60 protein-coding genes (2 of these 60 running past the window's edge) are annotated in these 53,452 nt (G+C 68.3%); 24 read left to right on the top strand and 36 right to left on the bottom strand.

Annotated features, from left to right (window positions below; translation table 11 throughout):
• The 4 genes from ACOZ4O_RS04525 to proS all read right to left on the bottom strand — a co-directional run.
• Positions 1-1,002, bottom strand: partial view of an NAD(P)-dependent glycerol-1-phosphate dehydrogenase gene (locus ACOZ4O_RS04525; RefSeq protein ID WP_424524123.1) — the 5' portion only. It extends 57 nt beyond the left edge of the window; the window shows 1,002 of its 1,059 coding nt (coding positions 1-1,002); it begins with the start codon at positions 1,000-1,002; its stop codon lies beyond the left edge, outside the window.
• A 36-nt stretch (positions 1,003-1,038) separates the two neighbouring features.
• On the bottom strand, positions 1,039-2,028 hold the full coding sequence (locus ACOZ4O_RS04520; protein ID WP_424524122.1) for an NAD-dependent epimerase/dehydratase family protein: 990 nt from the start codon (positions 2,026-2,028) through the stop codon (positions 1,039-1,041).
• A gap of 84 nt (positions 2,029-2,112) precedes the next feature.
• Positions 2,113-6,471 (bottom strand): glutamate synthase large subunit, encoded by a 4,359-nt coding sequence (gene gltB, locus ACOZ4O_RS04515; RefSeq protein WP_424524121.1) that lies wholly within the window; start codon positions 6,469-6,471, stop codon positions 2,113-2,115.
• Positions 6,472-6,627: 156 nt separating this feature from the next.
• A complete protein-coding gene (gene proS / locus ACOZ4O_RS04510) occupies positions 6,628-8,091 on the bottom strand; it encodes a proline--tRNA ligase (RefSeq protein ID WP_424524120.1) in 1,464 nt (487 codons plus the stop codon).
• A gap of 142 nt (positions 8,092-8,233) precedes the next feature.
• Between proS and ACOZ4O_RS04505 the strand changes: the two genes are divergently transcribed.
• The 3 genes from ACOZ4O_RS04505 to ACOZ4O_RS04495 all read left to right on the top strand — a co-directional run bounded on the left by ACOZ4O_RS04505 (position 8,234) and on the right by ACOZ4O_RS04495 (position 12,807).
• The gene (locus tag ACOZ4O_RS04505; protein WP_424524119.1) at positions 8,234-8,374 is read left to right on the top strand and encodes a hypothetical protein; all 141 of its coding nucleotides are present in this window, start codon (positions 8,234-8,236) and stop codon (positions 8,372-8,374) included.
• 225 nt (positions 8,375-8,599) lie between these two features.
• Complete coding sequence (locus ACOZ4O_RS04500; protein WP_424524118.1) at positions 8,600-10,513, top strand: beta-CASP ribonuclease aCPSF1; 1,914 nt, start codon at positions 8,600-8,602, stop codon at positions 10,511-10,513.
• Between the two features lie 65 nt (positions 10,514-10,578).
• A complete protein-coding gene (locus ACOZ4O_RS04495) occupies positions 10,579-12,807 on the top strand; it encodes a response regulator (RefSeq protein ID WP_424524117.1) in 2,229 nt (742 codons plus the stop codon).
• 48 nt (positions 12,808-12,855) lie between these two features.
• On the opposite strand, the gene ACOZ4O_RS04490 is transcribed toward ACOZ4O_RS04495, so the two are convergent.
• Entirely contained in the window at positions 12,856-13,065 is a 210-nt protein-coding gene (locus ACOZ4O_RS04490; protein ID WP_424524116.1) for a hypothetical protein, read from the bottom strand.
• A gap of 95 nt (positions 13,066-13,160) precedes the next feature.
• Here ACOZ4O_RS04490 and ACOZ4O_RS04485 point away from each other — a divergent pair, with 95 nt between their 5' ends.
• Positions 13,161-13,430 carry a hypothetical protein gene (locus tag ACOZ4O_RS04485; RefSeq protein ID WP_424524115.1) on the top strand — a complete coding sequence of 90 codons (270 nt, stop codon included), beginning with the start codon at positions 13,161-13,163 and terminating at the stop codon, positions 13,428-13,430.
• A gap of 37 nt (positions 13,431-13,467) precedes the next feature.
• Positions 13,468-13,902 carry a DUF7112 family protein gene (locus ACOZ4O_RS04480; protein ID WP_424524114.1) on the top strand — a complete coding sequence of 145 codons (435 nt, stop codon included), beginning with the start codon at positions 13,468-13,470 and terminating at the stop codon, positions 13,900-13,902.
• Here the strand turns inward: ACOZ4O_RS04480 and ACOZ4O_RS04475 are convergent.
• Together ACOZ4O_RS04475 and ACOZ4O_RS04470 are read right to left on the bottom strand one after the other, a co-directional pair.
• Positions 13,899-14,417: a hypothetical protein gene (locus ACOZ4O_RS04475; protein ID WP_424524113.1), complete on the bottom strand. Its 519-nt coding sequence runs from the start codon at positions 14,415-14,417 to the stop codon at positions 13,899-13,901. The genes ACOZ4O_RS04480 and ACOZ4O_RS04475 overlap by 4 nt on opposite strands.
• A gap of 19 nt (positions 14,418-14,436) precedes the next feature.
• Positions 14,437-15,036 carry a HalX domain-containing protein gene (locus ACOZ4O_RS04470; protein ID WP_424524112.1) on the bottom strand — a complete coding sequence of 200 codons (600 nt, stop codon included), beginning with the start codon at positions 15,034-15,036 and terminating at the stop codon, positions 14,437-14,439.
• Positions 15,037-15,314: 278 nt separating this feature from the next.
• Here ACOZ4O_RS04470 and ACOZ4O_RS04465 point away from each other — a divergent pair, with 278 nt between their 5' ends.
• Complete coding sequence (locus ACOZ4O_RS04465) at positions 15,315-16,286, top strand: transcription initiation factor IIB (RefSeq protein WP_424524111.1); 972 nt, start codon at positions 15,315-15,317, stop codon at positions 16,284-16,286.
• 54 nt (positions 16,287-16,340) lie between these two features.
• Here the strand turns inward: ACOZ4O_RS04465 and ACOZ4O_RS04460 are convergent, their stop codons facing one another.
• The gene (locus tag ACOZ4O_RS04460; protein ID WP_424524110.1) at positions 16,341-16,880 is read right to left on the bottom strand and encodes a DUF1684 domain-containing protein; all 540 of its coding nucleotides are present in this window, start codon (positions 16,878-16,880) and stop codon (positions 16,341-16,343) included.
• A 106-nt stretch (positions 16,881-16,986) separates the two neighbouring features.
• Here ACOZ4O_RS04460 and ACOZ4O_RS04455 point away from each other — a divergent pair, with 106 nt between their 5' ends.
• The 3 genes from ACOZ4O_RS04455 to ACOZ4O_RS04445 all read left to right on the top strand — a co-directional run bounded on the left by ACOZ4O_RS04455 (position 16,987) and on the right by ACOZ4O_RS04445 (position 19,029).
• Positions 16,987-17,379 (top strand): universal stress protein, encoded by a 393-nt coding sequence (locus ACOZ4O_RS04455; protein WP_424524109.1) that lies wholly within the window; start codon positions 16,987-16,989, stop codon positions 17,377-17,379.
• 128 nt (positions 17,380-17,507) lie between these two features.
• Entirely contained in the window at positions 17,508-18,095 is a 588-nt protein-coding gene (locus tag ACOZ4O_RS04450) for a response regulator transcription factor (protein WP_424524108.1), read from the top strand.
• A 31-nt stretch (positions 18,096-18,126) separates the two neighbouring features.
• Positions 18,127-19,029 carry a ketopantoate reductase family protein gene (locus ACOZ4O_RS04445; RefSeq protein WP_424524107.1) on the top strand — a complete coding sequence of 301 codons (903 nt, stop codon included), beginning with the start codon at positions 18,127-18,129 and terminating at the stop codon, positions 19,027-19,029.
• 5 nt (positions 19,030-19,034) lie between these two features.
• Here ACOZ4O_RS04445 and ACOZ4O_RS04440 read toward each other — a convergent pair whose 3' ends face one another.
• From ACOZ4O_RS04440 to ACOZ4O_RS04415, 6 genes are all read right to left on the bottom strand, one after another.
• The gene (locus tag ACOZ4O_RS04440) at positions 19,035-19,598 is read right to left on the bottom strand and encodes a DUF6663 family protein (RefSeq protein WP_424524106.1); all 564 of its coding nucleotides are present in this window, start codon (positions 19,596-19,598) and stop codon (positions 19,035-19,037) included.
• A gap of 43 nt (positions 19,599-19,641) precedes the next feature.
• Positions 19,642-20,391 (bottom strand): polyprenyl synthetase, encoded by a 750-nt coding sequence (locus ACOZ4O_RS04435; RefSeq protein ID WP_424524105.1) that lies wholly within the window; start codon positions 20,389-20,391, stop codon positions 19,642-19,644.
• 130 nt (positions 20,392-20,521) lie between these two features.
• The gene (locus ACOZ4O_RS04430; RefSeq protein WP_424524104.1) at positions 20,522-21,007 is read right to left on the bottom strand and encodes a metal-dependent hydrolase; all 486 of its coding nucleotides are present in this window, start codon (positions 21,005-21,007) and stop codon (positions 20,522-20,524) included.
• A 40-nt stretch (positions 21,008-21,047) separates the two neighbouring features.
• Positions 21,048-22,247 (bottom strand): MFS transporter, encoded by a 1,200-nt coding sequence (locus ACOZ4O_RS04425; protein WP_424524103.1) that lies wholly within the window; start codon positions 22,245-22,247, stop codon positions 21,048-21,050.
• Positions 22,244-22,492: a hypothetical protein gene (locus ACOZ4O_RS04420; RefSeq protein ID WP_424524102.1), complete on the bottom strand. Its 249-nt coding sequence runs from the start codon at positions 22,490-22,492 to the stop codon at positions 22,244-22,246. The genes ACOZ4O_RS04425 and ACOZ4O_RS04420 overlap by 4 nt, the downstream gene beginning before the upstream one ends.
• Positions 22,493-22,548: 56 nt before the next feature.
• The gene (locus ACOZ4O_RS04415) at positions 22,549-22,989 is read right to left on the bottom strand and encodes an Hsp20/alpha crystallin family protein (protein ID WP_424524101.1); all 441 of its coding nucleotides are present in this window, start codon (positions 22,987-22,989) and stop codon (positions 22,549-22,551) included.
• Positions 22,990-23,099: 110 nt separating this feature from the next.
• Here ACOZ4O_RS04415 and ACOZ4O_RS04410 point away from each other — a divergent pair, with 110 nt between their 5' ends.
• Genes ACOZ4O_RS04410 through ACOZ4O_RS04395 form a run of 4 tightly spaced genes read left to right on the top strand, consistent with a single transcriptional unit; the run spans position 23,100 to position 26,742 of the window.
• A complete protein-coding gene (locus ACOZ4O_RS04410) occupies positions 23,100-24,194 on the top strand; it encodes a M24 family metallopeptidase (RefSeq protein ID WP_424524100.1) in 1,095 nt (364 codons plus the stop codon).
• Between the two features lie 43 nt (positions 24,195-24,237).
• Positions 24,238-24,972 carry a DICT sensory domain-containing protein gene (locus tag ACOZ4O_RS04405; protein ID WP_424524099.1) on the top strand — a complete coding sequence of 245 codons (735 nt, stop codon included), beginning with the start codon at positions 24,238-24,240 and terminating at the stop codon, positions 24,970-24,972.
• Positions 24,973-25,003: 31 nt separating this feature from the next.
• Complete coding sequence (locus ACOZ4O_RS04400) at positions 25,004-25,681, top strand: phosphoglycolate phosphatase (RefSeq protein WP_424524098.1); 678 nt, start codon at positions 25,004-25,006, stop codon at positions 25,679-25,681.
• 29 nt (positions 25,682-25,710) lie between these two features.
• Complete coding sequence (locus ACOZ4O_RS04395; protein ID WP_424524097.1) at positions 25,711-26,742, top strand: PfkB family carbohydrate kinase; 1,032 nt, start codon at positions 25,711-25,713, stop codon at positions 26,740-26,742.
• Here the strand turns inward: ACOZ4O_RS04395 and ACOZ4O_RS04390 are convergent.
• Positions 26,732-26,857: a hypothetical protein gene (locus ACOZ4O_RS04390; RefSeq protein WP_424524096.1), complete on the bottom strand. Its 126-nt coding sequence runs from the start codon at positions 26,855-26,857 to the stop codon at positions 26,732-26,734. The two genes, ACOZ4O_RS04395 and ACOZ4O_RS04390, sit on opposite strands and share 11 nt — an antisense overlap.
• Before the next feature lie 11 nt (positions 26,858-26,868).
• A complete protein-coding gene (locus tag ACOZ4O_RS04385; protein ID WP_424524095.1) occupies positions 26,869-27,192 on the bottom strand; it encodes a hypothetical protein in 324 nt (107 codons plus the stop codon).
• 152 nt (positions 27,193-27,344) lie between these two features.
• Here ACOZ4O_RS04385 and ACOZ4O_RS04380 point away from each other — a divergent pair, with 152 nt between their 5' ends.
• Positions 27,345-27,965 (top strand): hypothetical protein, encoded by a 621-nt coding sequence (locus tag ACOZ4O_RS04380; protein WP_424524094.1) that lies wholly within the window; start codon positions 27,345-27,347, stop codon positions 27,963-27,965.
• Positions 27,966-28,147: 182 nt separating this feature from the next.
• Here the strand turns inward: ACOZ4O_RS04380 and ACOZ4O_RS04375 are convergent, their stop codons facing one another.
• Genes ACOZ4O_RS04375 through ACOZ4O_RS04355 form a run of 5 tightly spaced genes read right to left on the bottom strand, consistent with a single transcriptional unit; the run spans position 28,148 to position 33,036 of the window.
• The gene (locus ACOZ4O_RS04375; protein ID WP_424524093.1) at positions 28,148-29,125 is read right to left on the bottom strand and encodes a deoxyhypusine synthase; all 978 of its coding nucleotides are present in this window, start codon (positions 29,123-29,125) and stop codon (positions 28,148-28,150) included.
• A gap of 39 nt (positions 29,126-29,164) precedes the next feature.
• Positions 29,165-30,223: a DUF7350 domain-containing protein gene (locus ACOZ4O_RS04370; protein WP_424524092.1), complete on the bottom strand. Its 1,059-nt coding sequence runs from the start codon at positions 30,221-30,223 to the stop codon at positions 29,165-29,167.
• Entirely contained in the window at positions 30,220-31,479 is a 1,260-nt protein-coding gene (locus tag ACOZ4O_RS04365; RefSeq protein ID WP_424524091.1) for a DUF7405 family protein, read from the bottom strand. The genes ACOZ4O_RS04370 and ACOZ4O_RS04365 overlap by 4 nt, the downstream gene beginning before the upstream one ends.
• Before the next feature lie 59 nt (positions 31,480-31,538).
• The gene (locus ACOZ4O_RS04360) at positions 31,539-32,288 is read right to left on the bottom strand and encodes a ribonuclease H-like domain-containing protein (protein WP_424524090.1); all 750 of its coding nucleotides are present in this window, start codon (positions 32,286-32,288) and stop codon (positions 31,539-31,541) included.
• 25 nt (positions 32,289-32,313) lie between these two features.
• Positions 32,314-33,036 (bottom strand): glycerophosphodiester phosphodiesterase, encoded by a 723-nt coding sequence (locus ACOZ4O_RS04355; protein ID WP_424524089.1) that lies wholly within the window; start codon positions 33,034-33,036, stop codon positions 32,314-32,316.
• A gap of 303 nt (positions 33,037-33,339) precedes the next feature.
• On the opposite strand from ACOZ4O_RS04355, the gene ACOZ4O_RS04350 reads away from it, so the two are divergent.
• Positions 33,340-34,587 (top strand): Glu/Leu/Phe/Val family dehydrogenase, encoded by a 1,248-nt coding sequence (locus ACOZ4O_RS04350; protein WP_424524088.1) that lies wholly within the window; start codon positions 33,340-33,342, stop codon positions 34,585-34,587.
• 4 nt (positions 34,588-34,591) lie between these two features.
• Here ACOZ4O_RS04350 and ACOZ4O_RS04345 read toward each other — a convergent pair whose 3' ends face one another.
• Entirely contained in the window at positions 34,592-34,789 is a 198-nt protein-coding gene (locus tag ACOZ4O_RS04345) for a hypothetical protein (RefSeq protein WP_424524087.1), read from the bottom strand.
• Positions 34,790-34,891: 102 nt separating this feature from the next.
• On the opposite strand from ACOZ4O_RS04345, the gene ACOZ4O_RS04340 reads away from it, so the two are divergent.
• Entirely contained in the window at positions 34,892-36,268 is a 1,377-nt protein-coding gene (locus tag ACOZ4O_RS04340) for an NAD(P)/FAD-dependent oxidoreductase (RefSeq protein WP_424524086.1), read from the top strand.
• A gap of 40 nt (positions 36,269-36,308) precedes the next feature.
• Positions 36,309-36,599 carry a hypothetical protein gene (locus ACOZ4O_RS04335; protein WP_424524085.1) on the top strand — a complete coding sequence of 97 codons (291 nt, stop codon included), beginning with the start codon at positions 36,309-36,311 and terminating at the stop codon, positions 36,597-36,599.
• Here the strand turns inward: ACOZ4O_RS04335 and ACOZ4O_RS04330 are convergent.
• The 3 genes from ACOZ4O_RS04330 to ACOZ4O_RS04320 are packed head-to-tail and all read right to left on the bottom strand — an operon-like array spanning position 36,596 to position 38,107.
• Entirely contained in the window at positions 36,596-36,778 is a 183-nt protein-coding gene (locus ACOZ4O_RS04330) for a hypothetical protein (RefSeq protein ID WP_424524084.1), read from the bottom strand. The two genes, ACOZ4O_RS04335 and ACOZ4O_RS04330, sit on opposite strands and share 4 nt — an antisense overlap.
• Positions 36,779-36,813: 35 nt before the next feature.
• Positions 36,814-37,737 (bottom strand): carbohydrate kinase family protein, encoded by a 924-nt coding sequence (locus tag ACOZ4O_RS04325; protein WP_424524083.1) that lies wholly within the window; start codon positions 37,735-37,737, stop codon positions 36,814-36,816.
• Positions 37,730-38,107 carry a tautomerase gene (locus ACOZ4O_RS04320; protein WP_424524082.1) on the bottom strand — a complete coding sequence of 126 codons (378 nt, stop codon included), beginning with the start codon at positions 38,105-38,107 and terminating at the stop codon, positions 37,730-37,732. Before ACOZ4O_RS04320 ends, ACOZ4O_RS04325 begins: the two co-directional genes overlap by 8 nt.
• Before the next feature lie 78 nt (positions 38,108-38,185).
• Between ACOZ4O_RS04320 and ACOZ4O_RS04315 the strand changes: the two genes are divergently transcribed.
• Together ACOZ4O_RS04315 and ACOZ4O_RS04310 are read left to right on the top strand one after the other, a co-directional pair.
• Positions 38,186-38,407 (top strand): DUF7543 family protein, encoded by a 222-nt coding sequence (locus ACOZ4O_RS04315; protein WP_424524081.1) that lies wholly within the window; start codon positions 38,186-38,188, stop codon positions 38,405-38,407.
• 63 nt (positions 38,408-38,470) lie between these two features.
• Positions 38,471-39,247, top strand: a complete 777-nt coding sequence (locus ACOZ4O_RS04310) for a hypothetical protein (RefSeq protein WP_424524080.1) — start codon at positions 38,471-38,473, stop codon at positions 39,245-39,247.
• Here ACOZ4O_RS04310 and ACOZ4O_RS04305 read toward each other — a convergent pair.
• The 5 genes from ACOZ4O_RS04305 to ACOZ4O_RS04285 form a co-directional block, all read right to left on the bottom strand.
• Positions 39,244-39,897, bottom strand: a complete 654-nt coding sequence (locus ACOZ4O_RS04305) for an O-methyltransferase (RefSeq protein WP_424524079.1) — start codon at positions 39,895-39,897, stop codon at positions 39,244-39,246. The two genes, ACOZ4O_RS04310 and ACOZ4O_RS04305, sit on opposite strands and share 4 nt — an antisense overlap.
• A gap of 25 nt (positions 39,898-39,922) precedes the next feature.
• Entirely contained in the window at positions 39,923-40,873 is a 951-nt protein-coding gene (locus tag ACOZ4O_RS04300) for a mechanosensitive ion channel family protein (RefSeq protein ID WP_424524078.1), read from the bottom strand.
• 31 nt (positions 40,874-40,904) lie between these two features.
• A complete protein-coding gene (locus ACOZ4O_RS04295) occupies positions 40,905-42,140 on the bottom strand; it encodes a M20 family metallo-hydrolase (protein WP_424524077.1) in 1,236 nt (411 codons plus the stop codon).
• 153 nt (positions 42,141-42,293) lie between these two features.
• Complete coding sequence (locus tag ACOZ4O_RS04290; protein ID WP_424524076.1) at positions 42,294-43,265, bottom strand: MBL fold metallo-hydrolase; 972 nt, start codon at positions 43,263-43,265, stop codon at positions 42,294-42,296.
• A gap of 32 nt (positions 43,266-43,297) precedes the next feature.
• Positions 43,298-43,930 (bottom strand): uracil-DNA glycosylase family protein, encoded by a 633-nt coding sequence (locus ACOZ4O_RS04285; protein ID WP_424524075.1) that lies wholly within the window; start codon positions 43,928-43,930, stop codon positions 43,298-43,300.
• A gap of 79 nt (positions 43,931-44,009) precedes the next feature.
• On the opposite strand from ACOZ4O_RS04285, the gene ACOZ4O_RS04280 reads away from it, so the two are divergent.
• Both ACOZ4O_RS04280 and ACOZ4O_RS04275 read left to right on the top strand, forming a co-directional pair.
• Positions 44,010-45,509, top strand: a complete 1,500-nt coding sequence (locus tag ACOZ4O_RS04280) for a cryptochrome/photolyase family protein (RefSeq protein ID WP_424524074.1) — start codon at positions 44,010-44,012, stop codon at positions 45,507-45,509.
• An 89-nt stretch (positions 45,510-45,598) separates the two neighbouring features.
• A complete protein-coding gene (locus ACOZ4O_RS04275) occupies positions 45,599-45,955 on the top strand; it encodes a winged helix-turn-helix transcriptional regulator (RefSeq protein WP_424524073.1) in 357 nt (118 codons plus the stop codon).
• Here ACOZ4O_RS04275 and ACOZ4O_RS04270 read toward each other — a convergent pair.
• From ACOZ4O_RS04270 to ACOZ4O_RS04255, 4 genes are all read right to left on the bottom strand, one after another.
• Positions 45,947-46,222: a helix-turn-helix transcriptional regulator gene (locus ACOZ4O_RS04270; protein ID WP_424524072.1), complete on the bottom strand. Its 276-nt coding sequence runs from the start codon at positions 46,220-46,222 to the stop codon at positions 45,947-45,949. The genes ACOZ4O_RS04275 and ACOZ4O_RS04270 overlap by 9 nt on opposite strands.
• 75 nt (positions 46,223-46,297) lie before the next feature.
• Positions 46,298-46,501, bottom strand: a complete 204-nt coding sequence (locus ACOZ4O_RS04265; protein ID WP_424524071.1) for a heavy-metal-associated domain-containing protein — start codon at positions 46,499-46,501, stop codon at positions 46,298-46,300.
• A 24-nt stretch (positions 46,502-46,525) separates the two neighbouring features.
• Positions 46,526-47,119 (bottom strand): winged helix-turn-helix transcriptional regulator, encoded by a 594-nt coding sequence (locus ACOZ4O_RS04260; RefSeq protein WP_424524070.1) that lies wholly within the window; start codon positions 47,117-47,119, stop codon positions 46,526-46,528.
• Complete coding sequence (locus ACOZ4O_RS04255; RefSeq protein ID WP_424524069.1) at positions 47,116-49,683, bottom strand: heavy metal translocating P-type ATPase; 2,568 nt, start codon at positions 49,681-49,683, stop codon at positions 47,116-47,118. The genes ACOZ4O_RS04260 and ACOZ4O_RS04255 overlap by 4 nt, the downstream gene beginning before the upstream one ends.
• A gap of 271 nt (positions 49,684-49,954) precedes the next feature.
• Here ACOZ4O_RS04255 and ACOZ4O_RS04250 point away from each other — a divergent pair, with 271 nt between their 5' ends.
• Complete coding sequence (locus ACOZ4O_RS04250; RefSeq protein WP_424524068.1) at positions 49,955-50,149, top strand: CopZ family metallochaperone; 195 nt, start codon at positions 49,955-49,957, stop codon at positions 50,147-50,149.
• 34 nt (positions 50,150-50,183) lie between these two features.
• On the opposite strand, the gene ACOZ4O_RS04245 is transcribed toward ACOZ4O_RS04250, so the two are convergent.
• On the bottom strand, positions 50,184-50,609 hold the full coding sequence (locus ACOZ4O_RS04245; RefSeq protein ID WP_424524067.1) for a DUF4149 domain-containing protein: 426 nt from the start codon (positions 50,607-50,609) through the stop codon (positions 50,184-50,186).
• Positions 50,610-50,671: 62 nt separating this feature from the next.
• Here ACOZ4O_RS04245 and ACOZ4O_RS04240 point away from each other — a divergent pair, with 62 nt between their 5' ends.
• Together ACOZ4O_RS04240 and ACOZ4O_RS04235 are read left to right on the top strand one after the other, a co-directional pair.
• On the top strand, positions 50,672-52,318 hold the full coding sequence (locus ACOZ4O_RS04240; RefSeq protein WP_424524066.1) for a potassium channel family protein: 1,647 nt from the start codon (positions 50,672-50,674) through the stop codon (positions 52,316-52,318).
• Positions 52,319-52,621: 303 nt separating this feature from the next.
• Positions 52,622-53,281: an RAD55 family ATPase gene (locus tag ACOZ4O_RS04235; protein ID WP_424524065.1), complete on the top strand. Its 660-nt coding sequence runs from the start codon at positions 52,622-52,624 to the stop codon at positions 53,279-53,281.
• On the opposite strand, the gene ACOZ4O_RS04230 is transcribed toward ACOZ4O_RS04235, so the two are convergent.
• Positions 53,278-53,452 carry the final stretch of a GIY-YIG nuclease family protein gene (locus ACOZ4O_RS04230; RefSeq protein WP_424524064.1) on the bottom strand. The gene runs 230 nt beyond the window's last position, so 175 of the gene's 405 nt are visible here — the last part of the coding sequence; its start codon lies off the right edge, out of view; the stop codon is at positions 53,278-53,280. The two genes, ACOZ4O_RS04235 and ACOZ4O_RS04230, sit on opposite strands and share 4 nt — an antisense overlap.

The following is a 53,452-nucleotide window of genomic DNA, read 5'->3' as shown; positions in this document are numbered from 1 at the left end:
GCCGAGAATCGTGTAGCGGTCCCGAATCTCGTGCGCGGACGTGAGCGCCTCGAGGACCTCCTCGTCGCTCACGCCGAGTTCGTCCGCCGTCGTCGGCGCGTCGATGGACGCGAGCGCGTCCCGCACCGCCGTCCAGTCCCCGCGCTCGCCCGAATGCAGGAACTCACAGAGAATCGCGCCGACGCCGACCTGATGGCCGTGCAGGGCCTTCCCGGGCGCGATGCGGTCGAGCTGATGGCTGAACAGGTGTTCCGCGCCGGACGCCGGCCGCGACGACCCGGCGATGCTCATCGCGACGCCCGAGGAGACGAGCGCCTTCACCACCACCCACGCCGACTCCTCCAGTCCGGGCTTGATGGAGTCCGCGTTGTCCACCAGCATCTCCGCCGTCATCTCCGACAGCGACGCCGCGTACTCCGAGTACTCGACGTTCCGAAGCCGGTTCGCGAGCCGCCAGTCCTTCACCGCGGTGTAGTTCGAGATGATGTCCGCACAGCCCGCGGTCGTGAGCTCCCACGGCGCGTCCGCGATAACGCCGGTGTCCGCGACGACCGCGAGCGGCGGGTCCGCCGACACGGAGTGCCGAGTGTCGCCCTCGGGGACGCTCCCGCGTCCGGAGACGATGCCGTCGTGGCTCGCCGCCGTCGGCACCGACACGAACCCCAGGTCGAGCGTGTCGCTCGCCATCTTCGCGATATCGATTGCCTTCCCGCCGCCGACGCCCATCAGGAAGTCAGCGCTCGTCTCCTCCGCGCTCGCGATGACGCGCTGCACGGCGTCGAACGACGCCTCGTCCACCGTCACGATAGACGGGTTCCGGCCCGCGTCCTCCAACTGCGCGACGATGTGCGCGCCCGCCACCTCGCGCGGCGTCGGACTCGTCACCACCAGCGGGTCGCCCGTGAGATGCACGTCGTCGAGGACCGCGCGCGTCTCCCCGAGCACGTCGTGCCCGATGACGACGTTCCGCGGGAGACGGATCCACGAGGATTTCTCGAACATACTGGTGGGTCACCCCGAACTCCTATACGCCTTTTCCTAAACCGTGTCCAGCACGTCCAGCAGGCGCTCCTCCGTCTCGCGCTCCGGCCCCACGTCGTCGCCGTCGCGGTCGCTCTCGACGCTCTCGCCGACCGTGCGCTCCATCGCCTCCGAGACGGGCGTGGACTCCCAGCCGACGCTCTCGGCCCTGTGTGTGTCGAGGACGTGCGGGTACGGCCGGTAGAGCGGGAAGTCCGTCGGGTCGAGGCCGACCGTCGAGAGTTCGCGTTCGCTCGCGTGCACGACCTCCACGTCGGTATCGAGAGCGCTCGCGATCTCCTTCACGGTTCGTTCGAGCGTAATCGAGTTCTGGTCGCCGGCGTTGTACGCCTTCCCCGGCGTACCGTTCTCCGCGACGAGGCGGAGGAGGCTCGCCACGTCCTCGACGTAGACGCGCTGCCAGACGTTCGTTCCGTCGCCCGGCACGACAACGCGGTCGTGTTCCTCGACGCGACTCACCCAGTAATCGAGGCGCTCCGTGTAGTCGAACGGCCCGTACACGACGGTCGGGCGGACGCTCATCGCGTTCACGCCGCGGTCCGCGCCCTCGAACACCGCGCGGTCGCCCTCCGCCTTCCGATTTCCGTAGGTGTCGTAGGAGTCGTCAACGGCCTGGTCGGGCGTGCAGTCCTCGATGGGCGTCACGCCCTCGCGCTTCGGGAGGTCGTCGCGGGCGTACGCCGCCCCCGACGAGACGTAGACGTACGCGTCCACGTCCGCGAAAATTTCGACCGCGGACCGCACCTCCTCCGGGTGGTACGCCGCGAAGTCGAACACCACGTCCGGCTCGACCTCGCGCTTCGCCGACAGCAGTTCCTCGTCGTTGTCGCGGTCGCCGCGAACGTGATGCACGTCGGCGTAGTCCACGAACGGGTTCTCGTGACTCCCGCGGTTGAACAGCGTCACCCGGTAGTCGTGCTCCAAGAGCTCCTCCACCGTGTGGCGGCCGATGAACCGCGTGCCGCCGACGACGAGTGCCGAATCCATACCGCGAAAAAACGCCGCGCGCGAGTTAAGTGTGGGTGGCCCGCGGTCGAACGGGTGGCCCGCGGTCGGGTGGGCTGCCCGGAGTCAATCCGCGCTCCCGGTCGCGCCGAGGCGACCGTCCAGGTTCTCGACCGACGCCGGGAGGTCGGTGCGCGCGTCGTCCTCCGGGCGCTCCTCGATGGCCGCGCGGTACGCGTCCGGCATCACCTTCGTGAACGCCGACAGCGCGTCCTCCCAGTCGTCGAGGAGGTCGCGTGCGCGCTCCGAGTCCGTGTGGGCGGCGTGGTTCTCCACGAGCCGCCGGAGCACCGTCCGGTCGCGGTCGTCCAGTTCGGATTCGAGGCTCACCATGCCCTTGTTCGTCTGCGCGTCGAGGTCGCCGTCCGGGTCGAAGACGTACGCCACGCCGCCGCTCATGCCGGCGGCGAAGTTCTTTCCCGTGTCGCCGAGCACGGCGACGACGCCGCCCGTCATGTACTCACAGCCGTGGTCGCCGACGCCCTCCACGACGGCTTTCGCGCCGGAGTTCCGGACGCCGAAGCGCTCGCCGGCGACGCCGTTCACGTAGAGTTCGCCATCGGTCGCGCCGTACAGCGCGACGTTCCCGACGAGCGTGTTCTCCGCGGGGTCGAACCCGGCGTCCGCGGGCGTCGACACGACCACGCGGCCGCCCGACAGCCCCTTCCCGACGTAGTCGTTCGCCGCGCCGTCGAGGTCGAGCGTCAGCCCCGACGGAAGCCACGCGCCGAACGACTGGCCCGCCGTCCCCGTGAGGTCCACGTGGAGCGAGTCGTCCGGCAGGCCGTCGCCGCCGTGCCGGCTCGACACCTCGTGGGAGAGCCGGCCGCCGACGGTCCGGTCCTCGTTCGTCACGTCCGCGGACACCGTCGTCGGCTCGCCGCCCGCGAGGGCCTCCTCTGCCTCGGCGGCGATGGCGGTGTCGAGGTGGTCGTCGAACGGCACGTCCTGTTCCATCGTCTTGTACCGGTCGTCGCCCGACGGCTCCGCGAGCACCTGCGAGAGGTCCATGTGCTTCGCCTTCGGGTGGTCGGTTTCCGTCTGTTCGAGCGCGTTCACTCGACCGACCATCTCGTCCACGGACTCGAATCCGAGGTCCGCCATGACCTCACGGAGTTCGCGGGCGATGAAGCACATGTAGTTCACGACGTGCTGGGGTTCGCCCGCGAACCGTTCGCGGAGGTCGGGGTCCTGCGTCGCGATACCCACTGGACACGTGTTGTTGTGGCACTGTCGCGCCATCACGCACCCGGACGTGACGAGCGACCCGGTGCCGAACGCGAACTCCTCCGCGCCGAGCAGGGCCGCGATAGCTACGTCTCGTCCGGTCTTCAGGCCGCCGTCGGCGCGCAGCGTCACGCGCGACCGCAGTCCCGTCTCGCGGAGGAGCTGGTTCGCCTCCGCCAGCCCGAGCTCCCACGGCAGGCCCGCGTGCTTGATGGAGGTCTTCGGGGACGCGCCCGTTCCGCCGGAGTGCCCGGAGATGTGGATGCAGTCCGCCTTGGCCTTCGCACAGCCCGCGGCGACCGTGCCGATGCCCGCCTCGGAGACGAGCTTGACGTGCACGCGGGCGTCGGGGTTGCTCGCGTTCAGGTCGAAGATGAGCTGCTTGAGGTCCTCGATGCTGTAGATGTCGTGCTGTGGCGGCGGACTGATGAGGCCGACGCCCGGCGTCGAACACCGGACATCCGCAATCATCTCGTTCACCTTCTTCCCCGGGAGGTGACCGCCCTCGCCGGGCTTGGAGCCCTGCGCCATCTTTATCTGGAGGTCGTCAGCCGACGATAGGTACTCCGAGGTCACGCCGAACCGACCGGACGCGACCTGCTTGATGCGGCACTCGCGGTCGGTCCCGAAGCGCTCCGGCGGTTCGCCGCCCTCGCCCGTGTTCGCCTTCGCGTCGATCTCGTTCATCGCGCGGGCGTTGTTCTCGTGGGCCTCCGGACTGAGACTCCCGAGGCTCATCGCGGCCGTCGAGAACCGCTTTACGATGTCCTCGACGGGCTCCACGTCCTCCACGGGAATCGGCTCCCTGTCGGAGTCAAATTCGAGGAGGCCGCGCAGGGTCTGGAGTTGCTCGTTCTGGGTGTTGATGAGTTCCGCGTACTCCTCGAACTGCTCGTAGTCGCCCGAGCGAACCGCGCCTTGGAGCGTGTGCACGGTCTCCGGGTTCCACTGGTGGAAGATGCCGTTCGACCGGTTCGTGAACTCGCCCTGCCGGTCGAGGTCGACGTCGTCGTCGTACGCGGTCGCGTGGCGCTGCCGGAGGTCGGCTTCGATTTCGTCCACGCCCACGCCCTCCGTGCGGTTCGGCGTGCCCGTGAAACAGTCCTCTACGAGGTCGGAGTCCAGTCCCACGACTTCGAAGATTTGCGCGCCCTGGTAGGACGCGACCGTCGAGATGCCCATCCGGGCCATCACCTTCCGCAGCCCCTTCTCCATCGCGGCGACGTAGGACTCGACGGCGCGGTCCATGTCCCCGTCCTCGTCCATGAGGTCGGTGACGGACTGGATGGCGAGGTAGGGGTTCACCGCGCCCGCGCCGTACCCGACGAGCGTCGCGAGGTGGTGGACCGTCCGCGGGTCACCGGACTCCACGACCAGTCCGACGCGCGAGCGCAGGCCCTCGCGGACGAGGTGGTGGTGGACCGCACCGGTCGCGAGCAGGCTCGGGACGTGCAGGCGGTTCGCCCCCAGTTCGCGGTCGGAGAGCACGAGCACGTCCGCGCCGTCCGCGATGGCGTCCTCGGCGTCCTCCCGGAGGCGCTCGATGGCGTCGTCGAGGCTGCCGCCCATATCGAACGTCGTGTCGATAGTGCGGACCTCGCGTCGGCTGTCTCGGACGCCCGCGAGGTCGTCGTCAGTGAGCACGGGCGACTCCAGGACTACCTGCCGGGCGTGCGCTTTCGACTCCGAGAGGAGGTTTCGCTGGCGGCCCAACCGGGTCTCCGTGCTCGTCACGAGGTCCTCGCGGAGGTAGTCGATGGGCGGGTTCGTCACCTGCGCGAACAGCTGGCGGAAGTACGTGAAGAACGGACGGTTGAACTCGGAGAGCGCCGCGAGCGGCGTGTCGTCGCCCATCGACCCGACCGGGTCTTCCCCGTCTACCGCCATCGGCTCCACGAGTTCGTCGAGTTCGTCGTGCGTGTACCCGAACGCCGCTTGGCGCGCCCGCAGTTTCTCCACGGGGTCCTGGGGGAGCGGGTCGTCGCCGTCGACGTGTTCCTGTTCCGCGTCCACCCACTCGCCGTACGTCTCGTCGGTGAGGTCGTCGAACACCTCGTCGTCCGGAATCACGCGTCCCTCCTCGGGGTCCGCGACGAACAGCTGGCCGGGGGTGAGCCGTCCGCGCTCGCGAACCTCGCTCGCGGGCGTGTCGAGCGCGCCAGCCTCGCTCCCCATCACGAGGCGGTTGTCCTCGGTGACCTCGTACCGGCACGGACGCAGGCCGTTCCGGTCGAGCGCCGCCGCGATGCGCTCGCCGTCCGTCCCAACCACGAGGGCGGGGCCGTCCCAGGGTTCGACGAGCGACGCGTGGAAATCGTAGAACTCCTTTCGCGACTCCGCCATCGCGTCGTCGTCCTGCCACGCTTCCGGAATTAGCATCCGGAGCGCGTGCGGAAGGCTGCGCCCGGTCTCGGTGAGGAGTTCGAGCGCGTTGTCCACGCTCGCCGTGTCGGACTGCTCGGGGTCGTCGATGATGGGCCGCACCGTGTCGAGTTCCTCGTCGGTGAGGTTCGATGCGTCGAGGTCGGCCTCCCGGGCGCGCATCCAGTTGACGTTGCCCTTGATGGTGTTGAACTCGCCGTTGTGGATGATGTTCCGGTAGGGGTGCGCGAGGTGCCACGCGCCGAGCGTGTTCGTGGAGAATCGCGCGTGCACCATCGCGAACGTCGTCTCCATCCGGTCGTCACGGAGGTCGGGGTAGTAGTCGCGGAGTTGCGTGCTCTTGAGGAGACCCTTGTAGACGAGCGTGTCCTCGTCGAGCGAGCAGACGTAGAAGCGTTCGTGGTCGACGGCGTCCTCGACGGCGTTCCGGGCGACGTAGAGGTTCGCGTCGCCGGCGACGAACGCCTGCGCGACGTGCGGTTCGGACTCCACGGCGGTCGCGCCGAGGTCGCTGTTGTCCGTGGGGACGTCTCGCCACGCCAGCGTGTCGAGGCCGTACTCGGCGAAGACGGATTCGACCGTCTCTACTACCGACTCGCGCTCGGCGTCGTCCTGCGGGAGAAAGAACTGGCCGACGGCGTACTCGTCGGGGAGGTCGAGCGCGTCGTCGAAGAAACGCCGCGGAGTCTGGAGGAGGACGCCCGCGCCGTCACCGGTGTTCTCCTCGGCGCCGGTGGTGCCGCGGTGTTCGAGGTTCTCGAGGAGGTCGATGCCGTCCGAGAGTACGTCGTGGCTTCGCCCTCCGTCGAGGTCCATTACTACCCCGACGCCGCAGTTCGCGCTGGCGTCAGAGGGGTCTGCGAGAAGCTCATTGTTCCCCATAGGTGTGTGCCATCAGTTGCCACGAACAGGGAAAAACCCACCCCTGATAGTATTACGCCATATTAGCCCTGTGGAAGGGCGTATTATGGCCTAATATGTCTTGGCGAAGTACGCGGTTTTCGACGCTTCTTCGCCGCAAAGTGTACACTCGTCCGCATCTGGTTCGTGTTCTTCGTCGAACGGAACCATCACGATTTCCGCGGCAATTTTCTCCTTGATGACTTGCTCGCACGCCTCGTCGCCACACCACGGCGTCTTCACGTACCCGCCGTGCTTCCCGATGGTGCCCAGGATTTCCTCCGGCGAATCGGCTTCGCGGACGTTCTCCTCCAGGTTCTCCTCCGCGGACTCGTACAGTTTCTCCTGCACAGCGTCGAGGTGTTCGTCCACCGAGTCCACGAGTCCCTCGCGGTTCACGACGGACTGCTCGCCGTCCGGCCGGTGCGCGAACGTCAGCTCCTCGTCCTCGACCTCGTTCGGGCCGATTTCGATGCGGAGCGGGACGCCCTTCAACTCCCACTCGTTGAACTTGAACCCGGGATTGCGCTCGTCGCGGTCGTCGAGGTGGACGCGCACGCCCGCCTCCTCCAGTTCCGCCGCGACCTCCGTCGAGTACTGGAGCACGTCCTCCTGCGTGTCCTCCTGCCAGATCGGCACGATAACGACCTGCTCGGGCGCGACCGTCGGCGGCAGCACCAGCCCCTGGTCGTCAGAGTGAGTCATGATGAGGCCGCCGAGCGCGCGCCACGACAGCCCCCACGAGGTCGTGTGCGCGACCTGCTCTTCCTCGTCCTCGTCCACGTATGTCAGGTCGTACGCCTCCGCGAACGACTGCCCGAGGTCGTGGCTCGTCGCGCCCTGCAGGCTCTTCCCGTCCGGCATCAGTGCCTCGACGGTCGTCGTCGTCTCCCCGCCCGGGAACTTATCGTGCTCGGGCTTCCGGCCGCGCATGACCGGAATCGCCAGCACGTCCTCGTACAGGTCCTCGTACTGCCCGAGGCGGGTGACCGTCTCGTCCCACGCCTCCTCCGCGGACTCGTGGGCCGTGTGGCCCTCCTGCCAGAGGAACTCCTTCGTCCGGAAGAACGGCTTCGTCTCCGTCGCCTCCCACCGAACCACCGAACACCACTGGTTCAGTCGGAGCGGAAGGTCGCGGTGGCTTCGCGTCCACTGACTCATGTACGGCGTGATGATGGACTCGGACGTGGGGCGGACGGCGAGGCGCTCCTCGAGTTCCTGGTTTCCGCCCTCGGTCACCCACGCGACCTCGGGGTCGAAGCCCTCCACGAACTCGGACTCCTTGTCGAGGTAGGACTCGGGGATGAACATCGGGAAGTAGGCGTTGTCCACGCCCGTGCCCTTGAACCACTCGTCGAGGTTCTCCTGCACCTTCTCCCAGAGCGCGTACCCGCGGGGGCGGGTGACGATGAACCCGCCCATCGAATCGGGGCCGTAGCTCGCGAGGCCCGCCTTCCGCACGACCTCCGAGTACCACTTCCCGGGGCTGTGCTCCTTGCTCTCGGTGATTCCGAGCTCCTGCTCGTTGTCGCTCATTACGCGAAGAGTCGCCGGATACAGCCTTAAATCCCGTGAAGCCCGCCTGTCCGACGGGAGTGGCCGAACCACGTCTCGCGCTGGACCTCCTCTTAGTCGTTGCGACGGGAGACTTATGTGGTATGAGAACGTCCCACAGGATATGGGCGACACGAAACGTGGTCGCGAGCGGAAAGGCATGAACAAGCAGACGCAGCGCCGCCTCCGCATCGAGCAACGCGAACTCGAAGCGAACGACGAACCGCCGACGACCGAGGACGACGAACTGTCCATCGGGGACTAAGTATCGCGGAACGGACACCTATTGCGAAGTCTTTTATAATCAGCGATGAATAGTGGATAGCAAGCGGGTTTTCCAGACACTGTTCCCGCGGACGTGCCGGACCGGCCGGACGCGCCGCTCTCCCACGATGATACCACACCTCCGGTCAGTGACCCCACATACTCGCGTCGATTACGGCGCGCTCCCGTGGGGTGGCCGGGACCCGGAACCCGCAGTTCGCGTACTATGAGTACGGTAGACCAGCAACTCGAAGACCTGCACGAAACGATAACGAACGAGATACCACCGGACATCACCGTCACGGAGGTCAAGTACGAGGGGCCCGAGCTCGTCGTGTACACGCGCGACCCGAAGAAGTTCGCGCAGAACGGCGACCTCATCCGGAACCTCGCCTCGAAACTACGCAAGCGCATCACCGTCCGTCCGGACCCGGACGTGCTCACGCGCCCCGAGAAAGCACGGGAGGCCGTGATGGACGTGATTCCCGACGACGCCGGCGTCACCAACCTCGACTTCCACGAGGACACCGGTGAGGTCGTCATCGAGGCCGAGAAGCCCGGAATGGTCATCGGCCGCCACGGGAGCACGCTCCGCGAAATCACGCAGACCTCCGGCTGGACGCCCGAGGTCGTGCGCACGCCGCCCATCGAATCCTCGACGGTGTCGAACGTCCGGAACTTCCTCAAGCACGAGCGCGAGGAGCGACGCGACATCCTCGAGAAGGTCGGCCGCCAGATCCACCGCGAGGAACTCTCCGACGACGAGTACGTCCGCATCACGACGCTCGGCTGCTGTCGCGAGGTCGGTCGCGCGAGCTTCATCCTCTCCACGCCGGACACGCGCATCCTCATCGACTGCGGGGACAAACCCGGTGCGGACGGCGAGGTTCCGTACCTCCAAGCGCCGGAAGCCGTGCCGCTGAACTCCATCGACGCGGTCGTGCTGACGCACGCCCACCTCGACCACTCCGCGTTCATCCCGCTCCTGTTCAAGTACGGCTACGACGGCCCCATCTACTGCACCGAACCCACCCGCGACCTGATGGGACTGCTCACGCTCGACTACCTCGACGTGGCGGCCAAAGAAGGTCGAAACCCGCCCTACGAGTCCGAGATGGTGCGGGAAGCCATCAAGCACTGCATCCCCCTCGAATACGGCGACGTGACGGACATCGCGCCGGACGTGAAGCTCACGCTCCACAACGCCGGCCACATCCTCGGGAGCGCCGTCTCCCACTTCCACATTGGTGACGGCCTCTACAACGTCGCGTTCTCGGGCGACATCCACTACGAGCCCACGCGGCTGTTCAACGGCGCGGTGAACGACTTCCCGCGCGTCGAAACGCTCGTCATGGAGTCCACGTACGGCGGACGGAACGACTACCAGACCGACCAAGAGGACTCCGAGGAGAAACTCAAACGCGTCATCAACGACACGTACGAGCGCGACGGGAAGGTCGTAATTCCCGCGTTCGCGGTCGGCCGCAGCCAGGAGATCATGCTCGTCTTGGAGGAGGCGATGCGGGAGGGCGACATCCCCGAGATGCCCATCCACTTGGACGGCATGATTTGGGAGGCGACCGCCATCCACACCACCTATCCCGAGTACCTCCGGGACGAACTCCGGGACAGAATCTTCCACGACGACGCGAACCCCTTCCTCGCCGACCAGTTCAACCACATCGACGGCGGCGAGGACGAGCGGCAGGAGGTCGCGGACGGCGACCCGTGCATCATCCTCTCCACGTCCGGCATGGTCACCGGCGGCCCGATCATGAGCTGGCTCGAACACCTCGCGCCCGACCCCGACAACCGACTCGTGTTCGTCGGCTACCAGGCGCAGGGGACGATGGGGCGCCGCATCCAGTCCGGCCGCGACGAGATAGCGATGCCGGGCGACCGCGGGCGGAACGACCGCCTCAAGCTCCGGATGGACGTCGAGACCGTGGACGGGTTCTCCGGCCACGCGGACCGTCAGGGCTTGGAGGACTTCGTGCGGACGATGAACCCGCGGCCCGAGAAGGTGTTGTGCGTGCACGGCGACGAGCGCTCCACCCAGGACCTCTCGAGCGCGCTCTACCACGAGTACAACATGCGGACGTTCGCGCCGAAGAACCTCGAAACCTTCCGATTCCTGTAGGAAACGTTCACGAATTACGAGGGATAGGCGACACCTAATTGTGTCTTCCTCCGCCTACCGGGAGTATGTCTCGGGAGACGGCGGACATCTCCGTGCTCGTGGTGGACGACGAGCCGGGGATGGCGAACCTCGTTTCGACCTACCTCCAGCGGTTCGACGACACGCTCGCCGTCGACACCGTTTCGAGTCCGCGCGAGGCGTACGACCGCCTCAACCACGTGGACTGCGTCGTCAGCGACTACGACATGCCGGACGTGGACGGCCTCATGTTCCTCGAAGCGGTGCGCGCCGACCACCCCGACCTCCCGTTCGTCCTGTTCACCGGCCGCGGCTCCGAGGACATCGCCGCGGACGCCATCACGGCCGGCGTCACCGACTACATGCAGAAGGGCTCGGGAACCGACCAGTACCGCGTGCTCGCCCAGCGAATCCGGAACGCGGTCGCGCGCTACCGGCTCGGCGAGGCCGCGGACGCGGCGACCGACCGCGCCGAAACCATCCTCGAAGCCTCCCCCGACCCGATTCTCGTCACCGCGAACGAACGGGTGACGTACGCGAACCCGGCCGCCGTCGACCTGCTCACGGCGGCCGGCGACGGTGACGTGACCGGGCGCACTCTCGACGACGTCTTCCGGTCGCCGCCCGCGCCGCCGACCGACCCGGACGCGGTCGAACGCCTCGTCGCCACCGCCGGCGACCAGCGCGTCCCCGTGGACGCGACCGCGCGCCGCGTCGACTGGGACGGGACCGAAGGCGTGGTTCGCGTCCTGCGGAAGGCCGCGAACCAGCCCGTAACCGACGGCGCGACCCCCGCCCGGGGCGAGCACACACCCTTCGAACGTATCCAGCGCGAGGCGTTCGACCGGATGACGGACGCCGTGTACGCGCTCGACGACGACTGGGAGTTCACGTTCGTGAACGCCCACGCCGAAACGCTCCTCCAGCGCGACCGGGACGCCCTCCTCGGCACCGAGCTCTGGGAGGCGTTCCCGGAAGCCGCGGACACGGTGCTTCACGACCGCTTCATCGAGGCTGTCGAGTCGAACGACCCCGTCTCTTTCGAGGTGGAGTACCCGCCGCTCGGTGGGACGTTCGACGTCCGCGTCTTCCCCTCGACGACCGGTCTCACCGTCTACTTCCGGGACGTGACCGACGAACGCCGCACCGCCTCACAACTCCGCGAGAGCGTCGACGCGCTCCACCGACTCTACGAGGTCACGTCCGACCGCGAGCGCTCGTTCGGCTCGAAACTCGAAGCCGTCCTCGACATTGGCACCGACTACCTTTCGCTCCCGTTCGGGTTCGTCTCCGAACTCAGCGAGACGACGCAGACCGTCGTCGCCGCCACGGGCGACCATCCGCTTCTCCAGCCGGGCGAAACCTGTCCGCTCGGGGAGTCCTACTGTCGGAAGACTGTGGAGACTGACGACGGATTGCTCGCCATCGAACACGCGGGCGGCGACTGGGCCGACGACCCCGCGTACGAGACGTTCGGCCTGGAGACGTACGTCGGCGGGCGCGTCGTCGTGAACGACGACCTCTACGGCACGGTATGCTTCGCGTCCGACACCGCCCGCGACCGCGAGTTCACGGAGATGGAGACGACGTTCGTCGAACTGCTCACGCGCTGGCTGTCCTACGAACTCGAACACCGCGAGTACCAAGCCGACTTAGAGGCGACGAACGACCAACTCGAAGAGTTCGCGAGCATCGTCAGCCACGACCTCCGCAATCCCCTGACGGTCGCGTCCGGCCACCTCGACCTCGCCCGCCAGGAGTACGAGAGCGACCACCTCGAACGGGTCGCCGAAGCCCACGACCGAATGGAACGCCTCATCGAGGACATCCTGACGCTCGCCCGGGACGGCGACATGATAGACGAACTCGCCCCGGCCGCGGTCGGCGGCGTCGCGGAGTCCGCGTGGCGCACCGTCGACACCGACGGCGCGACCCTCGACGCCACCGCCACCGGCGACGTGCTCGCGGACGCCAGCCGCCTCACCCAGCTCTTCGAGAACCTCTACCGGAACGCGATAGAGCACGGCGACCACTCCGTGACTGTCACCGTTAGCGACATCGAGGACGGGTTCGCGGTCGCGGACGACGGCCCGGGATTCGGGGATGTGGACACCGACCGACTGTTCGACGCCGGGTACACGACCAGCGAGGACGGCACCGGCCTCGGCCTCCGCATCGTCGCACGCATCGCCGATGCGCACGGCTGGACGGTCGACGCGATGGAGAGCGACTCGGGCGGCGCGCGCTTCGAATTCACGGGCGTCGAGCGCCCCTAGACCCGTGTACGGCTTCGTCCGGAGAGCGGGTGACGTGGCGCTCGGCGTCTAGACGAAGCCGTATCGGAGAGCGATCCAGCCGATGGTGCTGATGAAGAGAATCGGGGGGAGAATCATGAACCCCCAGAGCCCGTCGAGTCCCCACAGGAGGAGGAGGACGACGTCCGCGATGCCGAGCGCGAGGAACGGCGAGATGTAGAGGAACGCCCGCTTCCGGGAGCCGGTCTCGCGGTCGTCCTCCGGCGTTGGCGCGGCCATACTCTCGGGTTGGGCGCGTGGCGTGAAAAGCGCCGCGTTCGAGCGTGCGCCGCGAAACCCCGGACTTATAGAGTCTCTCAGTCCTACCTCGGGGTATGGTTGGACTTTCAGACGCGAACACGGCGGAGGAAGCCGGGGACCCGAACCCGGTATTTCAGTGGGTCTACCTGAACCAGTTCAAGCTGAAGCTCGTGCTCGTGGACGTGCTCGTCATCGCGCTCGGGTTCGCTATCGCGAAGTTCTTCGGGAACGACTTGGCGCAGGTCGTCGCCGCGATGCTCATCTGGTTCGGACTCCTGTTCGGGCTCACGGGCGTCGTTCTCTACGCGTACATCCGGTTCAGCGCGTGGCGGTCCGACCGGTAGACGCACGACTTTTCTCCCCGCGATACCTTCCTCGGCTATGTCCGATCGAATCGCGTCCGACAACCCCGCGGTCGAAACGGTCACCGCGACCATCGGCCGGTACGGCGGCACGACGCGACCCCAGATAGAACTCCCCGCGGACGACGCCGCGCGCGTCCCGGTCGGGGAGGTCGTTCGACTCGTTCTCGACGGTACCGAGTACCGCGTTCGCATCGAGGAGAGCGGCGGCACGCCGGTGATTCGGGGCGCGTACGAGACGCCGCGGCTCGCGCGAGCCCCCGGTGAGGGCGAGAACCACCTGATTTCGTGGCTCGACGGCACCGACCTCGACATCGGGCGGTCGGTGTACGTCGACATCGTCGAAGAGGGGTACGCGTACGGCCTCCGCGAACCGGGGACGACCGCGTACTACGACGCGACCGAGAAACCGAGTGACAGCCTCGCGGACATCGCGCGCGACCTGGACGGCTAGTCGAGGTCGCGGAACACCGCGCGGTAGTCGGCGTCGTCGAATTCCGTCGAGATATCGTCCGTGCAGTCGCGGCGCTCGCGGATGCGTTCTGCCACGTCGTCGAGCGCGTCCTCGTCGCCGTCGGTGAGGAGGTCGGCGCGGCGCTCGCAGAGGTCGAAGAGGTCGTCGACGACGACCTCGTACGCGACGCGGCGTGCGACCCGCAGGACGCCCGCCCGAATCTCGTCCGCGGACGCCGTCCCGGGGAGCGCGTGGTCGACGCCGCGCGTGGTCTCGTCGTGGTCGCTCAGAAGGAGGATACCGCAGTCGTAGCCGTGCGTTCGCACGTGTTCGACGACCCGGTGGAGCGCGAGGTCGGCGGTGTCGTCGAGCACGACGACGTCGATGGTGTCGTCCACGTCGTCGAGCGTAGCGCCGGTCTGCACGTCGTGGTCGGCGCTCGCGGCGTACTGGCGTACCGAGTCCTGTGGGTCGCCCAGCGCGAGCACCGCTACCGTGTCAGCGCGTTCCGGCATCGTCGCTTCTCGGTTTGTGTCACTGCGTTCTGTGTGAATAAGTCTTCCGTCGACGCCCTCTTCCGGTTTCGTCGTTCACCCGTGCGGTGTCGACATCGCGGAAGGCGGCGCGGAAGTCGTCGGCCGCGAACTCGGCGACCGTCGTGTCGAGCGCAGCGGCGACGGCGTCGATGCGACGGGAGAGCGCGCTGACCGCCTCGGAGCGGTCTGTGGTCCCGTCTATGAGGTCGGCGCGGCGCTTGCACAGCGCGAAGAGTTCGTCGAGGTCGGCGTCGTACGCGGTGTGCGCGAGCAGGGATTCGACGGTGGTCGCGACGCTCTCTCGGTCGACGGGGTCGGGGATGCACGCGTCCGGGCCACGGGTGGTGGCGTTCCGGTCGGCGCCGAGTAGGGCGACGCGTGCGCCGTGACGGTGGCTTTGCGCGACGAGGGCGGCGCCGTCCCCGTGTCGGCCCGCGCCGAGGAGGAGGACGTGTACGTCGTCCGAGATGGCGTCCGCGGCCGCCTGCTCGGTTTCGGCGGTGCGGACCTCGTAGCCCGGGAGCCACGACTGGTAGCGGTCGTGTCGGTCGGCGTTGTCGACGACGAGAACGGTTGCACGCGGCGTTTTCCCCACCATACGAGGATAATCTTCTTCCCATTTGGGGATAAAATTATTGGTCTGACAGGCGATGGGTGGGTTCCGTAGGTGGGTTCTAAACCTTACGTTCGAACCGGCGAAGTTTCGGCCGGGCTAAAAAGGCTGGATGTGGGGCGTAGGAACCTCATACCGGCAATCCTTGTGTGTTAGGGTTACACAAGGTTTGCGAAAGGTTTAAGTTTGTTTCGCACCTATCGATGGTTAGGAAGCGTGAGGGAAAGGCGTTTGAAACTTTCCCTCGCTTTCGGAGATTCACCATGAGCGAGACAACGATACGAACGTACTCCAGCGACCGCCAGCGCACCGAGGAAGAGACCAGCGACGAACAGGAACACACCAACACGTGTCCCGAATGTGATGGGAAGCTCGTCAACGACGAGGAACACGGCGAGACCATCTGTTCGGAATGCGGCCTGGTCATCGAGGAGAACGGCATCGACCGTGGGCCGGAGTGGCGGGCGTTCGACTCCGCCGAGAAGGACGAGAAATCTCGGGTGGGTGCGCCGACGACGAACATGATGCACGACAAGGGCCTCTCCACCAACATCGGCTGGCAGGACAAGGACGCCTACGGCAACAGCCTGAGTTCCCGCCAGCGCCAGAAGATGCAGCGCCTGCGCACCTGGAACGAGCGCTTCCGCACCCGGAACAGCAAGGAGCGGAATCTGAAGCAGGCGCTCGGCGAAATCGAACGCATGAGCAGCGCCCTCGGCCTCCCGAAGGAAGTCCGCGAGACGGCGTCCGTCATCTATCGCCGCGCGCTCGACGAGGACCTCCTCCCCGGCCGCAGCATCGAGGGCGTCGCCACCGCGTCCGTCTACGCGGCGGCCCGCCAGATGCAGACGCCGCGCAGCATCGACGAGGTCGCGACCGTCAGCCGCATCGACGAGATGGAGTTCAAGCGCACCTATCGCTACATCGTGCGCGAACTCAGCCTCGAAGTCGCGCCCGCCGACCCCGCGAGCTACGTCCCCCGGTTCGCGAGCGAACTCGACCTCAGCGACGAGGTCGAACGCCGCGCCCGCGAACTCCTCTCGAACGCACAGGAACAGGGCGTCACCAGCGGGAAGTCGCCTGTCGGCCTCGCCGCCGCCGCGATTTACGCCGCGAGCCTGCTCGTGAACCAGAAGGTCACGCAGAGCGAGGTCAGCGCCGTGACCGACGTGAGCGAAGTCACCATCCGCAACCGCTACCAGGAACTCCTGGAAGCCACCGAGGTCGGCGCGTAACACCGCCGGCGGTCGCTGACTCTCGCTCTCTCCGTTCTTCTGTTCGTATTTTGACTACTCGATTTCGACGTGCTTCTCACCCGCTCGGATAGCCGCCGGTACGTGATTCTGTTCCGGTGGCACGGGGCTCGCGTAGCTCTCGTCCAGCACGCAGAAGGGCAGGTAGGCGAGGTTGAAGTCCAGCGCGACCTGGCTCCCCGACTCCACGCCCTCGACATCGAGCTCGACGTACCGCCCGATTTGGGGGGTTTCGTCGCCGCTCGTTTCGTCCGTGAACGGCACGAACAGGCCGTCTTGGTTCGGCGCGTGGTACGCCGCGAGCACGTGGTGGTCGCCGTCGAGCGTGAATCCGAGCGTCGCGGCGCGCTCGTACTCCGCCGCGGGGCCGCGCGTGAGTTCCACCCGGACGACCTCGGGGTTCTGGGCGCGCTGGAGGCGCGCGACCACCCGGAACTCGGGGTCGATGTCGTAGAATTCGAGGTCGTCGCCGGTCTCGGGAAGTTCCATGTTCTCCCGGACGAACCGGCGCTTCTCCGCGCGGTGCTCGCTGACGCGCTCGCGCCACGCGTCGAGGTCGAGGTCGGATTCGGCCATACCCGGGATTTCCGGCGGAGCGCCGTAAGCGGTGCGTTCGTCGACTGCGACTCGGAGTGCGAGTCACCCACAAGCGGTTTGTGCATCGGGAACGCACACCGGGACGATGTACGAGATACTGCTCGCGGTCGACGAGAAGGACGAACACGCGGAGGCCCAGGTGGACGCGGTGCTCGACCTCCCCGGACAGGACGAGATTCACGCGCACGTCTTCCACGACTTCCAGGACAACCCCACGGGGGCGTCCATCGGCCAACTCGCGTCCGCGCGACACGCCAAGGACTCGCTGGAGGACGCCGGCATCGAAGTGACGCTGCACGAGACGAGCGGCGACCCGAGCGAGGCCATTCTCGACACCGCACGCGACCTCGATGTGGACTCTATCTGCGTCGCGTCCCGTAAGCGCACGCCGACCGGGAAGGTGCTGTTCGGGAGCGTGACGCAGGCGGTCATCCTCGGCGCGGACCGTCCGGTCATCGTCTGCGGCGCCGAATCGTAGCTAGCACGCTGTTTTCCCATTTGTTCGCCGCCATCCGGCGCGAGTCCGTGAATTCCCGGACCGGCCACAAGGTTATACAAGGCGTGTGACGTGTACGTAACTAGGGGCGACGTAGCCCTCCCGAATTCATGCCACCGGAACGCCCGTCGTCGGACGACACCGAGGAAGCCCCGACTGTTCTCGCGGTCGACGACGACACCGACCTCGCCGACACGTACGCCATCTGGCTGGACGAGCAGTACGACGTTCGCACCGCGTACGGCGGCGAGGACGCGCTCTCGAAACTCGACGAGGACGTGGACGTGGTGTTGCTCGACCGCCGAATGCCGGGGATGTCCGGCGGCGAAGTCCTCGAACGCATCCGCGAGGCGGGCTACGACTGCCGGGTCGCGATGCTCACCGCGGTCGAACCCGACGCGGATATCGTGGAGATGGGTTTCGACGACTACCTCACCAAACCAGTGACGCGCGAGGAACTCGTGGACGCCGTCGAAGACCTCCACACGCGGCTCACGCTGGATGACGAACTCCAGGACCTGTACGCGACCACGTCGAAGATAGCCGTGCTCGAATCCGAACTCTCCCCGGAGGAACAGCAGTCGAGCGAGGCGCTCGACCAGCTTCACGGACACGCGGACGCCCTCGAATCGCGGACGCAGGCGCGAATGGACGACCTGACGGACGCAGAGGAGGCCTTCCGCGAAGCGGACTTCTAGTGTTTTTGTAGGCGGACGCGGTAGTCGCGGTATGCGCGTCGCAGTGCTCGGACCCGGCGCTGTCGGGTCGCTGTTCGGCGGTCGTCTCGCCCTGAGCGGCGTCGACGTGACGCTCGTCGGTCGTCCGGGCGCACAGGTGGACGCGCTCCGCGACGGCCTCACGCTCACGCGTCCGGATGGACGGACGGAGCGCGTGGCGGTGGACGTGACGACCGACCCGGGCGCGGCCGACCCCGTGGACATCGTGTTGGTGTGCGTGAAGGCGTACGACACGCGGAGCGCGCTCGCCGACGCCGAACCGTTGCTCGCGGACGCGGCGGTCTGCACGCTTCAGAACGGCCTCGGGAACGCCGAGACCATCGCGGAGTTCGTGCCCGACTCGCGGGTGCTCGCGGGGACGACGAGCCACGGCGCGACGCTCGAAGCGCCCGGACACGTCCGGCACGCGGGCGTCGGCGACACCGTCGTCGGGAACTACTTCACCAGCACGGACGCGACGACCACCGCGCTCGCCCACGCGTTGACCGACGCCGGCATCGAGACCGAGGTTGTGGCGGACGCGGAGCGCGCGGTCTGGGAGAAAGTCCTCGTGAACGTCGGCATCAACGCCGCGACCGCGCTCGCCCGCGTCCCGAACGGCCGCCTCGCCGACACCGATTCCGGTGAACGCGTACTCCGCCGCGCCATCGAGGAGGCCGCCGCGGTCGCGGACGCGGAGGGCGTCGAACTCACGACCGACCCCGTCAACGCCGCCTCGCGGGTCGCCCGCCGCACCGCCGAGAACGTCTCCTCGATGCGTCAAGACCTCGAACGCGGACGAAGAACAGAAATCGAGTCGCTGAATGGCGAAATCGTCGATCGGGGCCGCGAGCACGACATCGAGACGCCCGTGAACGAGACGCTTACGGACCTCGTGCGACTCGCGGAGGCGTAGGGCGGTCAGGCGTAGGTGTCCAGAACCGTGCGTTCGAGGACGCTGTCGCGGCGGAGAACGAGGTAGAGCACGAGGAAGTCGTGTTCCGCGGGGTCGAGGACGAAGACGTGGTGGGGACAGTTTTCGAAGTCGTCGAGGCGGTCGAGGAGCGGTTCGAGCGGCGCGGTACCGTCGCGGAACTCGGTGTAGAGGTCGCGCTCGCCGGGTTGGTCGGCGAACGCGTAGACGGCGCCGTTGGGTTCGCCGTCGGTGCTGTAGGTGGTTCGGGAGTTCACGCCGAGGCCCTCGCGGCGCGCCTCCTCCATGACGTCCAGCGCGTCCTCGAACAGGCCGGTCGCGCCGCCGACGTACGTGATGCGGGTTTCCTCGACGACCTCGTAGTCCTCGAAGCGCGCGGTGCCGTCCGTCCACGCGAGCGTCGCCCGGACGCGGTTACCGGGCGTGAGGTCGTCGCCGTCGTCTTCGACGCGCACCGGGTCGTCACCGTCGAGCGGAACGAGCACGAACCCTGCGCCGTCTGGTGTCCGCGAGCGCACCCGGTACTCGCCGGTCGTTCGGGCCTCCGACATACCACGGGATTGTACGGAGTCGCGTAAAAGCCCCTCGCAGTCCTCACTCGGCGAGCGCGCGCAGCGCGCGCACGTCGCCGGTCGATTCGAGGTCGGCGAGCGCTCGTTCGACGTCCGCTCGTCGGTCGTCGGCGTACGAATCCAATCTGGATTCGTCCACATCGGGGAGGACGACGTGACGGTCCCCGGGTTCCGAGTCGCTCGCGCGCCGGATGGCTTCGAGCGCGCCGAGCCCTCGGCCGAGTACGCCAGCGGCCTCGCGCTGGGCGGTCGTCGCGTCCGCGAGAACTGCGCCGACCGTCGCCGCGGCCTCCCCGAGCGCGCCGGTCGTATCGTCCACGAGCGACCCCGGGTCGGCTACCGTCCGGGAGTCGTCCGTGTAGCGCGCGCCGAACGCGCTCGTGATGCGCTGGGAGACGCTCGTCACGGTGTCGAAGAGGGTTATCGGGCCGTCGCTCCGGCTGAGCGCGTCGTACGCGGCGGCGTAGAGGTGGTCGCTCGCGAGGAGCGCGCGCGTCGGGTCGGCGGTGAACGAGTGCGCCACGTCGTCGTGTAACTGGACGAGCACGCGGCCGCGGAGGCGGACGTGTGCGCGCAGGCATTCGACGCCCGCCGCGGCGGTCGGCGCGCCGTCGTGGCTGGTGTTCGCGAGCGTGTCGTGCACGCGAAGCGTTAGCTCGCCGTACCAGTGGTCGGCGTCGAGCGATTCTCGGAGGTCGGGCAGCAGTTCTGTTGCCTCCGCCGGGAGGACTCGGTCGAGTTCGCGTTCGATGTCGACGGTGGTGTCGGTCATTGGCTCCGCTTTCGACCGAACTTACTGACCAGTCAGTCAAAAACGTTCCGCCCGGTCCGTCCAGTACCCGCGCCCGCGGTTATTTCATAGAGCGATATACGGTGTACGAGTCGTGGGGTCGACACGCGGTTCAGAGTTGGATCGGGAGTACGACGGCGACCGCGGTGGCGAACACGCCGAGCGCGAGAAGTGAAGCGTTCGCGAGGCGGTTGGAGGCGGTGGTGAGGGAGAGCGAGTAGCGTTTCGACGTGAGCGGCCAGAAGAGCGCGACCCCGGACGGCGTGAGCGCGTCCGCGACCAAGTGCGCGGTGATGCCGTACGTGCCGACGAACAGTGCGAGCGCGGCGAGCGGGACGCGCGCGCCGGGAGTAACACCCGGGAGCGCGAGCGCCGCCGCGGCGAGCAGCGCGCCGACGAGCCACGCGAACGCGAGCGTGTGCGTCGACCCCCGGTGTGTCAGTCCGGGTACTCGGTGGTCCCAGTCCGGGACGCGGGCGAGCGCGAGCACGCCGAGCAGGCCGGCGAGCGCGGCGCTCGACCGACCGAAGGCGAGCAGGCCGGCGAGCACGGGCGCGTACAGGAGGAGGCTGACGCCGTAGTGGCCGGTGCGATACATGGCCGTGTGCTCGGCCGGCGGTCGGTAATAGTTGTCGCCGCTAGTCGTAGCGGACGAGCGCGAAGACGACCATGACGGTGGATGCGGCGACGCCGACGCCGAGCAGGCGCCAGCCCGTCGTGTAGCCGGCAGTGTCCGCGACCAGTCCGAACAGGGGCGGGGCGAGCAGGCCGCCGATGTTGAGGCTCATCTGGGCGGCGGCGCTCGCGGCGCCGGCCTTCCCGTCGGGCGCGAGCGCGGTCGCAGCGCCGTGGTAGAGTCCAGGGAATCCGAGGATTGTGAGGCCGAGCGCGGCGAACACGACGAGCATCGTGACGCCGCGGACGGCGGGGAGAACGAGGAGGAGCACAGTGGCGCCGACGATCTGGACGGCGAGCACGCGGAGGCTGGCGCGGGCGGCGGTTCCGGGGACGCGGTCCGCGAGGCTGCCGGCGCCGATGCGGCCGGCGCTCCCCGACACCTGCATCATCGCGAGGACGGTGCCCGCGACCGCGGTCGTCGCGGCCGTGGAGTCCTCGAGGTAGGGGACGGTGTAGCCGGTGAGCGTGTAGACGGCGGCGCCGAGGAAGAACCCGGAGAGGACGAGGACGAGCAGGAGGCGGTTCGCGGCGAGCGCGCGCACGTCGGGAAACTCCATGCGGCCGCTCCCGCCCGTGCCGTCGAACGTGAGCGCGTAGACGGCGGCGGCGAGGAAGCCGACGCCGGCGATGACGGCGAAGCTCGCGGGCCACGTCGGAACGAGGACGTTGTTCGTGACGAACACGGCGCTGATGGCGCTGCCAGCGGTGACGCCGACCTGTTTCAGGCCGACGGCGAGGTTGTACCGGCCGCGCGGGGCGCGGCTGGCGACGGCGCGGTTCGTCGCCGGCATCCCGGTGGCGTACGCGCTCCCGAGGACGAACACGGCGACGAGCAGGCCGCCGTACGTGCCGACCAACGGGACGTTCGCGCCGGCGAGCGCGACGCCGGCGGCGCCCGCGGCGAGGCCGACGAGCCCGCCGACCATCGCGGGGTGGTCGCCGTACGCGTCCACGACCGCGCCCATCGGGAAGAGGAAGAGCGTGTAGCCGAGCGTCATCACGGAGACGACGAGGCCGACCTCGAACCCGCTCAGGCCGTAGGTGTCGCGGAACGACGAGGTCGCGGCGAACACGGCGTAGTAGGCGGCGGACGCGACGACCTGCCAGGCGGCGACGGCGGTGACGCCGCGCCAGCTCCGCGAGGAGTCGCTCGTACTCACTGCGCCCACGCGAGGAGCGCGATGCCGGCGACGACGGCGAGCAGGTAGGCGGGGTGGCCGGCGGCGTACTCGGAGAGCGGAGTGAGCGCGGCGGCGTAGTCACCGGCGGCGAGGGCGTCGGAGAGCGCGGTGGAGGACTGCGTCCAGAACGCGAAGTGGCCCGTGCCGAGGAGGCCGAATCCGGCGCCGAGGAGTTGTTTCGGGCGTGAACTCAGCGCGGTTGCGAGGGACGAGGGAATCGACATACGTCACCTCTCCACGCGCGAGGGAAAAAGCGTAGCGACCGACGGCGTCGGGATGCCTACGCGATGTCGATGCGGCGGCCGGATTCGTGGGTGCGGCCGAACGCGAGTTCGAGCACGCCGTTCCGGTAGGTCGCCTGCACGTCGTCGACCTCGGCGTCGGCGGGGAGGCTGAGGCGCTCGTGGACGCGTCGTCCGCGCGTACCGGTTTCCGCGTCGGCCTCGTGTTCAGCGTCGATGACGACGGCGCCGTCCGCCACGGACACGTCGAGTTCCTCGCGCTCGAACCCGGGGAGGTCGACGACGAGCGTGTGGGCGTCGTCCGTGGTCTGCCAGTCGTGCGTCAGGCCGTGCCTCATGTCGTGCGTCAGACCGCCCGCGAGCCCGGGGACGGCTCCGTCGGCACCGTCGCTGCGGTTCCAGCGCGCACGCACGTCGTCGAACGCGCGGTCCATCTGCTCGAACATGCGGTCCATCTCGTCGAAGGGACTACTTTTCATCACTGTTCACCACCCTTGAAAAGGCGCCCAGCGGATTTATAGTTGACGTGGCACGAGATAGCTCGTCGCCGGTCGGGCGGATTTAGGTGGCGGCCTCCGAAGCCGTGGCCATGACGCCCTTCGAGCGCCGCACCCGCGCCTGCCAAGACCGTCTCGACGCGGACGAGGCCATCGCCCTCTTCCCGAGTCCGAACCTCTACTACCTCGGCGGCTTCCACGAAACCCCGGGCGAGCGCCACTTCTTCCTGTTCGTCACGCCCGACGACGCGGCCTTCCTCGCGCCCGCCCTCTACGAGGACCAGTTGCGCGCCGAGACGTGGGTTTCGGACGTGTACACGTGGAGCGACGGCGACGACCCAATCGAACACGTCCGCGAGGTCGCCGCCGACCTCGACATCGGGTCGCGCGTCCTCCTCGACGAGACGATGTGGGCGCGGTTCTCGATGGACCTCCGGACGGCGCTCCCGGACGCCGACTTCGGCCTCGCCACGGATGTCCTGTCCGCGCTCCGCGTGCGGAAGGACGACGCCGAACTCGACGCCATCCGCCGGGCGAGCGAGGCCGCCGACGCCGCGATGCGGGACGTACGAGCGCTCGGCGCGGACGCCGTCGGGATGACCGAGTCCGCCCTCGCGGCGTACGTCGAGGACCGCCTCGAAGCGCACGGCGGCGACGGCACATCCTTCGACACCATCGTCGGGTCCGGGCCGAACGCCGCGCTCCCCCACCACCATCACGGCGAGCGCGAAATCGAACCGGGCGACCCGGTGGTGTTCGACTTCGGGACGCGAATCGACCGCTATCCGAGCGACCAGACTCGTACTGTGGTGTTCGACGGCGACCCGCCTACGGCGTACGTCGAGGCGCACGAGACGGTGCGCGCGGCGCAGCAGGCCGCGGTCGACCTCGTCGAACCCGGCGTGACCTGCGAGGACATCGACGCCGCGGCCCGTTCGGTCATCGCGGACGCGGGCTACGGCGACGAGTTCGTTCACCGGACCGGTCACGGCGTGGGTCTCGACGTGCACGAGGAACCGTACATCGTGGCGGGGAACGACCGCGAACTCGAAGCGGGAATGGTGTTCAGCGTCGAACCCGGCGTCTATCGCGAGGGCGAGTGGGGCGTCCGCATCGAGGACCTCGTCGTCGTCACGCCGGACGGCTGTGAGCGGTTGAATCACACGACGCGAGACTGGCGGCCGTGACGAGCCCCCGGATTTATACGGCTCTCGAACTACCACCGTGGTGATGGACTCTATCCGCTCGCTCGTCGAACGCGTGGAGAGCGAGGGGCGAACGCTCACCGTCTACGACCCCGCGGACGAGAGTGTCGTCGACCGCCTGCGCGGCTATTTCGGCCCGCAGCGCGTCACCGTGACCGTCGCGGAATCACGCGGCGAGCATGCGCCTACGAACTTCGCCGTGCTGCACGACGACGGCGACGTGGTCGCGGCGAGCGACCTCGACGACGTCGACTCTGTCGTCGCGTTCGAGTCGGGCCTCCTCTCCGACCCCGACTTCGACCGCGACAGCTACCCCGCGGTGCTCGAACACGACGACACGACGACGTTCACGTCCTTCAACAAGCGGAGCATGATAATCGCGTCCCGCGAGGTCGAGGTGGCCGCGTACAACGTCGGCCACGGCGAACTCCGCGTCGGCTTCCAGTCGCTCTCGAAGATGGACGACCAGTGGAACGTCTACACCCAGCTCTCGGACAGCGGCCTCGACGTGCACGTGTACGGGCTCCCGGACTGGGAGAAACCCCAGCAGGAACTCGACATCACGTTCCACACCGACGACACCGAGGAAGTCCGGGAGTCGTGGTTCGTCGCGTACGACGGGGACGGCCGGGACGCGCGGAAACTCGCGCTCATCGCACACGAACGGGAGGACGAGACGTTCCACGGGTTCTGGACGTACAACGCCCGTATCGTGGACGAGTTCCTCGAGTACGTCCACGCGGGCGGCCTCGGCGCATAGGGTTTTTCTCGCGGTCGCGCCAGGGTTCGGTATGGTTCCGCCGCTCGCCGTCGACATCGACGGGACGCTCAGCCGCGCCGACCGCTCCATCGACGCCCGCGTGCTCGACGTGCTCCGCGACTGGGACGCCCCCGTCGTCATCGCCACCGGGAAGGCGCTCCCGTACCCGGTCGCGCTCTGCGGGTTCGTCGGCGTGCCGGAGCGCGTCGTCGCGGAGAACGGCGGCGTCTCCTACGACCGCGACCGTGATCGCCTCCACTTCCACGGCGACCGCGAGGCCGCACAGGACGTGGTGGACGAGTACGTCGCGCGCGGCCACAGTCTGGGCTGGGGCGAGGTCGACCTCGTGAACCGCTGGCGGGAGACCGAGGTCGCGGTGAGCCGCGACCAGCCGCTCGCGCCGCTGCGCGAAATCGCCGAAAAGCACGGCCTCCACGTCGTCGACACGGGATTCGCGTACCACGTGAAGTCCCCGGGAATGCACAAGGGTCGCGCGCTCGCGTCGCTCGTCGCCGACCTCGACTACACCATGGACGAGTTCGTCGCCGTCGGCGACTCCGCGAACGACGTGGAGATGCTCGAAGCCGTGGGTCGGGGGTACGCCGTCGCGAACGCCGACGACGCCGCGAAGGAAGCCGCCGACCACGTCGTCGCGGGCGCGTACGCCGACGGCTTCCTCGACGCGCTGGACGCCGTGCTGGCCGAATAGTTAACCCCGCCCGAGCCCCGGAGACGCGTATGGACGAACGCACGGGACGCCTCGCGGACGCCCGCCCGCTCTTGGACGCGTCCGTCACCGCGACGGCGCTCCCCGACGGCAGCGTGGACCGCCGGTACACCGTGGAGGACCCGACGGGCGCGGTGCGCTCGCGCGAGTCGTTCGGCCGCCGCATCGCCGCGGGCGACGCGAAGTCGTTCTACGTCGACCACCAAACCACCGACCCCGGCGGCCAGGCGGTGAACGCCGCCCGCCAGTTCCACGCGCTCGGCGACCGAACCACGCTCGCCGGCCATCTCGACCACGACATCTTCGAAACGCTCCCGTTCGAGACCCACTCGATGGGCGCGCCCGCCGACGTGGACGTCTACGAGTTCGAGTCCGACGCCGTGATGCTCACCGAGGAGTCCACGGGCATCGAGACGTGGCGGTTCGAGACGCTCGAACGCGCGCTCGCCGACGTGGACGCCGCGCTCACCGCCGACGCGGTGGTGTGGACGAACTGGGCGTCCTTCCCGCACGCGACCGACGCGCTCCGCGAACTCCGCGAGCGCGACCCCCAGGGCGGCGTGCTCGTCGTCGACCCCGGCGACGTGACAGTCACCGACCCCGCAATGATTCCCGGGTTCGCGGACGCGCTCGGTGCGCTCACCGACTGCTACGAGGTCGTCGTGAGCGCGAACCGCGCCGAAACCCGCGTCCTCGCGGACGCATTCGACGACTCCGGCGAATTCGACGCCGGCTACGAGGACGATGACTCCCTCGCACGCGTCGTCCGGGACGCGCTCGGCGTGGACGCGTTCGTCGTGCACGAGGTCGAGCAGGCCGTCGCCGCCACCCGCGACCTGCTCGCCTTCGTGCCGAACGAACCGACGAGCGACCCCGTCCGTTACACCGGCGCGGGGGACCGATTCAGCGCCGGTCTCGCGCACGGCCGCGCCGCCGACGGTTCGTGGGTCGAGTCGCTCGCGCTCGCGAACGCCTGCGCCGCCCACTACGCGCTCCGCGGCGAAACCGCGGACCCCGATGCGCTCCGCGCGTTCATCGACTGAGGTCGTCCCGCGAGAACTCCCGCCCGCACTCGCCACAGCGGTACTGGCCGATTCCGTTCTTTTGCACCGACGCGACACGCCCGCAGTCCGGGCACTCGATATCGACGACAGTCATAGCGAGAACGGTTACACGGGCAGGGCGTTCCGAATCCACGCGAGGATGCCCGGCCCCGCGGACTGCCGGTGCTCCTCGAACACAGGGTGGAGTGCGTCGAGCAGGTCGCGGCGCGACTCGAAGCGCTCCCGTCCGGTTTCGTCCAGCGCCGCGGAGAGCGCGAGCGTCCGCCCGCTCGCCTCGTACGGGATTTCGGGGTCGCCGGTCGCCGCGACGACCGCCGACGCGGTCGCCGGCCAGTCCACGTCCCCGAGGTGTTCGTCCACCGCCGCGATGCCGAACGTCACCGCGTCCGGTTCCTCTCCCTCGTCGTTCATCGGTGGTCGCGCAGCCATCACGCGGCGTGTGGAACGCCACCACCGAAAACGCTACGCACCATACACCACATACGACGATACAGAATAGGGCTGCTAATGGCTCCCCGTTTCTATTATTTCAGACTATATTCGACACAAGACACTTGCAAGGCTGGATTCAGGATTCGCGTATGAAGTCTCGACTCGCTGTTTTGGGTGTGGCCGCTCTGGTGGCGTTCGCAGGCTGTAGTGGCATAGGTTCATCGGGAACAACGAGCCCGCAACCCACTCCCGACACGACTGATGTAACCGACACGACGACGCCATCGCAGACGGACACGACTACTCAGGAGGCAGAACCGCGGGAGTTCCAAAGCCTCTCAAACGCGTCGCAGGCGTTCGCCATGGAGGCGATTGAAGACGGGGAGGCGACCGCGCTCCGCACTAACCTTAACGATGACCTCGCTCCCGGCATGAACTGGTCAACGCTCCAGTACCAGGGGACCGTCTACAACGTGTCTTGGGAGTTCGTGGGAGCGGTCGCTCAGTACAAACTCGCAAACGGCTCACGCGTGAACGCGTCCGAGGTCGAGAACACGAGTACAGTAGTCGCGTACAGCAACCTCTCAGAGCGTGCACAACGCCTGTTCACGGATGCACAGACCGGGAACGAATCGGCGTGGTATGGCAGTGAGACATTCCCGGATCGGTTCCAGAACTACCGTTTCGTGGAGTATCAGGGAGACTACTATCGAATCCTGGTATATACTGGTGAGTTCGAGCAGTACCGCCTCTCCGCAACCCCGGCGTAAGGGGGAGACGGATTTCCAGGCCAACGTTCCGGTCCAGACAGCCTCTCTATCTCACTTCCGGCCCCAATCTACTCAAGAGCTCTCAGACTGCGCGTGCTGGATAGCGCGAGAAGATAAACCAACCAAGATGAGTGGTCTCCGCTGAACCTATTATCACTTCACCATCTTCGCAACACGTCGCGTTAGTCGCGTTTGAACGCGCCGGCGACGAGCAGCGGGAAGACGAGCGTGGCTTCGGCCTCAATTTGGACGTAGTTCGTCTCGTCGTCCTTGATTTTCCCCCAGGAGACGGCTTCTTCGGGCGGTGCGCCGGAGAGCGAGCCGTCGCCCTCCATGCCGGTGGAGATGTAGACGGCGTGGTCCGCACCGCCGCGGAAGAGGTTCGTCATGATGGCGTGGTGTTTCGGGACGCCCGCGCCGACCGCGATGAGGCCGGTCTCCTCGGCGAGCAGGCCGTGTTCGATGAGGGCGTCGTAGTCGTCCAAGATTTCGATGCCGACCTCGCTGTCGTAGCCCTGGCGGTAGTAGTAGAGGAAGTTCCCGACCTCGGCGTCGGTGAGTGCGGGGCAGAAGATGGGGACGTCCTGGTCGGCGGCGTTCTTCAGGATGGAGTCCTCGTCGTCGAGGGTCTCGCCGAGTTCCTTCGAGAACTCCGTGGGCGTCCGAACCTTCTCGTCGGCGAAGAAGTCCTCGAAGAAGTCGTTCAGGTACTCTTCGAGCCAGACGTACCGGTCCGAGGGGACGAAGATGTTCCCGAGTCGGTTGATGCCGCGCTCGCGGAGTTCGGCTTCGTCGGCGTCCCACTCGCCCATCTTGAACGGCTTCGCGGTCTTGATGACGTCCTCGGTGATGGAGCCGGAGGTGGTAATGATGACATCGATGAAGCCCTCGCGGACGAGGTAGGCGACCGTCTCCCGGAGGCCCGAGGAGACGATGTTCGAGGTGAGTGTGAGGTAGGTGGTCACGTCGTCGTCGCGCATGTCGCGGGCGATGTCGACGGCCTGCGCGAGGTGGGTGGCCTGGAAGCCCGTGGTCTCGTAGGCGTCGAGCATCTCGAAGAAGTCGAAGTCGCCGCGGAAGTCGTAGCCGCGCACGTCCGCCGAGTCCAGTTCCTCCTCGGACCCGGGGACGACGTGCTCGTGGCTGTCGTCGTCGCTCATACGAGAGTGTACGCGTCGAAGGGCTTGAACTCCCTGAAACTAGTTCGTGCGCACCGACGGCATGTCGAGGAACGCGGTCTCGTAGCCCTCGTGGCGCGCCACCTGCGGCGGCGCGTCGAACGATATCGTAACCGAGTCCGGCGTTTCCGAGACGGGTGCGCCGTAGTGGTAGCCGAGGTCGGGGTCGAGGGTCGCGGTGAGCGCGCCGTCGTGAACCACGTCGCCGCCCGCGGTCGCGCGCGCCGAGACGGACGCCATCGGGAGCGGGAAGCGGTTGTAGGGCGTTCGCGGGGAGGCGGCGAGGTAGCTGTCGGACTCGCGGCCGCCGAACCGCGCCGCGTCGTCGACGGCGACGACCGGAACGGCGGCGTCGCCGCTCGTTCCCGACGCGAGCAGCGTGCCGGGGAGGTCGGGTTCGGGCGCGAGCTGGTTCGTCGGCACTTTCATGTCGTGCGGTTCGACGGCGCCGCGCTCGCCCGCGTTGTCGAGCGTTCGGTACGGAATGGTGTCCACGCGCTCCGCGAGATACGTGAACTCGAACTCGAACTCGGCGCTGTCCGGGGCGTCCGCGAGCACGCCGGTGCGTTTGCTGGACCCGAACGCGACGGTGACGGTCGCGGTGTAGTCGCCGTTCCGCGGGATCGCGACGTTGTCACCGAAGTGAACGCCCATCGGCTGCGAAATCATCGGCCACGGCGACACCGACGGCACGGATTCCTCGCCGTCCGGGAGCGCGAACTCCACGCTCGGGTTCGCCGCTGGTGGCACGATACCGGTCTCCTCGTGCCAGACAACGGGCATCACGTGAATCGAGTCCTCGCTTCGAATCGTGACCTTGTTCGTTCGCGTGCCGGTGACGAGCCAGAACCGATGCGGGTAGCTGTACGTCAGCGCGCACGTGTAGGGGCCGTCGGTCGCCATGCCGAACGACTTCATCCCTTCGACGTGCGTCGGATAGTAGACGGCGTTCGGGCGGTCCTCGACGAGCGGCGGCGCGTACGCGGAGGACTGTCGACCGAACCCGAGCGCGTCGAGACAGCCCGCGAGCCCCGCGGTACTCGCCGCGCCCGCGGCGGCGAGGAAGCGCCGTCGGTTCACGGCTCCGCCTCCGGGAGCGCGCGCCGAGAGCGCGGCGGCAGGAGGTAGTTCCCGCGGCTCACGACGTTCATGTACTGGAGGATTCCGTTGTTGTTCCGCTGGCCGACCGCGGAGTCCTCGGCGGCGTCGGTGCCGTTCATCGCCTCCCTGGTCTCCACGAACTCGCCGATTTCGCGCTGGAGGCTGACGAAGTGCAGGCCGGCGCGCCCGCCGTCGGTCGAGTCGAAGTCGCGGCGGAGGATGAGCGGCGACCCGTCCTCCCGCACGCCCTCCATCTTCTGCGAGTGGCCGACGACGCCCTGCTCGCGCGCCGCTTTCTCGGGGTCCTCGCACGCGCCGACCGCGCTGCTCGCGCCGAGGTTCTCGCCGACGCCCTCGACGCGGTCGTTCTCCGCGTGCGCGGGACAGAACATCTTTGCGACGCGCTGATAGCGCGAGTCCTGCTCGTACCACTGGTCGAGGTTGAGTTCGATGTAGCTCGCGTGCTGGGTCGCGCCGCCCGCGAACGGCCCGGACTCGATGGTGACGCGGTCCTCGGTCGCCTGCGCGCCCCGGAACCCCGACTTGAACCCCATGTAGAGCGGGGAGTCCTCGTCCACCGTGCCCTCTGGGACGCCGGATACGTCGTCGTGTTCCGCGGGTAATCCGTCGCCGACGAAGCCGGTGCGGCGGTCCGCGACCGAGAACACGCCGTCCCAGCTCGTCGTCTCGACGCCGTTCGCCTCTGACTTGTTTCCGCGGAGCGCTTCCTCCGCGCCGAGGAGGGCGTCCCCGCGGTCGCTCGCAAGGTGGAGGACGGCGTCCGGCGTGTCCGCGTCGGGGTCCTCGAACGGCGCGAGCGCTTCCGGCCGCGGGAGGTCGACGCCCTCGGGCGCGGCGTCGAACCGGTCGAAGTACGCCCGCGAGTACCCGAGCGTGAACAGCAGTCCCTCGTTGCTTCGCTCGTAGGCGCGTTCGAGCGACCGGAGCGCGGACTCGACGGTCTCGCGGTCGCTCTGGCTGGGCGTGCCGTCGCCGGTGTAGTCGAGAAGGAGGAGGGCGTGATGGCGGGCGTTCAGGGCGTTTCCGGCGTCGTCGACGGCGAGCGCGTCGTTCCACGCGTGCTGGCGCTCCGGGAGCGCGGAGAGGTCGTCCGCGCCCGTGGGAATCGCGCCCGGGGAGCGGTCGAGACACGCCGCGAGCGCGGACGCGCCGCCGATGGCGACCGCGGACTTCACGAACTCCCGTCGCGGAATACCGCGTCGGTCCTGAGACATACCCAGTAGTTCGGCGGACGGCCCTAAGGCGGGTATGGTACGTTCTTCGAAACCGGGAATCAGACGTGCGGGGCGAACACGTCGTCGTGCAGGCGGCCGGTCACGTCGTCGAGAATGATGCGGAGGTTCTCCGTGTCGAGACGGTTGTACTTCACGAGGCGGTCGAGCGCGGCGTCGTCCCCATGTCGGTCGTAGCGCTTCCACAGCCGAACGGCCTCCCGGCCGTCCACGTCCTCCACGCCCTCCCGGCCGACGCCGAGGTCCTGCTCGATGGACTTGAGGCCGCCGGAGAGACCGAGTCGTTTGCAGAGGTACATCAGGTCGAGGTGGGGCGTGTCGAGGTCGAGGTCGAAGTTCGATTCGAGGAACGGCTGGTCGAAGCGCTTGCCGTTGAAGGAGACGACCATCGACGCGTCCGCGAGTTCGCGTTCGAGCGCGTCCACGGTGAGGTCCCGACCTTGCACGAGCGTCGTCGTGTCGCCGCCGCGGTGGACGCTCACCGTCGTCACGTCGTTCGTCGCGGCGTCCAGCCCCGTCGTTTCGATGTCGAAAAAGGCGGTGTCGTCCCGGATGTTCTCGTAGAGCCGCCAGAGGCTGCCCGAGGGAAGCGTCTCCGCGAGCGTGCGGTACTCGCCGTCGTCGAGCGCGCGGCGGGCGTCCCGGATGTAGGACTGGATGCGGTCGCCCGTCTTCTCGCCGACCAGTGAGGGGTCGAACTCGTCCCAGTGGGTCGCGCCGTCCTGCCAGAGGCGTCGTTCCGTTTTCTCGCCCACGCCGTCGGCGGCGATGAACGAGTTCTCGATTCGCATACCACTTTCTGGGCGAGTCCCGGATTTAGGGTTGACGCACGACGCTCGGCCGGTCGGCGATGACGCCGTCTACGCCCTGGCGGGCGAGCGCCCACGCGACACCGGGCGCGTCGATAGTCCACGCGTTCACGTCGAACCCGTGCTCGTGCGCTCGGCGGACGGTGCGCGTGCCGAGACAGAGCGCGACGCTCGGATGCACGGCGACGCAGTCGAGTTCGTCAGCCACGGCGAGGTTCCCTCGCGGATTCTTGGCGAACAGGAGTGCGCGCGGGAGCGCGGAGTCACGGAGCGCGACGGGGTCGAACGCGGACACCCACACGTCGTTTTCCACGCGCTCGGCGGCGGCGTCAACGTCGCTGCCGAGGCCGCGCTCCTTCAGTTCGACGTTCACGGCCACGCGGTCGGGTACGGCGTCTAGGAGCGCGTCGAGCGTCGGAACGCCCGCGCCGCTGTCGTGGACGGAGAGCTCGTCGAGTTCTCGCGCGCTCAATCGCTCGACCCGGCCCGTGCCGTCGGTGACGCGGTCCACGGTCGCGTCGTGACACACCACGACCTCGCCCGAGGCCGCGCGCCGCACGTCCACCTCGACCGCGTCAGCGCCCGTGCTCCGCGTCACGGCGTGCGTGGTGTTCTCGGGGTTGACGCTCGCAAATCCTCTGTGGGCGATGAGGGAGACGCCGCGCGCCGCCGGCGCTGGCAGCGCGTCGAGCGCGCGCTCGACCACCGCGCCGACGGTGCGACTCAGCATACCCGAACCACGGGCGCGGTCGCTCAAAGCGTTGTCGCCGCGACCGTTCACGGTCGTTAAACGGTCTGAACGGTCTACGACTATCGCGACCCTATAACGTCCACCGGCGCCTTGGAGTACTCGTGGAGCGCTGACCGGGTGCGGCCGCCGCGAAAGACCCCGTTGTCGCGAGCGGCCGCGTGGATGGGCTCGGTCGTCGCTCCGCCAGAGGCACGGTGTCTACCATGCTCCGCCCGCGTCACTCTTTCACACAGCGGGCGGAGGTCCGATATGCCCTTATGGGTTCGTGTAAGCCTTACCGCTATGGCAGACAGTCCGCTCGACAACATGCTGGCGCAGATGGACCGCGCCCGCGAGTACGTTGACATCCCCGACAACATCTACGAGCGCCTCCAGTCCCCGGAGCGCACGCAGAAAGTCAGCCTCCCCGTCGAGCACGACGACGGCCACGTCGAGGTGTACGACGGCTACCGCTGTCAGTTCGACAGCTCCCGCGGCCCCTACAAGGGCGGCATCCGCTACCACCCCGGCGTCGACATGGGCGAAGTCGAAGCGCTCGCGGGCTGGATGACGTGGAAGACCGCGCTCGTCGACCTCCCCTTCGGCGGCGCGAAGGGCGGCATCGTCTGCGAACCCAAGGACCTCTCGACGCGCGAAATCGAACAGCTCACCCGCCGGTACACCGAGGGCATCCGCCGCATGATCGGCCCCGAGATGGACATCCCCGCGCCCGACATCAATACGGACGCGCGGACGATGGCGTGGATAATGGACACCTACTCCGTCTACCAGGGGTACGCGGTGCCGAACGTCGTCACCGGAAAACCGCTCGAAGTCGGCGGGACCGCGGGCCGCGTCGAGGCGACCGGCCGCGGCGTCACCATCATCACCGAGGAGACGTTCCAGTACCTCGACGCCGACTTGGACGGTGCGAGCGTCGCCATCCAGGGCTTCGGGAACGTCGGCGGGGTCGCCGCCCAACTCCTCACCGAGCGCGGCGCGAACGTCGTCGCCGTGAGCGACGTCACCGGCGGCATCTACGACCCGAACGGCCTCGACATCGAGGACGTTGCCGCGCACGTCGCGGACGGGAAGACGTTCTCCGAGTACGAGAACGCGAAACGCATCTCGAACGACGACCTCCTCCGCCTGGACGTGGACGCGCTCATCCCCGCCGCTATCGAGGACGTCATCACGACCGAGGTCGCCGAGGACCTGCGCGCCGACGTGGTCATCGAGGCCGCGAACGGTCCGACGACGTTCGACGCGTCCAGCGTCCTCGTCGAACGCGACGTGCCCGTCGTCCCCGACATCCTCGCGAACGCGGGCGGCGTCATCGTCTCCTACCTCGAGTGGGTGCAGAACACCCAGCAGTACTCGTGGGACCTCGAAGACGTGAACGACGACCTCCGCGACCGCATGACGATGGCGTTCGACGAGATGGTCGGCGTCTACGACGAGAAGAACATCCCCGACCTCCGCACCGCCGCGTACACCATCGCGATGGAGCGCGTCGCCACCGCGCACGAGTACCGCGGCCTGTTCCCCTGAAGCGTTACCGCGTGTAGTAGCCGAAGACGATGAGGAACAGGACGAGGACGCCGAAGCCGCCGACGGCGAACCAGACGCCGGCGAGTTCGGGTGCGCCGGTGATGTTGGGGAGGGCGAGCCAGCCGGCGGTGAGGAGCGCGGCGAACACCAGCGCCGCGACGTAGAGTTCGGCGAACCGGTAGATGGCGCGCCCCTTGTCCATACTACGTGTATCCGTGGTCTGTCACGTAAACCCCGCGGTGCGCGCGTCGGCGACCACGGTGAATCTCGAATACTTTTAACGCCGTACTCGTATAGCCGGACTATGGAACGAGTGGACGTGGCGGTCGTCGGCGGCGGTCCGGCGGGGTCGTCGGCCGCGCGAACGGCCGCGGAGCACGGCGCTGACGCCGTGGTGTTCGAGAAGGGAGTGCCGCGCGCGGACCGCCCCGAACTGGGGCCGGATTCGACGGACGCCGCGGGCTTCCTCGACTACTGGGTGGACATCGCCGAGTTGGACGTCGACGCGATGCCGGAGGGCGTCTACCAGCACCGCCTGGACAAGGCTGAGTTCATCGGGCCGAGCGAGACGATGGAGCTCGACCGGACGGGCATCGAGTCCTCCTACGACGAGTTCGGGTTCACGTTCCACCGCGCGCGCCTCGACGACTGGCTTCGCTCCCGCGCGGAGGACGCGGGCGCCGACTACCGCGTCGGGACGAGCGTTCGGACCGTGGACACCGACCTGTCGGGCGAGCCGTCGCACACGCTCACGCTCGCGGACGGGAGCGAAGTCGAGGCCAAGTACGTGATTCTCGCGGACGGCCCGCAGCGCCAGGTGACGATGCCCGTCCTCGACCAGTACCTCCCCGCCGAGCGCGCGGCGTCGGAGGTGCTGTCGCCGCGGACGGTGAACCACATCGCCTACCAGGAATATCGAGAGATTCCGGAGGAGGTCTTCGAGCGGAACAACATCAAGTTCTGGTGGGGGTGGATGCCGGGCGAGACAGCGTATCCCTGGATCTTCCCGAACCGGGACAACGTCGGCCGCGTCGGTTTGACGATGCCCATCGGGATGGACATCGAGGACTTCGACAAGTCGAAGTACCGCCTGCTCCGGGAGGACGACGAGCGAATCCCGTCCGGCAAGGTGTACATCCGACGCCTCCTCGAGGAAGTGTACGGGGACGAGTACGACATCGAGGAGGACTTCCCCGTCATCGAGGAAGGGTACGGGAAGTCGAAGGGAACGGAGACGTACGCGATTTCGAGCACGCGCCCAATCGACTCGCCCACCGAGGCGAACATCGCGGTGGTCGGCGGCGCGATGGGAACCACGTCGGCGTTCCACGAGGGCGGCGACCACGTGGCGATGCGGACCGGCGCGCTCGCCGGCCAGTACGCCGCCGAGGGGATGCTCCACGAGTACAACGAGGCGTGGAAGGAAGCCATCGGCGACGAACTCCTGCGGAACGTCGCCATTGCGGACGTCGTGAAGGACTACGGTCCCGACGACTGGGACAAGACGTTCGACGTGGCCCAACGCATCCTCGAGAAGTCCACGGGCGGGTCGCTCATCAGCCGGAAGACCGCGAGCGTCGGCGTGCACGGCCTCAAACTCTACCGGAGCTACCGGAAGACGAAGAAGAAGTTCGCGAACGGCGGCTACGTCCAGCTCCGCCAGACCGAATACGAGTACTAGGCGGCGACACGGCCTTACGCGCACAGCCCCGATTTTCTGTATGAACACGAGCGACACCGAGACCGAGCACGTGCGCGTGTGGCTGGTCGAACGCACGTATTCCGACGACGAGCAGAACTTGATTATTCTGACGTACGCGACGCCGGACGGCGAGCGGTACTTCCGGAAGGAGCGCGCGCTCACCAGTTTCGGGGATCACCGGGATACGACGGCCGCGGTCGACGCGCCCCCCGAGAACCTCGGGAGCGTGACCGACGCGGACGAGCGCGAGCAGTACGCCGCGGAAGCCCAACGGATGCGGGCCGACCACGACCCCGACGATGTCATCTAGGGGTCGTCGAACATCGCGAGGAACGACCAGAACAACCGAATGAGGAGGAGAACGCCGATGAACACTGCGAACAGCGTGAGTGACGTGCTATCGGCGACGGCGAGCAGGACGATATCCACGAGGAAGACGAGCACGACCAGCCAGCGGCGGATGGAGCGCAGGAGGGCGTCGTCCGACATGCGTGGGACTTCTGCCGGGCCGAATAACTGTTTTTCTACAGGAACGATTCGGCGTCCGCGCGGGTCGGGAGTGCGGGCATCGCGCCGCGGGCGGTGACGGCGGCCGCGCCGCAGGCGTTCGCGTAGGCGACCGCATCTCTTGCGCTCCGCTCGCCGAGGATGGCGGCGACGAGACCTGCGGTGAACGCGTCGCCCGCGCCGGTCGGGTCGACGACGGCGGCGTCGAATCCGGGGTGGTCGACGGCGGTGTCGCCCCAGGGCGAGTCGTCGGTGGCGAGGAGGCCCGCGCCCTCGTCGCCGCGGGTGACGGCGACGGCGGATGGGCCGGCGGAGAGGACGGCGTCCGCGAACTCGGCGTCCGGGAGCCACGGGAGGTCGTCGGGCGAGGTGACGACGAGGTCGCTCTCCGACAGGAGGCGGTCCGTTACTTCGCGGCGTTCGTGTTTCGAGTCCCAGAGGTCGGGGCGGCCGTTCGGGTCGAAGGCGACGCGACAGTCGCGGTCGCGGGCGCGCGCCACGAGGTCGCGGATGGCGGTGCGGCCGGGTTCCTGGGAGAGCATCACGCCGCCGACGACGAGCCAGGACGCGTCGTCGAGCGCGCGGTCCGGGACGCGGGCCGTGTCGAGGTGGCAGTCGGCGGTGTCGGTGCGGTAGAACTGGAAGGAGTCGTCGCCGGGCGCGTGGCTGACGACCGCGAGCGCGGTGTCGCGCTCGGCGTCCCGCTGGACGTGGTCGCCGACGCCCTCCGCGTCGAGCGTGTCCGCGAGGAATCGGCCGAACGCGTCCGCGCCGACCCGGGTGTCGAATCGCGGGGTGTGGCCGAGTCGGCTGAGGGCGACGGCGACGTTCGCGGGTGCGCCGCCAGCGCGCCGCGAGAACGACTCGACCTCGGGGAGCGGTCGGGGGCTGTCGGGGACGAGGTCGACGAGCGCCTCGCCCGCGACGAGAACCTCAGGCATCCTCCTCCGGCGACCACGCGCCGCCGACGCGGTCGTACCCCATCAGGTCGTCGCCGGCGTGCTCGGTGAACGCGACCTTCAGGTTCGGCTCCGGGACGCCGAAGCGGTCGCGGGCGTCGTCCATCGCGGCGAGCGCGAACGACCGGCGGCGGTCGAACGACCGCCCCTCCCGGATGTCCGCCTGCAGGAAGAGGCGGGGGCCGTCGACGGCGCGGCCGAGCGAGAGGTGTCCGTCGTCGCGCACGACGACGGCGACGTGGCCGGTGCCGGTGGCCATGTGGTCGCTGTAGAGCGCGGTGAGGCGGTCGGCGAACGCGTCGGCGTCCGCGTCCGGTATCTCGAAGTCGGCGTCGACGGCGAGCAGTGGCATATTCGAGAGCGAGGGCTACGCCGCCAATAGCTCTGCGGCTGACGAGGGGGCTAAGTGACTGGCCGTCCGCGTTCCGGTATGGACTGGCAGGAAGTCGAGGCGCACACGGGACGACGGTGGGAGCGCGCGGACGGCTACGCGGTCGTTTCCCTCCGGGAGACGGCGGGCGGCGACTGGGCGGTGACGTACGACCGCCTCCAACAGGCGCCCGAGGGCGAGACGTACGAGCGCACGAGCGAACCCACGGAGTCGGCGGCGCTCGACCGTGCCGAAGAGTACCGCGAGAACGACTCTCATTAGTCAACGGAGTTATTTTTCGGCCCGAAGGCCTTTGAAGAAGACACGTGTTTGTGTGGTATCGCAATGAAGAACACACGTAGCCTCGTGGCCGCGTTGCTCGCACTGACAGTCGTCGCCGGCGCGTTCACCGGCGGCGTCGCCGCGGCGTCCGCGGCGTCCCTCACGGCGACCCCGAGCGCGCCCGGCGAGACCGCACAGCACACCGCGACACTCACCGCCGGTTCCACGGTCGACACCTCCTCGTGGAACGGCTTCCAGGTGAACTACCAGGACGCCGGCGCGGCCGCGAGTAACGTCAGCGTCGAGGACGTCGCCACTATCGGCATCGACCGCGGCGACAATCGGACCGGCGACGCCGTCGACGTGAACGTCAGCGACGACCTCGCGAGCGTCTCCACCAGCAACAACGGCGAGACCCTCACGTTCGACCTCGGCGGCAGTTACAGCCTCTACGAGGGTGACGAGGTCGTTCTCGTCTACGAGAACGTCGTCAACCCCGACCAGGCCGGGTCGTACAACGTGACGCTCGACATCAACCCGCAGTCCAGCGGCTCCGAGGCGACTGCGACGTTCGACGTCGAGGACACCCAGCAGAGCACGACCACGCAGACGACTACGACGCAGACCACGGACGAGACGACCACGCAGAGCACGACGACCACGCAGACGACCGCGGATACGACGACTTCGGACACGACGACGATGTCCGATATGACCACGTCCGCGGACACCACGACGACCTCGGACGACTCCGGGTCCTCGGGTAGCACGCCCGGGTTCGGCCTCGGCGTCGGCCTGCTCGCGGTGACGGGCGCGGCGTTCCTCGCGCTCCGCGACTAAGGACTGTATCGGCTGACCGAGAGGCCTTCGCCGAGCGGGACTATCGCGGTCTCGAACGGCGCGTCTCGCACTTTTTCCACGTATTCCGCGATGCCGGCAGCGGCGTCGCTGGGCGCGGTTCCCGCGAACGCCTGCCGGAGTTCGTCGGGCGACGCGGGGCCGTCGAGGACGTTGTCCGCAACGACGAGCGCGCCGTCGCGGAGTTCCGGAACCGCGCGGTCGAGCGCGTCGGCGTACCGGGTCTTCTGGCAGTCGATGAAGACGATGTCCCAGGGGCCGTCGTGGGATTCGAAGCTCTCGAAGGCGTCGCCGGCCTCGAACGTGCAGCGGTCGGCGTAGCCCGCGCGGTCGAGGAATTCCGTGGCCCTGTCGAGGTTCGATTCGTCGAAGTCGGTGAGGACGAGGTCGCCGTCCGCGGGGAGGGCGTCCGCGAACCACGCGGCGGAGTACCCGAACCCGGAGCCGAACTCGAAGACGCGCCGTGCGTCCGCGAGGCGGGCGAGCAGGCGGAGGAATCGTCCGGCGTCGGGGCCGACGATGGGGAAGTGTTCGTCGTGGCCGTACTCGGTCATCTCCGCGAGTATCGGGCTCTGGTCGGGGTTGCCGGCGCGCACGGCGTCGAACGCGGCGTCAGTGAGTACGTCGCTCATACGTGAGGCACGCCGACGGAGGGGCTTAGCGATTCCGCCCGACCGGGAACGCGACGCGGTCGGGGTGCTCGTCGAACTCGTCGAGGACGCGCGCGTAGAGGTCGTTCCGTACTCTGGTTCCGGCGCGCGGTTTCACGAGGTAGCGCGCGCGTAGTTCCACCCAGGACTCCTTCTGCGTGACGTTCACCGTGGGGCGGTCGTTCACCTCCATCTCCACCGGAGTCTCGGCGAGCATCTCCCGGTAGTGCGTGACGTTCCGTGCCATCTCGTCGCCGAGATAGTCGTCCACGACCTCGCGGAGGCGGTCGCGCGCGAAGTCGAGGTCGGTCTCGTACGCGACCTGCACCGAGAGTTCGTTCCAGACGTAGGGGAACTCGTCGCGTGAATAGTTCGTGACGTGCGCGCTGAGGACGACGGAGTTCGGGACGGTGACGTGGCGGCCGGAGTGCTGGTTCGTGGACACGAGGTCGCCGTTTATCTCCCAGAGCGTCGTGACGAGGTAGTCCACGTCCACGATGTCGCCCTTGGAGTCGCCGATGGCGACGCGGTCGCCGACCTGATACGGCTGTTTGGTGGTGATGTACACCCAGCCGAGGAGGGAGAGGAGTGGTTGCTGGAGGCTGAGGGAGATGGCGACGCCGACGACGCCGAGGCTGACGAGCGCGGGGAGCCACTGTTCGGTGACGACGGCGAGCACGAGTACGGTTCCGACGGCGAGGAAAGCGAGGCGGACGATCGAGCGGAGGCGGTGCTGGCGGCGGCGGTCCCGCGTGTGCGAGAGCAGGGTGTCGAGAGTGAGCGCGTACGCGGCGGCCAGTGCGGCGAGCGCGGCGGCGCCGAGGAGAGCGTTCCGAAGTGCGGGCGCGAGCAGGACGCCCGCGAACTCGGCCGTCGGCCCGACGGCCGCCGGGACGAACTCGGCGAGCGCGCTGCACGCGAGCGCCGCGAGCAGGAGCGCGATGGCGCGGCGGTTCATGGACCGATTTCGGGCGGCCCGCGGGAAGTACCTACCGTCCGGCGAGTCGCGCGAGCGTCCCGGCGAGCGCCGACACGGCGTCCCGGCAGTCCGTCCAGTCCGTCCACTCGCGGGGGCTGTGCGAGAACCCGCCCTCGGACGGCGCGAACAGCAGGCCGGCGTCGGTGACGCGCGCGACGTGCATCGTGTCGTGTGCGGCGCCCGAGTGCAGCGCGAGCGCCGACAGGCCATTCGCGTCCACGGTGTCGCGGGCAGCGTCCCGTACGCGGCCGGCCATCGGCGCGGGCGGCACGTCGAACGGCCGCGAGAGCGCTGTCTCCACGCCGCGCTCGGCTTCGAGGCGGTCGAGCGACTCGCGGGCGGCGGCGACGATGTCGTCCATCGTCTCGTACTCCACGTCCCGGACGTCGACGCCGAGTTCGACGCGGCCGGGGACGACGTTCGTCGCGTTCGGCGACACGTCCAGGCTCCCGACCGTCCCGACCGCGGTTCCGTTCTCGCCGGCGGCGTCGGTGGCGGCGTCCTCCACGTCGAGCACGAACTCGCTCGCGGCGGTCAGCGCGTCCGTCCGCGCGTCCATCGGCGTCGCACCCGCGTGGTCGGCCTGCCCCTCGACGACCGCCTCGCAGTGCGTGATGCCCGTGATGTCCGTGACGACGCCGACGTCCGCGCCCGCGGATTCGAGCCTGGTTCCCTGCTCGATGTGGAGTTCGACCCAGGCGTCCCACGCGGCCGCGTCGAGCACGCCGTCGCCGCGGTAGCCGATGTCGCCGAGCGCGTCGTCGAGCGTCCGGCCGTCGTGTTCGTACGCCAACGCGGTGTCGAGGTCGCGTTCTCCCGTGGCGACTGACGACCCGAGCAAGCCCGGCGCGAACGACGCGCCCTCCTCCTCGGTGAACGATACCACCTCGACGGGTCGCGCGAGTTCGATGTCCGATTCCTGGAGCGCGCGCACGGCTTCGAGCGCGCCGTACACGCCGAGCGGCCCGTCGAAGATGCCGCCGTTCGGCACGGAGTCGAGGTGGCTGCCCGACGCCACCGACGGCGCGTCCGCGTCCGCGGCGTCGGGCACCCAGCGGCCCGCGATGTTCCCGACGGCGTCCACGCGCACGTCGAGGCCGGCGTCCTCCAGTCGCTCCACGAGGCGGTCGCGGGCGTCCCGGTTCGCGTCGCTCCCGGTCAGGTTCGTGCGGGCGGTGTCGCCGGTCGCGCCGAACGCGGCGTTCGCCTCGATGTCGTCGCGCAAGCGGTCGAGAGACACGTCCATGCCCGACGGTCGGACGCGTGGCTCAAAGAGTGTAGTGGAGAGTGGAAGCCGTCTCCGGCTTCCGACGTCAGAGGCACAGTGCCTGCGGCGTGCAGGCAGTCAAAAAAGCCCCCAAACCGACTTACGACGCCTGCTTTACCAGTACGGGTTTTATCAGTCCAGCCGGAGGTCCGCGGCGTCGGCGTCAGCGACGAGCGCGTACTCGCGGCCCGACCGGGAGACGACGCCCTCGTGGTCGAGGTGGTCGAGGTGGGCGTACGCCTCGCCCGGCCCGTGGAGGACGTGGATGGCGTGCAGGTCGCCGAACAGGTCGGCGCTCACCTCCCAGGGCGTCGCGGCCCCGCGGTCGCGGAGCACGTCGACCACGCGTTCGGTTCGTTCGGCGTGATGGCCGGCGATGTCGCGCGCCCGCAGCGTCGGCGCGAAGATGGGGCCGCGGTGGCCGGGCCACGCGCGGTCGAGGTCGAGGGATTCGATGCGTTCGAGGCTGTCGAGGTAGGTCTGGAGCGGGCGTTCGACGCGCACGTCCGCGCCGCCGACGTTCGGCGTGTACTTCGGGAGGAGGGCGTCCCCGACGAACGCCTCGCGGCGGCCCTCGCGCTCCACGAGGTAGCCGGCGAGGCCGGCCGCGTGCCCGGGCAGGTGGACGACTTCGGCCTCGTGCGGGCCGAGCGCGAGCGTGTCGCCGTCCACGACCGGCGTCACGTCCGCGGGTTCGCCCCGGATGTCGTCGTGCATATCGAGGAAGTCCAACAGTTCGCGCTGTTTCTCCTCGGGCATCCCCCACTCGTCGAGGAGTTCGCGCTGGCGCTCGTTCATCGCGGCGCGGGCGTCGGCGTCCCCGGCGACGAGCGGCGCGTCGGCTTCGTGCACGAACACGTCCGCGCCGCTCTCCCGCTGCAGGCGGCCCGCGAGCCCCGCGTGGTCCTCGTGGAAGTGCGTCAGGACGATGCGGTCGAGGTCGCCGGTCTCGTAGCCGGCGTCCGCCAGTTCGGCCGCGAGCTGGTCGTACACGCCGTCCGTGCCGACGCCGGTGTCGACGAGCGTCGTCGGGCCGTCGCCGGCGAGGAGGTAGACGCTGTTCCGGCCCTCGAACTCGGTGTTCCCGAGCTGGATCTGTCGCATACCCCAGGGGTTCGACAGGGGGGTGTAAGGAGTTAGCGGACGCGGTAGGAGTCGGGGCCGGTGAGAAAGCGCCCCAAATCCGTCTCGCGGCGGTAGTCGTGGTCCAGCACGTCCGCGAGCGCCTCGACGAACGCGGATTCGTCCGCGTCGCTCCACTCACAGGGGTCCTTCGCGGGGATGACGAGGAAGCCCGCGCCGAGCAGTTCCGTGGCGTGCAGGGCGTCCGGGTCGACGGGCGCGTGTTTGGCGTGCTGGGCGGTGTAGTGTTCGAGCACGTAGTCGATGGCGCGCTCCCCCACGGGAATCAGGACGTGCGCGGTGATGGCGCGCAGTTCCGCGTCGAAGAACGGTTCGAGGTCGCGGTACGCCGCCTCGTCCGGCTCGCCGTCCGCGACGGCCATGTGGAGGTAGGAGAGAAAGGTGTCCTTCAGGTCCGGCCGGTCGCCGGGGTTCGAGAGCAGGCCGACGGCGGCGAGCGCGCGCTGCAACCGCAGCCCGCACTCCGTGCCGGTGAACGGCACGCCGGTGTCCGCGCCGCCGTGCACGCCCGGGTGGTCGCCGATGACGTGGAAGTCGGCGTTCGCGTCCCCGTACCCGGGCACCGCCTTCTCGCGTGGCGGGTTCATCCCGAAGGGGTTGCTCGTGCGGTCGGTGACGTTCTCCACAGCCGCCGTAGTCGGTTCGAGAATAAAACGCGCACGCTCCGGCCGGAGACGCTTTCCCGGACGCGTCCGACCCCTCGGTATGACGACTGTCTGGGTGCTCGGCGACCAGCTCACCCGCCGCGGCCCCGTCTCCCGCGCCCTCGACGGGGACGCCGACCGCGTGTTGATGGTCGAATCGCGCGAGTTCGCCGCCCGCCATCCCTACCACGGCCAGAAGCTCGCGCTCGTGTTCTCGGCGATGCGGCACTTCCGCGACCGACTCCGCGAGGACGGCGTGACCGTGCGCTACGAGCGCGCTGACTCGTTCCGGGACGGCCTCGAAGCCTTCTTCGACGACCACCCGGAGGAGTCGCTGGTGGCGATGCGGCCCGCGGGTGGCGGCGCGGACGCGCTCCGCGATTGCGTGACCGAGGCGGGCGGCAGCGTGGAGTTCGTCCAAAACGAGACGTTCCTCTGCTCGCCCGACGCGTTTCAGAAGTGGGACGACGCCGACCTCTCCCACGAGGAGTTCTATCGGTGGATGCGCCGCCGCACGGGCTACCTGATGGACGACGGCGACCCGCTCGGCGGCCAGTGGAACTACGACGAACGGAACCGCGAGACACCGCCCGACGACTACGAGGTCCGCGCGCCTGTCCGATTTCCGCCCGACGACACCACCGAGCGCGTCATCGCGGCGGTCTCCGAGGAGTACGACGCGTGGGGAGACGTCGAGGCCTTCGACTGGCCGGTGACGCGGGAGGACGCCCAGGAGGCGCTGGAGGACTTCTGCGAGAACCGGCTCGCGGAGTTCGGGACGTACCAGGACGCCATCGTCGCGGGCGAGTGGGCGCTCACCCACAGCCTGCTGTCGCCCGCGCTCAACCTCGGCCTCCTGCATCCCCGCGAGGTCGTCGAGCGCGCCATCGACGCCTACGAGACCCGCGAGGACGTTCCGCTGCACTGCCTGGAGGGGTTCGTCCGACAGATTCTGGGCTGGCGGGAGTTCGTGCGCCAGGTCTACCGCCGCGAGGACGGGCTTGCGGACGCGAACCAACTCGACCACGACCGCGACCTCCCCGCGTTCTACTGGACGGGCGACACCGACATGGCGTGTCTCGGCGAGTCCATCGACCACGTCCGCGAGCACGGGTACGCCCACCACATCGAGCGGTTGATGCTTCAGTCGAACTTCGCGCTCACGTTCGGCGTCGACCCCGCGGAACTGAACGCGTGGTTCCACGCGGCGTACGTCGACGCCTACCACTGGGTGACGACGCCGAACGTCGTCGGGATGGGCGTCTACGGTACGGACGCGTTCACGACGAAACCGTACGCGGCGAGCGCGAACTACGTGAACGAAATGAGCGACCACTGCGTGGGCTGTCCGTACGACCCAGACGCGACGACGGGCGCGGACGCGTGTCCGTTCAACGCGCTCTACTGGGACTTCCTCGCGCGCCACGAGGACCGCCTCCGCCACAACTACCGGATGGCCGGCCTCTACCATCACGTCGACAACAAGCGCGGCGAGGAACTCGACGCGATACGGGAGCGCGCCGACGACGTGCGAACGCTCGCCGCAGAGGGCGAACTCTAAGCGGTCGGCGCTCGCGACCATCGGGGCGTTCCGATGGTAAGTAGGTTACGAGAGGTAACTTTTTCCGGACGCGCGGTCTTTTGATTCGTATGACCGACCAACGGGTCCCGGTCGAGTGCGCCGGCAACGACTGGTGTTCCATCACCGCCACCGCCTCCCTCATCGGGAAGAAGTGGCACCCAGTCATCATCCACCGCCTCCTCCGCGCGGACGCCCTCGGATTCAACGAACTCCAGGAGGACGTGGACGGCATCTCCAGCAAGGTGCTCTCCGAGAGCCTCGACGACCTCGAAGAGAAGGGACTCGTCGACCGCGAGGTCGTGCAGGACAAACCCGTGCGCGTCCGGTACTCCCTCACCGAACTCGGCGAATCCCTCGAACCGGTGGTGCAGTCGCTCGCCACGTGGGGCGAACAGTACCTCGAACCGGCGGAAAACTTAGTCTAGAAGGGCTTCGGCTTCCACGGCCTCCTCCTCGGTCTCGTCGTCGCTCTCCGCGAGCGCGAGCCGGTAGAGGTTCTGGCGGGCGTCGGGGATGTAGATGTCTTTCTCCACGAGGTCGTTCTCCTGGAGGCGGTCGAGCGCGTCGCGAACCGTTCGCTGGGAGAGTCGCGACTTCTCGACGATCTCTTTCTGGGTCATGCCGCCGTTGTATTCGAGAACCTTCACGACGAGTTTCGCGCTCGGCGGCAGCTCGGAGAGTACGTCGTCCATCGTGGTCTAGTGAAAGGAGTGCCACCCTCTTAGGCGCTCGGTAACGACCTTGTCAGGGGGTTACTCGGAGGTAACCTACTCCTGGATTTCGCCGTCGTAGCCCGCGTAGTCCACGGCGCGGAGGAGGCGGTCGTGGTCGGCGTCGCCCTCCACGACGGCTTCGTCGTCTTCCTGACTGATTTCGACGGATTCGACGCCGCTCACGTCGGTGAGCGCGTCGCGCACGATTCGTTCGCAGCCGTCACACGTGAGGTCGCTGACTGACACAGTCGTCGACATACGTCGGAGAAGAACCCGGACGCTTTAGGCGTTTGTGGCGTCCGCAAACGACTCGTAGCGTTCGACGAACCGCGCCTCGCAGGACGAACAGCAGAAGTAGTAGGTGTCGCCGTCGATGTCGCGGGACTCGCCCTCCGCGGTGACGGTGTTCCCGCACTCCGCGCAGGAGAGCGCGAGCGACACGTCGCCGACGCCGGACGCGCTCGCGGCGTCGGAGAGCAACGACACGTCCCGCGACCGCACGCCCTCGTCGGGGAGCACGCGGTCGAGGAACCCGCGTACGTCGCCGGGGACGTGAGCGTGCGCGAGCACGCGGTCGCCGGCGGTGACGTACACGCGCTCCACCGCCTCGGCCGCGCGGAGCGCTTCCCGCACGTCGTCGACGGACTCGGGTGCGACCGCGAGTTCGACGAGGACGGGCGTGCCGGCGTCGAGTTTGCTCCGGTCGAGGTCCACCGTGAACCGCCGAATCACGCCGAGGTCGCGCAATCGGTCGATTCTGTCCGAGACCGTCGGCGGCGCGCGGTCCACCGCGTCCGCGATGTCGCTGTACGGCGTGCGCGCGTTCTCGGAGAGGATGTCGAGTATCTCGCGGTCGACGTCGTCGAGCCCCCTCATGGGCGCAGCCACCCAAGTAGGCGGTAGTCGTGGTCGGGGGTGTACGTCCGGAACAATAGGCTGTTCGAGAGGACGGACACCGAGGAGAGCGCCATGGCGCCCGCGGCGAGCACCGGCTGGAGCAGGCCGATGGACGCGAGCGGAATCATCGCGGTGTTGTACCCGAGCGCCCAGAAGAGGTTCTGGCGTATCTTCGCGAGCGTTCCCTCGCTGATGCGCACGGCCCGGACCACGTCGAGCGGGTCGTCCCGCATCAGCGTCACGTCCGCGGCCTCGATGGCCACGTCGGTCCCGGAGCCGATGGCGGTGCCGACCGAGGCGGCGGCGAGCGCGGGCGCGTCGTTCACGCCGTCCCCGACCATCATCGCGTTCCCGGACTGCTGGATGTCCTCGACCGCGCTCGCTTTCTCGTCGGGAAGCACGCCCGCGCGGACGTTCGCGGGGTCGATACCGACATCCTCGGCGACGGCGCGCGCGGTGCGCTCGTTGTCCCCGGTGAGCATCCACACGTCGGTGCCGCGCTCGCGGAGTTCGCTCACCGCGCGTTTCGCGGTGTCCTTCACGGTGTCCGCGTCCGCGACGAGTCCGACGAGGTCGCCCGAGACGGCGACGAGCATCGCCGTCTTTCCCTCGGATTCGAGACGCTCCAACTCGCGGCGGCCGGGGTCGGTGTCGACGCCGTTCTCGTCGAGGAACCCACGATTCCCCACCAAAACCTCGCGGCCGTCCACGGTCGCGCGAACGCCCCGCCCGGGCGCGTTCTCGAAGTCCACGGGGTCGGTGAGTTCGACGCCGCGGTCGCGCGCGCCCTGCACGATGGCGTCGGCGAGCGGGTGTTCGCTCCCGCGTTCGGCGCTCGCCGCCATTCGAAGCACGAACTCCTCGCTCGATTCCGTATCTGCGCCCGTATCGCCCTGCGCGACCGCGCCACCGTCGGCGGCGGTGCGGTCGAGCGCGACCACGTCCGTGAGCGACATCTCCCCCGTGGTGAGCGTCCCGGTCTTGTCGAAGACGACCGTGTCGACGCCCTCGACGCGTTCGAGCACGTCGCCGCCCTTGAACAGGACGCCGTGTTTCGCGCCGATGGTGGTGCCGACCATCGTCGCCGCCGGGGTGGCGAGGCCAAGCGCGCACGGACACGCGATGAGCACCGCGGACGCGAACACGACGACAGCGAACTCGAACACGCCGACCGCGCCGGGGCCGCCGCCGACCAGCCCCCAGACGGGAATCGATTGCACGAGGTCCGCGAGCGCGCCGGGCGCGGCGTACCACACGGTCGCCCAGAACAGCGCGTTCAGGATGACGACGGGGACGAACACGGAACTCACGCGGTCCGCGACGTTCTGAATCTCGGGCTGCCGGCTCTGCGCTTCCTTCACGCGCTCGACGATCTGCTGGATGGCGGTCTCGGAGCCGACCTTCGTCGCCTCGACGTCGAGCACGCCGTTCTCGTTGATGGTGGAGCCGATGACCTCGTCGCCGGGTTCCTTCGACACCGGCACCGATTCGCCGGTGACCATCGACTCGTCCACCGCGGACTCGCCATCCACGACCACGCCGTCGGTCGGCACCTTCTCGCCGGGACGGACTTTGAGCCGGTCGCCGACCTCGATGTCGTCGACCGATATCTCCTCCTCGCTGCCGTCCTCGCGCACTCGCGTCGCGGTGTCGGCTTCCATCTCGAGGAGTTCGCGGAGCGCGCTCGACGCCTGGCCCTTCGAGCGCGCTTCGAGGTAGTTCCCGAGCGTGATGAACACGAGAATCAGCGCGGCCGTGTCGAAGTAGAGGCCGGCGTTCGGGAGAAGGCCGAGCAGTGCGACGACGGAGTAGACGTACGCCGTCGACGACCCGAGCGCGATGAGCACGTCCATGTTCGCCGTCCTGTTCCGAACGACGGCGGTGTACGCGTTCTCGTAGAACTCCCTGCCGAGCACGACCTGCACGGGCGTCGCGAGCGCGAACATCACCCAGCCCAGTCCGACGCCGAACACCGCGTCGGGGAGGAGTTCGGGGAAGAAGAAGTGCTCCACGAGCATCGCGAGCAGGGGCGCGGAGAGCACCGCGCCGAACAGCACGAGGTTACGCTGGCGCTCGATTTCCTCGGTGCGCGCGACCTCCCGCGCGTCCGGTTCGTCGCCCTCGGCTTCCCGAATCGGCTCGTAGCCCGCGTCCGCGATGGCGTCGTAGAGCGCGTCGAGCGAGGTGTCGTTCGGATTGTACTCGATCTGCGCCTCGTCGGTCGCGTAGTTCACGTCCGCCGCGACGACGCCGGGAACCGATTCGAGCGCCTCCCGGTTCGTCTGCGCGCAGTTCGCGCAACTCATCCCCGAAATCCCGATCGTCCGGGTGTCGCTCACCGGCTCGTAGCCGGCGTCCCGGATGGCGTCGTAGACGGCCGCGAGCGACACCGTCTCGGGGTCGTACTCGACGGTCGCCTCGTCCGTGGCGAAATTCGCGCTCGCCTCGGTGACGCCGTCGAGGGATTCGAGCGCGGACGACACGGTTTGCGAGCAGTTCGCACAGCTCATTCCCGTGATGTCCACGTGCGCAGTTCTAGTCATGGGAGAACGTACACGCGCGTCGCTTTAGTGGATTGTCACTGCTCTCCCCGCGTCCACACGCCGCTCAGCCGTGAAATCCAAGGCAAAACCTCGAATCAGGCGGCTGTTCGACGCCCGAAAACAGGACTTCCTGACTAGTGAATCGGACGGAGGTGGCTGAAAACGGCTCCTGAGCCGCTCTCGAACCGCCTTCGTTTCTGAGGTTCGGTCCGGTTTCGGGGGTGTTCTCGGAGGGAAAACGGGGAAAAGTCGGGACGTTCTGTCTCTAGGTATGACGACACTCACCGTCAGCGGCATGACCTGTGGGCACTGCGAGCAGAAGGTCGAGGACGCGCTCTCGGGCGTCGACGGCGTCACGAGCGTACACGTCGACCGCGAACTCGGCACCGCGACCGTCGAGGGCGACGCGAACGCGGACGTTCTCGTGCAGGCGGTCGAGGACGCAGGCTACGACGCGTCCGCCTGACGCCGGATTCTCCCCGTTTTCGACGCCGTGGACGTTACACGTGGGTGGCGGCGAGCGCGACGAGCACCGCGAGCATCGCGAGCGCGTTCAGCGCAACGCTCTGCGAGTGGTACTGGCTGAACGCGTCGTCGCCCGCTGCTTCCATCTTCGGGATGAGGCGGTAGCGGGCGTACGCCGCGGCGACGATGGCGACAGCGGTCGCGCCGTAGGCGACCCAGTAGTAGTCGAGGCCGGCGAGTTCGTCGGTGACGCCGATTCCGCCGAGCGCGACGAACCCGAGGCCGAGACCGACCTGGTAGTACGTCGGGAAGATCTCGTTCACGACGGGGCCGGCGTCGTCCGTGCCGAGGACACTGAACGTGGTCGGTGCGGCGACGAACGAGAAGAACGCCATCGCACCGAGCCACGCGCCGAGCGCGAGGTCAGCGACGAAGGACGCGGCCGCGGCGGCGAGTGACATACGGTCTCCCTCTGTTTCCAGCGGCATTCGTTTTATGCTTCGGCCGCGGGAAGGGAGAGTGAATGGAGAGACAGCAGCGCCGCGCCGTCGGCTACCTCGCGCTCCTCGCGGTCATCATGGCCGGCTACACGCTCGCGTATCAGGTCGGGATGGCGGTGTTCGAGGGCGAGCGCGTCACGCTCGTTCACGCGTTCCACATCGTCGTCGAGACGTTCACCACCACGGGGTACGGCGAGGACGCGGGCCGCTGGGACACTGCGGGCATCCTGCTGTTGATGGACGCGATGCAGCTCACGGGCGTTCTGATGTTGTTCCTCACGCTCCCCCTGTTCGTCGTGCCGTGGGTGGAGCGCCGGCTGGAGGTCGAACCGCCGGAGAGCGTCGACTTCACCGACCACGTGGTCGTCTGCGGGTACACGGACCGCGTGGAAGCGCTCATCGACGAACTCGACGCGCAGACCGTCGACTACGTCGTCGTCGAACCCGACCGGGAGGCCGCACAGGACCTCCACGAGGCCGGCGTCTCGGTCGTCCACGGTGACGCGGAGGACGCCGACGTGCTGGACGCGGTCTCCGTTCGGGACGCCCGCGCGGTCGTGCTGGACGCGTCCGACGAGACGAACGCGACGCTCGCGTTGAGCGTGCGCGAGGTGGACGAGGACGTTCGCGTCGTCGGGTTCGTCGCGGACCCGAGTCGAGCGCACTACGTCCGGTACGCGGGCGCGGACCGCGTGCTCTCCCCGCACGAGATTCTCGGTCGCAGCCTCGCGAACAAGGTGACGAACGCCGTCACCACCGACCTCGGGGAGACCGTTCGACTGGGCGACGACTTCGAGGTCGCGGAGATGCCGATACAGCGCGGGAGCGCGCTCGACGGAAGCACGCTCGCCGAGAGCCACGTCCGCGAGGAGACGGGCGTGAACGTCATCGGCCTGTGGACGGCGGGCGAGTTCGTCGCGGGCCCCGACCCCGGCCGCGAACTCGACCGCAGCACCATCCTCCTCGTCGCGGGCGACGACGATTCGCTCGCCGACCTGAAGGCGCTCACGCTCGCGGAGTCCCGGCCGCACGACCGCGGTCGCGTCGTCGTCGCGGGCTACGGCGACACGGGCACGCGCGTCAGCGAAGTCCTCGACGAGAACGATATCCCGCACACGGTCGTCGACCGCGAGGACATGCCCGGCGTCGACGTAGTCGGAGACGTGTCCGAGGAGGCGACGCTCGACGAGGCGGGGCTGGCGGACGCGAGCGCGCTCCTGCTCGCGCTCGGTGACGACGCCGCGAGCGTGTTCACGACGCTGGTCGCGCGCGAGAACTACCCGGACGTGGAAGTGCTGTGTCGCGCGAACGACGCGCGCGCCGAACCCCGGTTGTACGCCGCTGGCGCGGGCTACGTGCTCGCGCTCGCCACCGTCAGCGGCCGGATGCTCGCGTCCACGCTCCTCGGCGAGGACGTGATGAGTCTCGACAATCAGGTGGACATCGTGCGGACGCGGGCGCCGGCGTTCGTCGGGCAGACGCTCCGGGAGTCCGCTATCCGCGAACGCACCGGCTCTACGGTCATCGCCGTGCAGCGCGACGGGACCGTGAAGTCCGACCTGTCCCCCGACTTCCGCATCGAACAGGGCGACGCGCTCGTCGTCGCGGGCACGGACGACGACATCGCGCGGTTCACCGAGCTCGCGGACGTGCGGCCTGGTACCCCGTGACAGTAGGCCGACGCGTTTTAGTCCCCTGGGTACGTCGTCGAGATAGATGTGTGTGAGTTCGAGACCGAGTGCGGCGCGCGGTAGGCGATAGCGCGTGCCGACGCTCCCGCTCCGTTCGTCGGGCCGCCGGGACCCGGTGCGGGCCCGGCGACTGAGCCGTTCGAATCCCGGCACGGCCCGCCCTATTCGGTGGCGGACGCGGCACTGTCTCACGCCGATATCCCTCACATACTTATGCCTCGTCGGCCTATGTCGGCCTAACCAAGGCGAGGCCTCGCCTTCCCATCCCATCATCCTGTAGAAATGCCATACAAACTAGACGGGGTGTTTCCGCCGGAACTCCTCTCGGAGGTCGAACCCGGGACGAACCTGCTCGTCAGCGGGCCGGCCATGTCCGGGAAGCGCCAGCTACTGCTCCGTCTCCTCGCTCGCGGCGCGGACGACGACGAGGGCGCTATCGTCGTCACGTCCCGGAACCCCGCGGAGGACCTCGCCGAGGACTACAACGACCTCCTCGGCGACCGAACGAGCTTCTTCCGCATCATCGACAGCGTCAGTTCGCGAAGCGGCGGGAGCGAGGGTGAGCGGAGTTTCGTCCGGAACGTCTCCTCGCCCGGCGAACTCACCGGCATCGGTATCGAGTTCTCCGAACTCGCCCGAGAAGCGGAAAACAACGGCGTCGAACGACTCCGCATCGGCTTCGACTCCCTCAGCCCGCTCCTGATGTACGTCGACCTCCAGCGGCTCTTTCGTTTCCTGCACGTGTTCACGAGTCAGATTCAGAGCCGGGACTGGCTCGGGCTGTTCGCCATCGACCCGGAGAGCCACGACGAGCAGGTCGTGAACACGCTCAGCCAGCTGTTCGACGGGATGATTCAGATACGCGTCACCGACGACGGCATCCGCGAGGCCCGAGTTCGGGGCGTCACCGACTCCCCGACGGACTGGGTGGCGCTCGACTAGTACAGTCCGTCGAGCACGCTCACGATTTCTTCTCGGTCCTCGGCGTACGCGAGGTGCGTGTCGCAGTCACAGTCGGACGCGCCGAGCCCCGGAACCGGTGAGAGCGCGTCTGTGAGCCGGCGCGCTATCTCGCACTCGCGGTCCTCGTTCTCCGCGGTGTACGCGTCGACG

Source organism: Salarchaeum japonicum (assembly GCF_049705945.1).
Lineage (GTDB): Archaea > Halobacteriota > Halobacteria > Halobacteriales > Halobacteriaceae > Salarchaeum > Salarchaeum japonicum_A.
This window is presented reverse-complemented; position numbering and strand designations above follow the sequence as displayed.

Coding starts and splice junctions, on each gene's coding strand:
- ACOZ4O_RS04520 (WP_424524122.1), bottom strand. CDS start 2,028: ATGGATTCGGCACTCGTCGTCGGCGGCACGCGGTTCATCGGCCGCCAC.
- gltB (WP_424524121.1), bottom strand. CDS start 6,471: ATGGACCTCGACGGAGGGCGAAGCCACGACGTACTCTCGGACGGCATC.
- proS (WP_424524120.1), bottom strand. CDS start 8,091: ATGAGCGACAACGAGCAGGAGCTCGGAATCACCGAGAGCAAGGAGCAC.
- ACOZ4O_RS04505 (WP_424524119.1), top strand. CDS start 8,234: ATGGGCGACACGAAACGTGGTCGCGAGCGGAAAGGCATGAACAAGCAG.
- ACOZ4O_RS04500 (WP_424524118.1), top strand. CDS start 8,600: ATGAGTACGGTAGACCAGCAACTCGAAGACCTGCACGAAACGATAACG.
- ACOZ4O_RS04495 (WP_424524117.1), top strand. CDS start 10,579: ATGTCTCGGGAGACGGCGGACATCTCCGTGCTCGTGGTGGACGACGAG.
- ACOZ4O_RS04490 (WP_424524116.1), bottom strand. CDS start 13,065: ATGGCCGCGCCAACGCCGGAGGACGACCGCGAGACCGGCTCCCGGAAG.
- ACOZ4O_RS04485 (WP_424524115.1), top strand. CDS start 13,161: ATGGTTGGACTTTCAGACGCGAACACGGCGGAGGAAGCCGGGGACCCG.
- ACOZ4O_RS04480 (WP_424524114.1), top strand. CDS start 13,468: ATGTCCGATCGAATCGCGTCCGACAACCCCGCGGTCGAAACGGTCACC.
- ACOZ4O_RS04475 (WP_424524113.1), bottom strand. CDS start 14,417: ATGCCGGAACGCGCTGACACGGTAGCGGTGCTCGCGCTGGGCGACCCA.
- ACOZ4O_RS04470 (WP_424524112.1), bottom strand. CDS start 15,036: ATGGTGGGGAAAACGCCGCGTGCAACCGTTCTCGTCGTCGACAACGCC.
- ACOZ4O_RS04465 (WP_424524111.1), top strand. CDS start 15,315: ATGAGCGAGACAACGATACGAACGTACTCCAGCGACCGCCAGCGCACC.
- ACOZ4O_RS04460 (WP_424524110.1), bottom strand. CDS start 16,880: ATGGCCGAATCCGACCTCGACCTCGACGCGTGGCGCGAGCGCGTCAGC.
- ACOZ4O_RS04455 (WP_424524109.1), top strand. CDS start 16,987: ATGTACGAGATACTGCTCGCGGTCGACGAGAAGGACGAACACGCGGAG.
- ACOZ4O_RS04450 (WP_424524108.1), top strand. CDS start 17,508: ATGCCACCGGAACGCCCGTCGTCGGACGACACCGAGGAAGCCCCGACT.
- ACOZ4O_RS04445 (WP_424524107.1), top strand. CDS start 18,127: ATGCGCGTCGCAGTGCTCGGACCCGGCGCTGTCGGGTCGCTGTTCGGC.
- ACOZ4O_RS04440 (WP_424524106.1), bottom strand. CDS start 19,598: ATGTCGGAGGCCCGAACGACCGGCGAGTACCGGGTGCGCTCGCGGACA.
- ACOZ4O_RS04435 (WP_424524105.1), bottom strand. CDS start 20,391: ATGACCGACACCACCGTCGACATCGAACGCGAACTCGACCGAGTCCTC.
- ACOZ4O_RS04430 (WP_424524104.1), bottom strand. CDS start 21,007: ATGTATCGCACCGGCCACTACGGCGTCAGCCTCCTCCTGTACGCGCCC.
- ACOZ4O_RS04420 (WP_424524102.1), bottom strand. CDS start 22,492: ATGTCGATTCCCTCGTCCCTCGCAACCGCGCTGAGTTCACGCCCGAAA.
- ACOZ4O_RS04415 (WP_424524101.1), bottom strand. CDS start 22,989: ATGAAAAGTAGTCCCTTCGACGAGATGGACCGCATGTTCGAGCAGATG.
- ACOZ4O_RS04410 (WP_424524100.1), top strand. CDS start 23,100: ATGACGCCCTTCGAGCGCCGCACCCGCGCCTGCCAAGACCGTCTCGAC.
- ACOZ4O_RS04405 (WP_424524099.1), top strand. CDS start 24,238: ATGGACTCTATCCGCTCGCTCGTCGAACGCGTGGAGAGCGAGGGGCGA.
- ACOZ4O_RS04400 (WP_424524098.1), top strand. CDS start 25,004: ATGGTTCCGCCGCTCGCCGTCGACATCGACGGGACGCTCAGCCGCGCC.
- ACOZ4O_RS04395 (WP_424524097.1), top strand. CDS start 25,711: ATGGACGAACGCACGGGACGCCTCGCGGACGCCCGCCCGCTCTTGGAC.
- ACOZ4O_RS04390 (WP_424524096.1), bottom strand. CDS start 26,857: ATGACTGTCGTCGATATCGAGTGCCCGGACTGCGGGCGTGTCGCGTCG.
- ACOZ4O_RS04385 (WP_424524095.1), bottom strand. CDS start 27,192: ATGGCTGCGCGACCACCGATGAACGACGAGGGAGAGGAACCGGACGCG.
- ACOZ4O_RS04380 (WP_424524094.1), top strand. CDS start 27,345: ATGAAGTCTCGACTCGCTGTTTTGGGTGTGGCCGCTCTGGTGGCGTTC.
- ACOZ4O_RS04375 (WP_424524093.1), bottom strand. CDS start 29,125: ATGAGCGACGACGACAGCCACGAGCACGTCGTCCCCGGGTCCGAGGAG.
- ACOZ4O_RS04365 (WP_424524091.1), bottom strand. CDS start 31,479: ATGTCTCAGGACCGACGCGGTATTCCGCGACGGGAGTTCGTGAAGTCC.
- ACOZ4O_RS04360 (WP_424524090.1), bottom strand. CDS start 32,288: ATGCGAATCGAGAACTCGTTCATCGCCGCCGACGGCGTGGGCGAGAAA.
- ACOZ4O_RS04355 (WP_424524089.1), bottom strand. CDS start 33,036: ATGCTGAGTCGCACCGTCGGCGCGGTGGTCGAGCGCGCGCTCGACGCG.
- ACOZ4O_RS04350 (WP_424524088.1), top strand. CDS start 33,340: ATGGCAGACAGTCCGCTCGACAACATGCTGGCGCAGATGGACCGCGCC.
- ACOZ4O_RS04345 (WP_424524087.1), bottom strand. CDS start 34,789: ATGGACAAGGGGCGCGCCATCTACCGGTTCGCCGAACTCTACGTCGCG.
- ACOZ4O_RS04340 (WP_424524086.1), top strand. CDS start 34,892: ATGGAACGAGTGGACGTGGCGGTCGTCGGCGGCGGTCCGGCGGGGTCG.
- ACOZ4O_RS04335 (WP_424524085.1), top strand. CDS start 36,309: ATGAACACGAGCGACACCGAGACCGAGCACGTGCGCGTGTGGCTGGTC.
- ACOZ4O_RS04330 (WP_424524084.1), bottom strand. CDS start 36,778: ATGTCGGACGACGCCCTCCTGCGCTCCATCCGCCGCTGGCTGGTCGTG.
- ACOZ4O_RS04325 (WP_424524083.1), bottom strand. CDS start 37,737: ATGCCTGAGGTTCTCGTCGCGGGCGAGGCGCTCGTCGACCTCGTCCCC.
- ACOZ4O_RS04320 (WP_424524082.1), bottom strand. CDS start 38,107: ATGCCACTGCTCGCCGTCGACGCCGACTTCGAGATACCGGACGCGGAC.
- ACOZ4O_RS04315 (WP_424524081.1), top strand. CDS start 38,186: ATGGACTGGCAGGAAGTCGAGGCGCACACGGGACGACGGTGGGAGCGC.
- ACOZ4O_RS04310 (WP_424524080.1), top strand. CDS start 38,471: ATGAAGAACACACGTAGCCTCGTGGCCGCGTTGCTCGCACTGACAGTC.
- ACOZ4O_RS04305 (WP_424524079.1), bottom strand. CDS start 39,897: ATGAGCGACGTACTCACTGACGCCGCGTTCGACGCCGTGCGCGCCGGC.
- ACOZ4O_RS04300 (WP_424524078.1), bottom strand. CDS start 40,873: ATGAACCGCCGCGCCATCGCGCTCCTGCTCGCGGCGCTCGCGTGCAGC.
- ACOZ4O_RS04295 (WP_424524077.1), bottom strand. CDS start 42,140: ATGGACGTGTCTCTCGACCGCTTGCGCGACGACATCGAGGCGAACGCC.
- ACOZ4O_RS04290 (WP_424524076.1), bottom strand. CDS start 43,265: ATGCGACAGATCCAGCTCGGGAACACCGAGTTCGAGGGCCGGAACAGC.
- ACOZ4O_RS04280 (WP_424524074.1), top strand. CDS start 44,010: ATGACGACTGTCTGGGTGCTCGGCGACCAGCTCACCCGCCGCGGCCCC.
- ACOZ4O_RS04275 (WP_424524073.1), top strand. CDS start 45,599: ATGACCGACCAACGGGTCCCGGTCGAGTGCGCCGGCAACGACTGGTGT.
- ACOZ4O_RS04270 (WP_424524072.1), bottom strand. CDS start 46,222: ATGGACGACGTACTCTCCGAGCTGCCGCCGAGCGCGAAACTCGTCGTG.
- ACOZ4O_RS04265 (WP_424524071.1), bottom strand. CDS start 46,501: ATGTCGACGACTGTGTCAGTCAGCGACCTCACGTGTGACGGCTGCGAA.
- ACOZ4O_RS04260 (WP_424524070.1), bottom strand. CDS start 47,119: ATGAGGGGGCTCGACGACGTCGACCGCGAGATACTCGACATCCTCTCC.
- ACOZ4O_RS04255 (WP_424524069.1), bottom strand. CDS start 49,683: ATGACTAGAACTGCGCACGTGGACATCACGGGAATGAGCTGTGCGAAC.
- ACOZ4O_RS04250 (WP_424524068.1), top strand. CDS start 49,955: ATGACGACACTCACCGTCAGCGGCATGACCTGTGGGCACTGCGAGCAG.
- ACOZ4O_RS04245 (WP_424524067.1), bottom strand. CDS start 50,609: ATGTCACTCGCCGCCGCGGCCGCGTCCTTCGTCGCTGACCTCGCGCTC.
- ACOZ4O_RS04240 (WP_424524066.1), top strand. CDS start 50,672: ATGGAGAGACAGCAGCGCCGCGCCGTCGGCTACCTCGCGCTCCTCGCG.
- ACOZ4O_RS04235 (WP_424524065.1), top strand. CDS start 52,622: ATGCCATACAAACTAGACGGGGTGTTTCCGCCGGAACTCCTCTCGGAG.